53 protein-coding genes (2 of these 53 cut by a window edge) are annotated in these 57393 nt (G+C 60.3%); 20 read left to right on the top strand and 33 right to left on the bottom strand.

From position 1 onward, the window contains the following. Positions 1-387, top strand: the 3' portion of a protein-coding gene (locus tag SBC1_RS29265) for a helix-turn-helix domain-containing protein (RefSeq protein WP_165103115.1). The gene continues 468 nt to the left of window position 1, outside the view; the window shows 387 of its 855 coding nt (coding positions 469-855); its start codon lies off the left edge, out of view; its stop codon occupies positions 385-387. A 32-nt stretch (positions 388-419) separates the two neighbouring features. Here SBC1_RS29265 and SBC1_RS29260 read toward each other — a convergent pair whose 3' ends face one another. The 4 genes from SBC1_RS29260 to SBC1_RS29245 all read right to left on the bottom strand — a co-directional run bounded on the left by SBC1_RS29260 (position 420) and on the right by SBC1_RS29245 (position 5181). Next, entirely contained in the window at positions 420-2228 is a 1809-nt protein-coding gene (locus tag SBC1_RS29260) for an ATP-binding protein (RefSeq protein ID WP_165104878.1), read from the bottom strand. Further along, positions 2225-2722, bottom strand: coding sequence for a molybdopterin-dependent oxidoreductase (locus SBC1_RS29255; protein WP_165103112.1), 498 nt, complete (start codon positions 2720-2722; stop codon positions 2225-2227). The genes SBC1_RS29260 and SBC1_RS29255 overlap by 4 nt, the downstream gene beginning before the upstream one ends. 8 nt (positions 2723-2730) lie before the next feature. After that, the gene (locus tag SBC1_RS29250; protein ID WP_165103109.1) at positions 2731-4368 is read right to left on the bottom strand and encodes an ATP-binding domain-containing protein; all 1638 of its coding nucleotides are present in this window, start codon (positions 4366-4368) and stop codon (positions 2731-2733) included. A 141-nt stretch (positions 4369-4509) separates the two neighbouring features. Then, positions 4510-5181: a glutathione S-transferase family protein gene (locus SBC1_RS29245; RefSeq protein WP_165103106.1), complete on the bottom strand. Its 672-nt coding sequence runs from the start codon at positions 5179-5181 to the stop codon at positions 4510-4512. Positions 5182-5433: 252 nt separating this feature from the next. Between SBC1_RS29245 and SBC1_RS29240 the strand changes: the two genes are divergently transcribed. Further along, a complete protein-coding gene (locus SBC1_RS29240) occupies positions 5434-5604 on the top strand; it encodes a hypothetical protein (protein WP_165103101.1) in 171 nt (56 codons plus the stop codon). 75 nt (positions 5605-5679) lie between these two features. Here SBC1_RS29240 and SBC1_RS29235 read toward each other — a convergent pair whose 3' ends face one another. The 3 genes from SBC1_RS29235 to SBC1_RS29225 all read right to left on the bottom strand — a co-directional run bounded on the left by SBC1_RS29235 (position 5680) and on the right by SBC1_RS29225 (position 8567). After that, positions 5680-6093, bottom strand: coding sequence for a response regulator (locus tag SBC1_RS29235; protein ID WP_241202359.1), 414 nt, complete (start codon positions 6091-6093; stop codon positions 5680-5682). Positions 6094-6520: 427 nt separating this feature from the next. After that, positions 6521-7288 carry an AraC family transcriptional regulator gene (locus SBC1_RS29230; protein WP_241202403.1) on the bottom strand — a complete coding sequence of 256 codons (768 nt, stop codon included), beginning with the start codon at positions 7286-7288 and terminating at the stop codon, positions 6521-6523. A gap of 325 nt (positions 7289-7613) precedes the next feature. Next, on the bottom strand, positions 7614-8567 hold the full coding sequence (locus tag SBC1_RS29225) for a 4-hydroxyproline epimerase (RefSeq protein ID WP_165103095.1): 954 nt from the start codon (positions 8565-8567) through the stop codon (positions 7614-7616). A gap of 276 nt (positions 8568-8843) precedes the next feature. On the opposite strand from SBC1_RS29225, the gene SBC1_RS29220 reads away from it, so the two are divergent. After that, positions 8844-9749, top strand: a complete 906-nt coding sequence (locus SBC1_RS29220; RefSeq protein WP_165103092.1) for a dihydrodipicolinate synthase family protein — start codon at positions 8844-8846, stop codon at positions 9747-9749. Positions 9750-9843: 94 nt separating this feature from the next. On the opposite strand, the gene SBC1_RS29215 is transcribed toward SBC1_RS29220, so the two are convergent. Beyond that, positions 9844-10014 (bottom strand): hypothetical protein, encoded by a 171-nt coding sequence (locus SBC1_RS29215; protein ID WP_165103089.1) that lies wholly within the window; start codon positions 10012-10014, stop codon positions 9844-9846. A 104-nt stretch (positions 10015-10118) separates the two neighbouring features. Here SBC1_RS29215 and SBC1_RS29210 point away from each other — a divergent pair, with 104 nt between their 5' ends. Continuing rightward, positions 10119-10622 (top strand): hypothetical protein, encoded by a 504-nt coding sequence (locus tag SBC1_RS29210; protein WP_165103085.1) that lies wholly within the window; start codon positions 10119-10121, stop codon positions 10620-10622. Between the two features lie 166 nt (positions 10623-10788). Further along, on the top strand, positions 10789-12162 hold the full coding sequence (locus SBC1_RS29205; RefSeq protein ID WP_165103082.1) for a DUF2325 domain-containing protein: 1374 nt from the start codon (positions 10789-10791) through the stop codon (positions 12160-12162). A gap of 43 nt (positions 12163-12205) precedes the next feature. Here SBC1_RS29205 and SBC1_RS29200 read toward each other — a convergent pair whose 3' ends face one another. Both SBC1_RS29200 and SBC1_RS29195 read right to left on the bottom strand, forming a co-directional pair. After that, positions 12206-12607, bottom strand: a complete 402-nt coding sequence (locus SBC1_RS29200) for a winged helix-turn-helix domain-containing protein (RefSeq protein WP_165103079.1) — start codon at positions 12605-12607, stop codon at positions 12206-12208. 100 nt (positions 12608-12707) lie between these two features. Beyond that, entirely contained in the window at positions 12708-13259 is a 552-nt protein-coding gene (locus SBC1_RS29195) for a nitrogen fixation protein NifQ (RefSeq protein ID WP_165103076.1), read from the bottom strand. 277 nt (positions 13260-13536) lie between these two features. On the opposite strand from SBC1_RS29195, the gene SBC1_RS29190 reads away from it, so the two are divergent. After that, complete coding sequence (locus SBC1_RS29190) at positions 13537-14712, top strand: porin (protein WP_165103073.1); 1176 nt, start codon at positions 13537-13539, stop codon at positions 14710-14712. A 94-nt stretch (positions 14713-14806) separates the two neighbouring features. Here the strand turns inward: SBC1_RS29190 and SBC1_RS29185 are convergent, their stop codons facing one another. Beyond that, entirely contained in the window at positions 14807-15298 is a 492-nt protein-coding gene (locus tag SBC1_RS29185) for a molybdopterin-dependent oxidoreductase (RefSeq protein WP_165103069.1), read from the bottom strand. Positions 15299-15524: 226 nt separating this feature from the next. Between SBC1_RS29185 and SBC1_RS29180 the strand changes: the two genes are divergently transcribed. Beyond that, the gene (locus SBC1_RS29180) at positions 15525-16451 is read left to right on the top strand and encodes a hypothetical protein (RefSeq protein ID WP_165104876.1); all 927 of its coding nucleotides are present in this window, start codon (positions 15525-15527) and stop codon (positions 16449-16451) included. A 39-nt stretch (positions 16452-16490) separates the two neighbouring features. Here SBC1_RS29180 and SBC1_RS29175 read toward each other — a convergent pair whose 3' ends face one another. Then, entirely contained in the window at positions 16491-16919 is a 429-nt protein-coding gene (locus tag SBC1_RS29175; RefSeq protein WP_165103066.1) for a molybdopterin-binding protein, read from the bottom strand. Between the two features lie 227 nt (positions 16920-17146). Here SBC1_RS29175 and SBC1_RS29170 point away from each other — a divergent pair, with 227 nt between their 5' ends. Together SBC1_RS29170 and SBC1_RS29165 are read left to right on the top strand one after the other, a co-directional pair. Next, the gene (locus SBC1_RS29170; protein WP_165103063.1) at positions 17147-18022 is read left to right on the top strand and encodes an extracellular solute-binding protein; all 876 of its coding nucleotides are present in this window, start codon (positions 17147-17149) and stop codon (positions 18020-18022) included. Beyond that, positions 18019-19848 carry an ATP-binding cassette domain-containing protein gene (locus SBC1_RS29165; RefSeq protein WP_165103060.1) on the top strand — a complete coding sequence of 610 codons (1830 nt, stop codon included), beginning with the start codon at positions 18019-18021 and terminating at the stop codon, positions 19846-19848. Before SBC1_RS29170 ends, SBC1_RS29165 begins: the two co-directional genes overlap by 4 nt. Before the next feature lie 75 nt (positions 19849-19923). On the opposite strand, the gene SBC1_RS29160 is transcribed toward SBC1_RS29165, so the two are convergent. Next, complete coding sequence (locus SBC1_RS29160) at positions 19924-20652, bottom strand: response regulator transcription factor (protein ID WP_165103057.1); 729 nt, start codon at positions 20650-20652, stop codon at positions 19924-19926. A gap of 383 nt (positions 20653-21035) precedes the next feature. Here SBC1_RS29160 and SBC1_RS29155 point away from each other — a divergent pair, with 383 nt between their 5' ends. Beyond that, positions 21036-22496 (top strand): MFS transporter, encoded by a 1461-nt coding sequence (locus tag SBC1_RS29155; protein ID WP_165103054.1) that lies wholly within the window; start codon positions 21036-21038, stop codon positions 22494-22496. Between the two features lie 119 nt (positions 22497-22615). Beyond that, positions 22616-22786, top strand: coding sequence for a hypothetical protein (locus SBC1_RS29150; RefSeq protein WP_165103051.1), 171 nt, complete (start codon positions 22616-22618; stop codon positions 22784-22786). A gap of 82 nt (positions 22787-22868) precedes the next feature. Here SBC1_RS29150 and SBC1_RS29145 read toward each other — a convergent pair whose 3' ends face one another. Both SBC1_RS29145 and SBC1_RS29140 read right to left on the bottom strand, forming a co-directional pair. Continuing rightward, on the bottom strand, positions 22869-23141 hold the full coding sequence (locus SBC1_RS29145; RefSeq protein ID WP_165103048.1) for a hypothetical protein: 273 nt from the start codon (positions 23139-23141) through the stop codon (positions 22869-22871). A gap of 166 nt (positions 23142-23307) precedes the next feature. Beyond that, complete coding sequence (locus SBC1_RS29140; protein WP_165103045.1) at positions 23308-23961, bottom strand: hypothetical protein; 654 nt, start codon at positions 23959-23961, stop codon at positions 23308-23310. A 397-nt stretch (positions 23962-24358) separates the two neighbouring features. Between SBC1_RS29140 and SBC1_RS29135 the strand changes: the two genes are divergently transcribed. The 3 genes from SBC1_RS29135 to motB all read left to right on the top strand — a co-directional run bounded on the left by SBC1_RS29135 (position 24359) and on the right by motB (position 27648). Beyond that, positions 24359-25345: a hypothetical protein gene (locus SBC1_RS29135; RefSeq protein WP_165103042.1), complete on the top strand. Its 987-nt coding sequence runs from the start codon at positions 24359-24361 to the stop codon at positions 25343-25345. Between the two features lie 227 nt (positions 25346-25572). Continuing rightward, positions 25573-26442: a flagellar motor stator protein MotA gene (motA, locus tag SBC1_RS29130; RefSeq protein ID WP_165103039.1), complete on the top strand. Its 870-nt coding sequence runs from the start codon at positions 25573-25575 to the stop codon at positions 26440-26442. Positions 26443-26502: 60 nt separating this feature from the next. Continuing rightward, on the top strand, positions 26503-27648 hold the full coding sequence (motB, locus tag SBC1_RS29125; RefSeq protein ID WP_165103036.1) for a flagellar motor protein MotB: 1146 nt from the start codon (positions 26503-26505) through the stop codon (positions 27646-27648). On the opposite strand, the gene SBC1_RS29120 is transcribed toward motB, so the two are convergent. Beyond that, entirely contained in the window at positions 27637-28005 is a 369-nt protein-coding gene (locus tag SBC1_RS29120) for a nuclear transport factor 2 family protein (protein WP_165103033.1), read from the bottom strand. The genes motB and SBC1_RS29120 overlap by 12 nt on opposite strands. Before the next feature lie 353 nt (positions 28006-28358). Here SBC1_RS29120 and SBC1_RS29115 point away from each other — a divergent pair, with 353 nt between their 5' ends. Beyond that, positions 28359-29537, top strand: coding sequence for a porin (locus SBC1_RS29115; RefSeq protein WP_165103030.1), 1179 nt, complete (start codon positions 28359-28361; stop codon positions 29535-29537). Positions 29538-29634: 97 nt separating this feature from the next. Here SBC1_RS29115 and SBC1_RS29110 read toward each other — a convergent pair whose 3' ends face one another. Continuing rightward, positions 29635-31290 (bottom strand): bifunctional aspartate transaminase/aspartate 4-decarboxylase, encoded by a 1656-nt coding sequence (locus SBC1_RS29110; protein WP_165103027.1) that lies wholly within the window; start codon positions 31288-31290, stop codon positions 29635-29637. 756 nt (positions 31291-32046) lie between these two features. Here SBC1_RS29110 and SBC1_RS29105 point away from each other — a divergent pair. After that, a complete protein-coding gene (locus SBC1_RS29105) occupies positions 32047-34728 on the top strand; it encodes an excinuclease ABC subunit UvrA (protein WP_165103024.1) in 2682 nt (893 codons plus the stop codon). 87 nt (positions 34729-34815) lie between these two features. On the opposite strand, the gene SBC1_RS29100 is transcribed toward SBC1_RS29105, so the two are convergent. Next, the gene (locus tag SBC1_RS29100; RefSeq protein ID WP_165103021.1) at positions 34816-35877 is read right to left on the bottom strand and encodes an alkene reductase; all 1062 of its coding nucleotides are present in this window, start codon (positions 35875-35877) and stop codon (positions 34816-34818) included. 70 nt (positions 35878-35947) lie between these two features. Continuing rightward, on the bottom strand, positions 35948-36244 hold the full coding sequence (locus SBC1_RS29095) for a helix-turn-helix transcriptional regulator (RefSeq protein ID WP_165103018.1): 297 nt from the start codon (positions 36242-36244) through the stop codon (positions 35948-35950). A 242-nt stretch (positions 36245-36486) separates the two neighbouring features. On the opposite strand from SBC1_RS29095, the gene SBC1_RS29090 reads away from it, so the two are divergent. Then, positions 36487-36867, top strand: a complete 381-nt coding sequence (locus tag SBC1_RS29090; protein WP_165103015.1) for a hypothetical protein — start codon at positions 36487-36489, stop codon at positions 36865-36867. Between the two features lie 142 nt (positions 36868-37009). Here the strand turns inward: SBC1_RS29090 and SBC1_RS29085 are convergent, their stop codons facing one another. After that, complete coding sequence (locus SBC1_RS29085) at positions 37010-37693, bottom strand: dihydrofolate reductase family protein (RefSeq protein WP_165103012.1); 684 nt, start codon at positions 37691-37693, stop codon at positions 37010-37012. A 186-nt stretch (positions 37694-37879) separates the two neighbouring features. Here SBC1_RS29085 and SBC1_RS29080 point away from each other — a divergent pair, with 186 nt between their 5' ends. Then, entirely contained in the window at positions 37880-38791 is a 912-nt protein-coding gene (locus SBC1_RS29080; RefSeq protein ID WP_165103009.1) for a LysR family transcriptional regulator, read from the top strand. 28 nt (positions 38792-38819) lie between these two features. On the opposite strand, the gene SBC1_RS29075 is transcribed toward SBC1_RS29080, so the two are convergent. The 8 genes from SBC1_RS29075 to SBC1_RS29040 form a co-directional block, all read right to left on the bottom strand. Then, positions 38820-40193, bottom strand: a complete 1374-nt coding sequence (locus SBC1_RS29075) for an MFS transporter (RefSeq protein ID WP_165103005.1) — start codon at positions 40191-40193, stop codon at positions 38820-38822. A 111-nt stretch (positions 40194-40304) separates the two neighbouring features. Continuing rightward, positions 40305-41111, bottom strand: coding sequence for an enoyl-CoA hydratase/isomerase family protein (locus SBC1_RS29070; RefSeq protein WP_165103002.1), 807 nt, complete (start codon positions 41109-41111; stop codon positions 40305-40307). Between the two features lie 3 nt (positions 41112-41114). Further along, positions 41115-42665 carry an AMP-binding protein gene (locus SBC1_RS29065; RefSeq protein WP_165102998.1) on the bottom strand — a complete coding sequence of 517 codons (1551 nt, stop codon included), beginning with the start codon at positions 42663-42665 and terminating at the stop codon, positions 41115-41117. Next, positions 42658-43200: a (2Fe-2S)-binding protein gene (locus tag SBC1_RS29060; protein ID WP_241202357.1), complete on the bottom strand. Its 543-nt coding sequence runs from the start codon at positions 43198-43200 to the stop codon at positions 42658-42660. The genes SBC1_RS29065 and SBC1_RS29060 overlap by 8 nt, the downstream gene beginning before the upstream one ends. Then, positions 43197-44012 (bottom strand): xanthine dehydrogenase family protein subunit M, encoded by an 816-nt coding sequence (locus SBC1_RS29055; RefSeq protein ID WP_165102992.1) that lies wholly within the window; start codon positions 44010-44012, stop codon positions 43197-43199. The genes SBC1_RS29060 and SBC1_RS29055 overlap by 4 nt, the downstream gene beginning before the upstream one ends. Then, complete coding sequence (locus SBC1_RS29050) at positions 44009-47089, bottom strand: molybdopterin cofactor-binding domain-containing protein (protein ID WP_165102988.1); 3081 nt, start codon at positions 47087-47089, stop codon at positions 44009-44011. Before SBC1_RS29050 ends, SBC1_RS29055 begins: the two co-directional genes overlap by 4 nt. Further along, the gene (locus SBC1_RS29045; RefSeq protein WP_165102983.1) at positions 47086-47709 is read right to left on the bottom strand and encodes a UbiX family flavin prenyltransferase; all 624 of its coding nucleotides are present in this window, start codon (positions 47707-47709) and stop codon (positions 47086-47088) included. Before SBC1_RS29045 ends, SBC1_RS29050 begins: the two co-directional genes overlap by 4 nt. After that, entirely contained in the window at positions 47706-49190 is a 1485-nt protein-coding gene (locus tag SBC1_RS29040; protein WP_206366142.1) for a UbiD family decarboxylase, read from the bottom strand. Before SBC1_RS29040 ends, SBC1_RS29045 begins: the two co-directional genes overlap by 4 nt. A gap of 276 nt (positions 49191-49466) precedes the next feature. On the opposite strand from SBC1_RS29040, the gene SBC1_RS29035 reads away from it, so the two are divergent. Next, entirely contained in the window at positions 49467-50387 is a 921-nt protein-coding gene (locus SBC1_RS29035) for a LysR family transcriptional regulator (RefSeq protein ID WP_165102980.1), read from the top strand. Positions 50388-50434: 47 nt separating this feature from the next. On the opposite strand, the gene SBC1_RS29030 is transcribed toward SBC1_RS29035, so the two are convergent. Further along, positions 50435-50827 carry a VOC family protein gene (locus tag SBC1_RS29030; protein WP_165102976.1) on the bottom strand — a complete coding sequence of 131 codons (393 nt, stop codon included), beginning with the start codon at positions 50825-50827 and terminating at the stop codon, positions 50435-50437. A 36-nt stretch (positions 50828-50863) separates the two neighbouring features. Next, positions 50864-51232, bottom strand: a complete 369-nt coding sequence (locus SBC1_RS29025) for a YciI family protein (RefSeq protein WP_165102973.1) — start codon at positions 51230-51232, stop codon at positions 50864-50866. Positions 51233-51453: 221 nt separating this feature from the next. Between SBC1_RS29025 and SBC1_RS29020 the strand changes: the two genes are divergently transcribed. After that, positions 51454-51870 (top strand): DUF6232 family protein, encoded by a 417-nt coding sequence (locus SBC1_RS29020; RefSeq protein ID WP_165102970.1) that lies wholly within the window; start codon positions 51454-51456, stop codon positions 51868-51870. Positions 51871-52421: 551 nt separating this feature from the next. Here the strand turns inward: SBC1_RS29020 and SBC1_RS29015 are convergent. From SBC1_RS29015 to SBC1_RS29005, 3 genes are all read right to left on the bottom strand, one after another. After that, a complete protein-coding gene (locus tag SBC1_RS29015) occupies positions 52422-55391 on the bottom strand; it encodes an EAL domain-containing protein (RefSeq protein ID WP_165102966.1) in 2970 nt (989 codons plus the stop codon). Between the two features lie 113 nt (positions 55392-55504). Beyond that, positions 55505-56299: a hypothetical protein gene (locus SBC1_RS29010; RefSeq protein WP_165102963.1), complete on the bottom strand. Its 795-nt coding sequence runs from the start codon at positions 56297-56299 to the stop codon at positions 55505-55507. Positions 56300-56982: 683 nt separating this feature from the next. Beyond that, on the bottom strand, positions 56983-57393 hold the 3' portion of the coding sequence (locus tag SBC1_RS29005; protein WP_031357205.1) for a hypothetical protein. It continues 12 nt past the right edge of the window; the window shows 411 of its 423 coding nt (coding positions 13-423); its start codon lies beyond the right edge, outside the window; the stop codon is at positions 56983-56985.

The raw sequence follows: 57393 nt of genomic DNA, 5'->3' as shown, positions 1-57393 counted from the left end.
ATGGACAAGCCGCTGATCGCGGTCGTGGACGACGATCAGACCTCCGCCGACAACCTGCACGATTATCTCGAGCGCAGCGGTTTCACAGCAGTCGCTGTGTATGGTCTGGAAGGATTTTCGCAAGCGCTGCAGACGCAAGTGTTCGACGCGGTGGTGATCGACTGGCTGTTCGGAGCGCATACGTCTGCCGATGCTATCCGTGCCGTGCGCAACTCCGACAACCCGGATGCGCCTATCTTCGTGTTGACGGGCGAACTGACGACCGGCAAGGCAAGCGAGTCGGAAATCAGCGACATCATTCAGCGCTACAACGTCACATGTTTCGAGAAACCGGCGCGCATGGCGATCCTTGTGGCCGACCTGTCGAAGCGCTTGCAGCGGACCTGATCGTCGACGCCACGCAACGCCACGCGAACCACTCAATGTATCCGGCGTGTCGCCGATAACGCCCGCGCCAGCGCGCTTTTCAGCACTTCGTACCGCACCGGTTTGAGCAGGTAATCAAAGAACAGGATGGCGGCGCTAGGGTCGACCAGATCCGGTGCGTAGGCGCTCACCGCGATCACCGGCAAGCTCGCGCCCGCTGCCCGCCTTGCCCGGTATTCGCTCACGAACGAGTACCCGTCCTTGCCAGGCATGTGGAGGTCGGCGAGGATCACATCGGCCTGATTGCTCTCGAGCCAAGCGAGCGCGCTATCCACGTCGGACATTGCAACGCTCGCATAACCCAGGTGCGCCAGCATTTCAGTCAGCGACTCGCGAATGGAATCGTGATCGTCTATGACCAGCACGCGTGCTTTCTTCAATGGCGGCAAGTCTGCGGGCGCACGCTCGCGCTCGGGCATTCGCGCCACTGGCGCGGCGGGCAAACTCACACGAAACGCGGCGCCCTGACCGACGTCACTCGACACGTTGACCACGCCGCCCAACAATTCGACCAGTCCGCGCACGACCGCGAGGCCCATGCCGGCACCGTCGAAGCGCCGCGTGCTCGATGAATCGAGTTGCGTGAACTCCTTGAAGATCAGCGGCAACTGTTCGCGCGCAATCCCGGGGCCTGTATCAATGACAGAGATATCAAGCCGTTCGAGCGAGCGTTCGAAACGCACATCGATTGAACCGGAGTCGGTGTACTTGATCGCGTTCGTCACCAGGTTGGTCACGATCTGACGCAGCCGGTGCTGATCCGATTCCACCAGACCCGCCTCGCCCGTGAACTGCCCTCGCAACGCCAGGCCCTTCGCCACGGCCGCCGGGGTATTCGCGTCCACAATGGAGTCGAGCAGTTCCATTGGATCGAATACTGTCAGCCGCAACTCAAGCTTGCCGGCGCCGAGCCTCGCGAAGTCGGTAAGGTCGCGCATCTGCGCTTCAAGATGGCGTGCGCCAGTCTCGAGCCGCTGAATGATCTTGCGATCGCTTTCACTATGCAGGTTCAGTTCGAGCAGTTCCACCGACGACACAATGGCATGCAACGGCGTGCGCAGTTCATGGCTGATCATGCCGAGAAACGCGTCCTTCGCCTGCGATGCTTCGCGCGCAGCGCGGGTTGCCTGATGCTGCGCTTCGAGCGCCGCGCGTTGCTGGTGAATCAGCTTCGAACGCCGGTAGCCGTTGAGTAGCAGCATGGCAGTGGCGACCATGGAGAGCAGCGCGAGCAGCATGCCGGCTGCGAACAGGTAACGCCGCTTCGAAACAAAATCATGCGCAATGTAGTCACGCTCCGCCACGTCGACCACGCGGCGTCCGTTCGCCAGCTCGTTGACTGCATCCTGGTTCTGCCGCAATACACCAATGATCTTCAGCGTGTGCCCGGGCTCCTTTCCCAACGAATCAATATCCGGTTCGATAGACACGAGCGCCGCGTCCAGTTGCCGCAGGATTTCCTGTTGGCGGTTTCGCAGGCTGCCGCTATCGGAGAGCATTGCGGTAGAAGCGGTGACAATGGCGAGCTTCGATTCAAGCACCTCGAAGCGGAGCTGGATCTCGTCGGTATCAGCGTCGATCCCGCTGCGATACAACAGAATCTGGTTCGCAAAGCGGCCGTACGCAATCTGGAATTGCGCACCGTCCCAGTAGAAACCGTCGTACGGCAGGGTGAGTTGCTGCGTGGTCTGGTTCGCCAGCAAAACGGAATACAGCACGTAGCCCACGCCGCCAAGCGGCGGCGCAATGGCTGCCGCTACCAGCATCGCGACCTTTAAACGGCGAAGCCGCGCACGCATCATTTCACGACCATCCCTTTGATCTGCCACACGAACTTCGCCTCCGCGCCCGAACCGGTCAACTCGGACGGGTAAGCGTCGCGCGGGTAGATCAGGAACAACGGACCAAAGTTGCTGACCGTGAGGCGCACGCCGTTCATGCTGTACGCGAGAATCGCGCCGTAATGTTCGGCCTCCCTGGCGCTCACCGTGTATGAATAGTCGTCGATCGTACGCAGTTCGATGCCGTCGGCGCGCGCATCCACGAGCTTGAGCACATCACTCAGCAGCGGCCCTGAGAAGGTGGATTTTGGCGTCCAGGTGGTCGATGTTGTAATCGTATGGACCGGCAGCTTCAGCAGGTCGGCTTCGCTGAAGTGATAGATGCTATGGTCCACGTCGTTGGTCCGCCCGATCATCCCCCGCACGTCCAGCGCCAATGGAGCCGCGCACGCTGCAAGGGGTAACAAAGCGAGCAGCGAAGCCGCCAGCATTCTCAAGACGGGTTGCTTTGTCATGGCGGTGGTCAATGCTGTTCGTTGAAGGCGAGTGCAGCGCGTTCCGAAGCCACCACGATCAACTTCATGGTGGCACGCGTCGCGCCGACAAAGAACTTGCGCGCGACCTGTTCGTCGAAGGTATCGAAATCGACTTCGGTCAGGATCACGCAGGGCGCTGACTGCCCCTTGAACCGATAGATTGATTCGAGCAGCACGTCACCTTCCCGATACTCCGGATTCCCGAACAAATCATAACTTCCGGTGAAGCTGCGCAAGCGATGCGGCCCGAGCTGGTCGACCGACGTCAGCACCGAGCCTTCGCGTCCGCGAAAGGACAACACCGCGATGTCCTGCTTGCGGTAGCCGAGCGCCAGCGCCTGGGTGATCGCTCGCTTGGTCGCCTCGATCACTTCGTCGGGGTGGCCGTTTTCATAGGTGGAGAGACTGACTTCAGAACCGTCGAACGGACTGCCCGCATCGAGCCGCACGTCGGGTCCGACGATCCGCCGGATGTACGCCAGCAAGTCGCGCGGACTGCGATAGTTCGTGGTCTCGCGCAACGTGGTCCAGCCGGGCAGCGGCACGGGGTCACGGAAATACAAGTTCTGCATTGGATCTTCGAGCCACCACCACGCGCCGTCCGGCTTCAGCAAACGGGCCAGTGCGTCCACCCAGGGCGCCTGGAAATCCTGGCCTTCGTCCACAATCAACACGTCGAACTTCCAGTGCTCCGCAATCTCGACGTTGGCGAAACGTTCCTCCAGCGTAGCGAATACATTCGGCTGGCTGAAATCCGGCGGGATACCGGCATCGCGCGTCACGCTTGCGCTGAGCTGGTGATAGTTGGCAATGCGCGCTTCGGGCGGCGCGACCAGTCGAATGTGGTCGGCGAGTGGTCGGTTGAAGCACACGTACAGCACGCTGCGGCCCTTCGCCACCGCATCGCGCATCACCTGTACCGCCAGTTGCGTCTTGCCCGAGCCCGCCGTACCGATCACGCGCAGCCTGAACGGCTGGAATTCGAGCCGCCGCGCCCACGTGGCGAGGCCTCCCGAGAGCCGGGTGACAAGCATGTCGGCCTGACCGACCAGCGCGTTGGTATCGGGTGTGAGAGCGAGTTCGTCGGAGAGAAAGTGATGGATCCGCGCTGAAGCCTCGAAGCGTGGCTCATTGGGCGGCAAGATATCCAGCACGACGGACGGCAGTTTTGTCCGGCGGCTGGCATCGACAATGCGCGCTTCGGGCACGCCTGCAATGGACGCGTCCTTTACCGTGTAGTCGGGGCAATACAGCAGCTCCTCAATCCGGTAGGTGCCCGCGCCGAATGCGGCCGTGAAGCGGCGGTGCAGGTTCTCGAGCGTCCGTGCAAGCTGGATGGCGACGTTGCGCTCTTTCTGCATGTAGACCTTCATCAGGCCCGCGGGCGTCTCACGCAGAAACCCCGCTTTCTGTTCGATGACCAGAACCCGGCCCGACGGCGCGACCACCACGAAGTCCGCTTCGCCGAACACCGAAAAACCTTCGTTAATGCGGGTCCAGTGAACGCCGTGATACACGGTGTAGTCGTCGGGGAGCTTTGCGAGCTGCGCCAGCGTGTCGAGTTCACGCACGGCAGCGCCGGTCGCTTCCATATTCTTCCAGTCGTCGGGGACGATTCGAGCCATGCTTCGCCTTCGCGCCTAAGTGCGTATAAGTGCCGGAAAGTGCCTGAAATCAAGCGGCATCCAGGGAACCAGCGGCCATTGTACGCAAGCCGCACGGTCATTTTGGAGTTGTCCCCGGGTCAGTTCAGGAGTCAGCCCGGGTCAGTCCGCAAAATCGTATTTTCCGCCACGCTGCAACGCTCGCTGATAGGCCGGCCGCTCGTGAATCCGCTTCACGAAAGCCGCTACGTGGGGAAGCGTCTTCGCGCCCGCACGCTGGCTTCCGGCTTCGAGCGGGAAGCTCATTTGGACGTCGGCGGCGCTAAAGGAGTCGCCGGTGAACCATTCGGACTTCGACAGCTCGCTCTCTATGAAGCCGAAGTGCAGTTTCAATTGCGGGTCGATGAAACTGTCCTGCATGGTCTGAGCGATGCGACGCGCAATAGGCTTGACGAAAAACGGCATGGGCGCGCTGGCAATGCGCAGCGCCACCAGCTTGAGCAACAGCGGCGGCATGGCAGAGCCTTCGGCGTAGTGCATCCAGTAGTTGTAGCGAAGGCGTTCAGGCGTAGTCCCGTGCGGGGGTGCGAAGCGCCCCTGCCCATAACGCTCGTTCAAATACTCGATGATCGCGCCCGACTCGGCGATCGTCTGGCCGTCATCCGTGATGACCGGCGACTTCCCCAGCGGATGCACGGCACGCAACTCTGGCGGCGCGAGCATGGTGTTGGGGTCGCGTTGATAACGCTTGATTTCATAATCGACGCCCAGTTCTTCCAGCATCCAGAGCACGCGTTGTGAACGGGAGTTGTTGAGGTGGTGAACAGTAAGCATGGAAGATTGCCGTGGGGGTTTAAATTCGGGGTTTAAATCCGGGGTTGAAGTCTGGGCACAAACGCGCCAAGAATACAACATGGCTGCGTACGGGCGTTCGTGTTCACACCGAGGTTACCCTCGGTTCAGTGTCGAATTCATGGGGCGAGGCCCGCTTTGTGCGACGGGCATGATCGAACACGGGTTGCCGTTCCCCGCGGGTTCGCTGCTTTTCCATTTTTCCAGATCAAGACAACGCAAAAGGACAATTCAATGACCCTGGTTATTTATCTGTTGGGCTGGCTGATACTGATCGGCGGCGTGTCATGGGCGATGGTCGCCATGCATGTGTCGCAACACATCATCCTGATTGTCGACGTGATCTTGCTGGGCGTTGCGGTGATCACCGGCGCCACCCGCGCGCGCAATCGCGACCGGTCATAAGACCGTCATCCACTGCCGTCAGCACGCAGGACTCGCTTGTCCTGCGTGTTTTGGTGACGGGCCGCTCATGGAACGCTAGGACAGCGCGCGTGAGCTAAGCGACTGCTGGATCAACTTCACGAGCGCATCGGGATGCGCGGGTTTTGTCATGAAGTGCTGGAACCCTTCGCCGATGCTTCGCAAGCGGTATTCGTCTCCGTCGTGGCCTGTGAGGGCGATCGCTATCGATGGCGTCAGGTTGCCTCGAATCTCATGGTCTCGCAGGCGCTGGATCAGGTAAAAACCATCCATCATCGGCAGATCGATATCGCAGATAACCGCGTCGGGCAACTCCCGGATGACCGTCTCGGCGCCCTCTTCGGCGTCCGCCACGGCAACGACTTCCGCGCCTTCCTCCTCCAGCAGCATTCGCAGTGATTCGCGGCTCTCCAGGTCATCTTCGATCAGCACAATCCTGGCATGTCCCAGTCTCGCTACTTCATTCATCATTATCTTGTCTAACAGCCCAAACTGGATTCCGGTGCCAATGTCGCGGCTTTCGCGTCTCACCCACTGCGGACCTTGCGGCACGACGGCATGAGATCCATGCGGCACCGTGTGATCTGCCGCGTGCGCCGGTGTCGAACGTCGCGCGGATTAAAATTTCAACGGGGCGCAGTATGCCTCATTGCATGTCGAGCAAGCATGCAGCAAAAAACAGACCGAGCGCAGAAACTGCATGAGAAACCACGGCGAAAGCCCCGCTGCGCAAGGCTTTGCGCAAACCCTAATGTGCTTGTTGGAGCTCTGCGTGAAAGCGCGCGTCGGCCGCGGTTGGCCTGCGGTTGACCCGTGCTTGACAATCAGGCAGGTAATTTCTTACCTGGTGTTTTACCCAGCGTGCCATTTTGAAAGTTCAGACTTATCAGCGCGAATATCACAGTGAAAGCTTTGCTGCGGCATGGGTGGAAGCAGGGATTGCGGGATGCGTTACGACATGATGCGAGCGCAACAGCGCGCGATATTCGGTCGGCGTCAGGCCCACGGTCGCCTTGAACTGTCGCGTGAATGCGCTGTGGTCGGTGTAGCCGCATAACGCGGCTACGTCGGTTACCTTGTCGTGTGTGACAAGCAGTGCCGTCGCTGCATCGAGCCGCGTCTTGAGCAACACCTGACGCGGTGTCAGATGAAAGACCTTGTGGAAATAACGCTCGAGCTGGGCAATCGACATGTTCGCCATCGCCGCCAGATGCGGCATGTTCAGCGGCTGCACGAAGTTGCTCTGGATATGCTGGACGACGGCCGCGAGCCGGCTGTAAGCCGGATGCGTGCCTTCGTCCGCCTGCAGGTCGCGCGAGATGCCGGCCAGGCCAACGACCGTGCCGTGCGCATCGTGGAGCGGCTGCTTGGACGTCATGCACCAGCCCGGTTGGCGCGCCGGGTAGAGATGCAGTTCGAGCTGGTCGATCATCGGGTTGCCCTGCGCGATGATCGACTGGTCCTGCGCCGTATAAATGCGGCCGAAGCGTTGCGGAAAGACTTCTTCCGCCGTCTTGCCGAGCAGCCCCAGCTTGTCCTTCAGGCCGCAGCGCGAAGCCAGCGCACGGTTCACGAGGGCGTAACGCGCCTGCGCGTCCTTCACGAAGAAAACAATATCCGGCATTGCGTCGAAGACCGGTTCCAGCAGCCTGAAATGCTGCAGCATGGCCTCGAGCGTCGCAGCGCCCGCAGGGGCCTGCAGGGTGGAGTGCAAGCCGGGTGGCGCGGTGCCGTGCTCGGGTTCAGCATGCGCCGGACGGTCCGTCGTAATGGTCATTCGCGTCTCGCTGGCGTCGTCGGGGTCAGCCGGGGCCGCCCATGCCATGCATGCCGCGTAAATTGAGCGCGCCCCGCGCTGCGCCCGATTATAGAGGCGAGAAGCGTCCGTCAAAATTGGTGTTGACGACAGGGAGGCTTGGGGCAACCAGAGGACGCCAGAGGTCAAACACACGGCAGGCGCGTTGCCCTGACCGGGACTAACAACATCTCGCTCAGGCCGCCGGGATACCCCAGGCGAACGGATCTGTGCTGTCGAAGCAGAGTCGGCCTTCGGCCATGATGTGCGCGTGTCCGGTGATGGTCGGGATCACCGCTTGGCCCGCTAGTTCGTCCGAGCGCCGGTAGCTTGCCTCGAACACGCTGCCAATGATGCTTTCCTGCCGCCACACCTCGCCTTCGGCCAGTTTATTGTCGGCGGCGAGACAAGCGATTTTCGCGCTTGTGCCTGTACCGCACGGCGAACGGTCGTAGGCGCTGCCGGGACACATTACGAAATTCCGGCTATCGATACCCGCACGCGGCGAGTCCGCGAACAATTCAATGTGATCGATCATTGCGGCGTTCGCGCCGGTAATTCCCTGCGCCTGCAATGCCTCACGAATGGCGTTGGTGAACGCCGTCAGTCGCGTCAAATTCGATGCAACGAGATCCTGGCCGTGATCGGCTACGAGAAAAAACCAGTTGCCGCCCCAGGCAATATCGCCCGTCAGTGGCCCGAAGCCGTCCACATCCACGCTGACCGCTTGCCGGTATCGATACGCCGGGACGTTGCGCACGCTCACTCGGCCATCCTGATGCAATGTGGCCTCGACAAAACCCGCAGGCGTCTGGATCCGGTGTGAACCCGGCTGGATCTTCCCCAGGTAAGCCAAGGACACGATCAGGCCGATCGTGCCGTGGCCGCACATGCCGAGATACCCGACGTTATTGAAGAAGATGATGGCCGCCGCGCACGCGGGGTCATCCGGTTCGCACAACAGCGCCCCCACGATCACGTCCGAGCCGCGTGGTTCAGTGACGACACCCGAGCGCCAGTCGTCGTGTTTGGTGCGAAGGTTTTCCAGTCGCTCAGCCAGTGTGCCGCCGCCCAGATCCGGCCCGCCCGACGTGACGAGACGGGTGGGTTCGCCGCCCGTATGGGAATCGATGAAGTGTAGGATTTTCATGCTGACATCGTAGAAATTCGGACGCGAACCGTCTTGGTGGTGCTCAGCGGATTTGATGCCGATTTCGGCATACATATCGTTCTTTTGGTGAACCTCGAAGCTCTTGGATAATGCGCGCACTGCGGCTTGGTTTGGCTGCGGGCAAGGCCGTCACTCGCGAAGGTCAGGAGATAGCGGTTATGCCGAAATCGGCATCGCAGTTGCGTGCAACGTGCAAGACGGGCCATTCTGCAATGCTTAGACTGCACTCAACCGATTACTTTTAGGAGAACCGCCATGGCGCATATCTGGGAAGGCGTAATGCCCGCCGTCACGACCAAGTTCAATGCAGATTTCAGCATAGACCGCGCTTGGACGAAGAAGAATATTGAGGCGCAGATCGCGGCCGGGGTCGACGGCATCATCGTCTGCGGATCGCTTGGCGAGGCGTCGACGCTCTCGCTCGACGAGAAGCTGGACGTGCTGGATATCGGCGTCGATGCAGCACAGGGACGCGTACCCGTGCTGCTGACGATTGCGGAAAACAGCACGCTCGACGGTTGCCGCCAAGCCGAACTCGGCGTCAAGCACGGCGCTGCCGGTTATATGGTGCTGCCGGGTTTGCGTTATTTGTCGGACCGGCGCGAAACGCTCAACCACTTCCGCGTGGTCGCCAGTGCGAGTCCCTTGCCGATCATGGTCTACAACAACCCGCTCGCGTACGGCGTTGATGTGACGCCGGACATGTTCGCCGAACTCGCCGATGAAAAGAAGCTCGTCGCGATCAAGGAATCGGCCGGCGATGTACGCCGCTTCACGGATCTCATCAATGCGGTCGGTGACCGCTACGCACTCTTTTGTGGCGTCGATAACCTCGCGATGGAAGCCTGCCTGATGGGTGCCCATGGCTGGGTTGCGGGGTTGGTTTGCGCGTTCCCTGAAGAGACGGTGGCAATCTTCAAGCTGCTCAAGGCAGGACGCCTGGAAGAAGCCCGCACGATCTACCGCTGGTTTGCGCCGCTGCTGGCGCTCGACGTTTCGGCGAAGCTGGTGCAGAACATCAAGCTGGCCGAGGCAATGGTCGGCCTGGGCACGGAACCGGTCCGGCCGCCGCGCTTGCCGCTGGCAGGCGACGAACGTCTAGCGGTGGAAGCGTTGATCAAGCGTTCGATTGAAACCCGGCCGGTTTTGCCGACGTTTTAAATCGAGTTTTTCCGCGGCGGCTTCGGCTTGTTCTCGTTGAAACAAGTCCGCAGCCGCCGCCGTTTCATTCCTGACCGATACTTTTGACCGATACTCAACGATACCGCCCCTCCTGATCCGCCAGCCGGAAAAACGAGCCTGTCCTGGCTCCGTTCACCTCGCCCAGCGCACCGCCGCCTGAACCTGAAAGCGGCCCGTCTGCGAACGCTTTAAAGCCGCAAAACCGGCCAAGCGCCATCCAACCCTCAAGACAAAAAATAGGCATTCGTTATATCCTATGGAATATCACGGTACTATTCTTTAGCTCGCGATCATTCATCTTGCCGGCGCAAAGAAACCGATCCAATCATGCATCTCGAGGATTTACCCATGTCCGGGCAAAAGGCATCAGCACCCCGTGCTCCCGCTTGCGTCCCGCTGCGCCGCGACCTGTCGGTCGCAATCACGCCGCTCAACTCGGCGCGCAATCCTGAGCGCACGGAAGCGATCAGGGAAGTGGTCGATGCATTCCGGAACCTGCGCGCAAGCGTCGCCCGTTTTGTCCTCATGCTCGAGGACATACGAGGTAATGCCCGATCTCTTGAATCCACGACCGGCCAGCCGCTCGGCGACCTTTTGTCGTCCCTTGAAGATCATGCCCGCGCGCTCGATTTCGGTCGCCTCGACGACCTGACGTTTGCCATCGAAACCGCCCGGACGGCTGAGCAGCAGCGGGACCAAGTATTCCTGGCCGCGCCCGGCAGCGGCACGGCCGGTCTTCAGCAGGTTGCGCGAAGTCTCGAACGCCTGGACGCCACCTTCGTCGGCTTATGCGTCGAGCATGTGCTTGAGCGGCACTACCGAGACCGCGCGAGCAGGGGCGTATCTGTCTGAACGTCCGCGTGCTGTACGTCAGGATCACCCTGCGTTGATTTCGTCGAAGCAATCGTCCGGATTCGCACCGTTATATTCAATGGTATATTTCGATATCCGTTCATCGAGCAGGCTAAAGGCCGTGGTCTGTTCAGCCGTTTGACATCCAGATCGATTCGAGGTGAATGTGCAATCCGTTCCCCCCTTCCGCCTTGCCCGCACGCCGTCCACTGAATCGACCAGCGCTTCAGGTGCCTATGCCGGCACCCACACCGGCACTCATACCGGCACGGTGGATGCCTGCTGCGCACCTACCGAGGCAGAGCTTCGCAGTCCGCACCGCCGGGGGCGGTTGTCAGATCTGGATTCGCATTTGCATTGCTCGGTTATCGGCACATGCCTGAGCACGAACGAGCTTAGAAAACTCGTACCGAAGTTTACGGATCTCGACCGGCAACACGCGACAGATCTGGAGATTCATCACGCCGCGGTGGAACTCGCCATAGAGGGCGGCGCAGGCGCCAAGGCGCTGCAGAAGGCGCTCGATGCACGTTACTCGGGCGCCGTGCGCCGCTTCGAAGCGGCAAAAAATCCTGAAGCCCTGCTGGCGCTCTGGAAAGACGCGCTCAAAAGCGGCGATATCCCGCCGGCTTACTGGGCGTTGATGACGCATCCGGAAGCCATCATGAGCGTGCGCCAGGCTGCGTTCGGCGACCTGCATATGTTGTCCCATCTGGTAGCCGCTGCCAACCGGGCTGACATCCGCCGCCTGGTTGCGCTCGAAGAAGAAAATGCGGCGCTCAAGGACAAGATCGAGCGACACCAGGACAAGCTGCACGCATTGACTACGGAGCGCGACGCGTCACTTCGCCAACTGAGCGCGCAAGTGGCCGAGTTGTCGGCCAAGGCCGAACGCAGGCCAGATATATCCGAGGCAGGTCTGGAGGCCGAAGTCCAGGCGCTGCGCGAGGCACTGGTTGCCCGCGACGAACGTCTTGCGATTCACACGAGCCGCCGGGAAACCGCCGAGCAACGCGCGCTCGACGAGCAGCGCCATGCGCTGACCTTGAGCCAGCGGCTGGACGATACCATTGCGATACTCAACGTGGTCCAGGCCGAATGCAACGCACTGGAACAGGCGCTTGTGGCTCAGGGCAGCGAAGCCGGTTCAAAGGCAGATGAGCTCATCAACCTGAGCGGCAAGCGCGTGGTTTATGTGGGCGGCCGACCCGGTTCGAACGCCGCGCTTAGGCAACTGGTTGAGTCGGCAGGAGGCGATTTTGTCGTCCACGATGGCGGCATAGAAGACCGCAAGGGCATGTTCGCCGCCGCGCTCCCGCGCGCGGACATTGTCGTGTTTCCGGTCGACTGTATAGACCACGACTCCATGAATTTGCTCAAGCGTGTATGCGACCGCCATCAGGTTGACTATCACCCGCTAAGAACCGCGAGCGTGGCAAGTTTTGTAGAGTTGATGACGCGGCTGGGCCGGGCGTCGCCACAATCCGGTCAATCCGGCAATACGCCGCCGGCGTCACGGTTTTGCCTGCGGCACGGCTAAGCCCCGGAGCGCGGGGCTTTCAATGCGATCAGCATCAATGCGATCAGCGCTTCATGAGCCTGGTCAGCGCGGAAATCTGCGGCGCGCAGGTCTTGGCCGCTTCCGCTTCAATCTCGCGATAAAGCCGCACGATCTTTTCACCCACAGGTGTCAGCACGCAACCGCCGCCTGCTGAGCCGCCCGTTTCCGACGATGTTGCGGGCGCCTTGAGCGTACGGTTGAGTTCGTCGATGAGCAACCACGCCCGCCGGTACGACATGCCCAGGCTGCGCGCGGCAGCCGAGATTGAACCATGCTCATGCACGGCCTCGAGCAAATCAATTTTCCCGGGGCCGATTGCCACGGCGTCCGCCTGCCGAATGCGCATGCGAAAACGCACTTCGGGCTGACGGGATAAGGAAGGAGTCGCTGGATCTTTCGCGGATTTAGCCATGCGCGAAAGCATACACGAGGCCGACAGGCCCATGCATCGGCGGCATTACCAGTGCATCAGAAAGCCGCAGCGTCGAAGCGGGTGGCTCACGCAGGGCGTTCAAGCGGGGCGTTCAAGATTCACCACCGAAACAAAAACCGAAATCTTCGCAGCCTGGACACCCTGGCGCCGGCTGCGGCACCCGTCCGAGCGACAGCGCAAGTTCCCGCGCGAGGAATTTTTTCCAGCGCATTCCATCGACGTTACGCGCCACCAGCACTGGGAAATACCGGCTGAGCATGTCAGTGACTTCGTCGCGCCCGCTTAGCCCCAGATCGCGCCATAGATGATCCGGCCGCAAGCACGCGTGGGCGATGATCGATGCGAGGCAGTCCGCGTCGGCCATGTCGGCGGCGTCACTCGCCCGGACATGACTCAGCAGGAAGACCACAAGCGCACTGACGAACGCGGCCTGTTCTTCCGAGCGGATAACCAGGCTCGCCCTGGGTGGCTGCATTGCGCCAAAGTGCCGGTCAACCAGCAAGGCGAATTGTTCCGGCGACAACCCAAGTAAAGAAGGGTCATCGTGCGCGGCAAGCAAGGTGGCGAACAACGCGGTGCCAGGGGCATCGGGAGTAGACGATGCAGCTAGCAACTGGGTGCGCGTCGCGAGCGGATGTGTCATTGCCAGGTACCGAGGATATAGCTCGCGGGTGTAGCCGATCGCGGCGTGTCACGAGACGGATTGCTCCAAAACCAATATGCCACGCGCAGCCCGGAGTCAACCCTGTGTCTCGTCAACCATACAAATAACCACTATCAAGTTTACTAAATACCAACACATCGTTATATTCCTGCCGATATTTCGCAAGGCTCATCGTAAGGCTCAGTTCATCTCGAGCAACGCGTGGGCATGGCGTGCATCACTAACGGCGACAACTCAAACTAAAACAGGAATGGCGATGAAAAAGAAGATCGTGGCGGCTGCTGCATTGAGCAGTTTCGGGGTAATTGCACATGCACAAAGCAGCGTGACGCTATACGGATTGATCGACGCCGGCGTGAGTTACGTCAGTAACGCCGCCACCTCGACGGGACATGACAACCTGTTCAAATACGGCGACGGCGTAGCCCAGGGCAGCCGCTGGGGCCTGCGCGGCGTGGAAGACCTGGGTAGCGGCCTGCAAGCCATCTTTACCCTCGAGAGCGGCTTCAGTTCGGGCGACGGTACGCTCGGGCAAGGCGGCGCGTTGTTCGGCCGCCAGGCGTATGTGGGTATCGCGAAGAAAGGCCTGGGCTCGGTCACGCTCGGCCGCCAGTACTCGTTCTCGACCGACTACCTCGGCGGCAACTATACGATGGGCGGCCAGACGCCCGCTGGCAACTACGCGTACCACATCAACGACCTGGATCAACTGACGTCCAGCCGGATCAACAACGCGGTCAAGTTCAGCAGCGCCAACTTCGCCGGACTGACCTTCGGCGCAATGTACGGCTTCTCGAACCAGGCCGGTTCGTTTGCCGGTTCGCCCACCACCACAGCGGGCACCACGACCACGCAAGGGTCGTCGAGCGCGGTCAGCGCCGGCGTGAATTATGCGCAAGGGCCGTTCAGCATCGGCACTGCCTACACCAATATTCGCTTCCCCAATGGCGCGACGCCCGCGTTCAGCGTGAGCATCGCGAACGTGAATACCGGTGGACTGCGCGACCTCGAAACCTATGGCGTGGGCGCGCGTTATGCCATTGGTGCGGGCACGATCTGGGGCATCTGGACCCATACGACGTTCGATCCAATCACCGGCGCCGACTCAAAGCTGAACAACTACGAACTTGGCGGCAAGTATGCGTTCACACCCGCCTTGAGCGCAGGCTTGGGCTATACGTTCTCGAAGCTCGACGAGCATTTCGAGGGCAGATGGCATCAGGTCAGCAGCATGCTCGACTACGCGCTGTCCAAGCGGACCGACGTCTACGCACTCGTGATTTACCAGAAGGCTTTGGGCAGCAATACGATCAATGGCCGCGACGTTCCAGTGCAGGCTGAAATTGGATCGAGCTCGAGCTTCCTCGGTAACTCAGGCACCGGCGCGAACAATCAGGTTGCTGCCCGCGTTGGCTTGCGTCACAAGTTCTGATTCTGGTTTCCGGTCGGCAAGCGCTGCAGAAGGCGCTTGCCGTATCGGGCTTCAGCGTTTGCCCGGTATCGAACTGTGCAATCAGAACGTCAAGTCAGCCCGTCAAGACCCGCGCCACGATCCGCACAAGCCGCTTCACGTGACGGGGGGCGGGAAGAATATCCGCGCCGGAGAACAGAATGGGCACGCCGTCCTCCGTGCTGAGCGAGCGCCCTCCGCATTCATGCGCAACAATGACACGCTCCCCCACGGGCGTATTGAACAACTCGTGCCATGAGAAGGTGACCGCGTAGCCATCATGGGCGACCGCAATGAACACGGTGCGCTTGAACTCGCCCTTAGGCTCGGGCCGCAGTCCGGCCTTCATGATCAGGTCCTTCAGCAACACCCCGCGATAGGTATCGACGCTGCGGATAAACCGGTTCGTCGTATAACAACGCAGATCGAACGGATCGGCGACTACGTTGGGTTGCTCCCTGAATTCCGCAAGATCGACGGTCAACGGCCGCAGGAAATCCCCTTCGAGCGATATAACGGCTTTCGCAGGGGCTTCGAGCGCGACGGCGTGGGAATAGGCATCACTCATTTCTCATCCTCCAGGGGCCGGTTTTCAGGTGGCTTGTCCGGCATTATATCCACGCGAATATTACGCTGCTGTCGCGGCCGGCAAGTCAGTGCGCAAACAATAGGCAACATACAAATTCGCGCATGTGCTCGCCGGCTAATCCCGAAAGCAGCTCCCAGTACCAACCCTGACCGCCTAAAGCGATATATTGGCAACCTTAGACCCACGCACTGGCAAGGAAACTATGATGCCCCAGCGTCTCACCCGCTACGCACTAACGTTCGCGAGCACCTTGACCGCCGCTGCGGTCATCGCGCTATCCGGTTGCAGCTCGGCCCAAGTCGCAAGCGCGCCGCAACGCGTCACCCTGGATGCACGGGCAAATGGCATTGCGATCCGTCCAGGCGACGGCACAATCTTCATCACCGACGATAAAACCAATAGCGTGCTTTCATCGGCGGACGGCAAGACATTCAAACCATTTGCGGCCATTCCCGTGGTCGCGGACCAAGGGAATGCACTAAGCCAGGTGAGCATCGCGGATACCAGTTCGCTACTGGTCGGACGATTCGGGTTCGGCACAGCGGGCGCTGTGTTCGACATTGGCGCAAACGGATCTGCATCTTCCCTGTCAGGCACCGATCCAATGCGGCGAAGGCTGGGACTTGCCTCCATAGGTACGGGAAAAATACTCTCGACCTGGTTCGTCAAGAACGGCAATAGCCCGGCAACGGGTGGCCTCAGCCTGATCACTTACGATGTTTCGACCCACACTGCGTCCGAACACAACCTGTTGACCGGATTGGCGAAACCCGTCGGCATAGCCGTACAAGGCGACGCCGTTTTCATATCGGATCAGACTGACAACATGATCCTCAAGACCAGCCTGTCCAGACTGATGAACCATGCCCAGGCCGGTGGCCTGAGCACAACGGTGATCAAGATCAACGGACCCGACCTGCTGACCATCGATTCAAACGGCACGCTCTATACAAAATGCAACTCGACGGCGGTATGCCGGATAAGCCCCGATGAATCGGTTGCCGTTATCGCAAACGATTTCGAGGATGCGCGCGGCGTTGCTATCGACCCGGCGCGTCACATGCTGTACGTCATAGACCGGCCTAAATCCGCTGACAGCGCCAGTACGCTGCGGGTTATTCCACTGAACTGACGAATTAACGAATTGACGCTGCGCGGATTGGCGAGACGACTAGTTGTCCACGCCGACAATCACGCTCGACGCCTTGAAGATCGCCGTGGCCGCTTTGCCGCTGGCGAGCGCGAGCCGTTGTGCGCTTTCGTTCGTGACAATAGCGGCAATCTGCGCGCCGCCCGCGACAGTAATAATGACTTCGCTGTTGACAGCACCCGTGGTCACGGCCGATACCGTCCCGGCAAAGCAGTTCCTGGCCGATACCTGGCTCTGCGCTACATCGACCATCACGATGACCGACGATGCCTTGACCAACGCGAACGCAGCCTTGCCGGCGGCCAGCCCGAGCGATGCAGCGCTGCCATGCGTGATCACCGCGACAATCTCAAGGCCGTCATTGGCGCGCAGCAAGATCTCGTCATTGACTGCGCCATGCTTGACGTCCACCACTTCACCGACAAATTGATTTCGGGCGCTTGTTCGCATGTTCATCTCCGGTTGCGGCGTCCTTTGAAGGCGTGGATCACGCGGATCCCAGGACGCACGTTTTGCAATGGTCACCTGCATTGCAGGCAGACCCAAGTGTAACCGCACCACGCTGCCCCTTTGAGACGAACAGCCACGCAAAACATGTCGATGACGTTAGCGAAGAAGATGAGTCTCGGCGTAATATAGCGCCCTTTATTACGCCCTTTATCAACGTGGAGAATCAGATGATCCGTAAGGTGATGGTGTCGGTTGCGGTCATGGCCAGCGCGCTCTTGAGCCATGCCGCCATGGCGGATGAAAACGCCGTAAACGTGCTGTATGCCGGGTCGCTCGTCAATTTGATGGAGCGCAGCGTGGGCCCCGCTTTCGAAAAGGAAACCGGCCTGCACTTCCAGGGCTACGCGGCGGGTTCGAACAAGATCGCCAACGAGATCAAGGGCAAGCTGCGTCGCGGCGATGTATTCATCAGCGCGAGCCCGAAGGTCAACACCAGTTTGATGGGTGCAGCCAACGGCGACCACGTCAGTTGGTATGTCACGTTCGCCGAATCGCCGCTGATGATCGGCTACAACCCGCGCAGCAAATTTGCCGCCGACTTCAAGACAAAGCGCTGGGACAAGGTCTTGCAGGAGCCGGGTATTCGCATTGGCCGCACCGATCCGAAACTGGACCCCAAGGGCGCGTTCACCGTCGAGATGGTGACCAAGGCCGCCGATCTTTATCACCAGCCGGATCTAGTGGAAAAGACGTTGGGCGCAGCCGAGAATCCCGATCAGGTCCTGCCTGAAGAAACCCTGGTCGGACGTTTGCAATCCGGACAACTCGACGCCGGATTCTTCTATTCAACCGAGACCTCCGACCTGAAGATTCCGTCCATCCGTCCCGCGCCCGAATTGCAAGCCAAGGCGAGCTATACGCTCACCATTCTTGGCGATGCACCGAACTCGGCCGGCGCCACGCGCTTCGTCGACTTCCTGCTCAGCGCGAAGGGCCGCGAGTTGCTTAAGGAACACGGTGTCGACGTAATCCAACCTGCGATCACGGGTAACGCGCAGGCCATGCCGCCGTCCCTGCAGGCTGTGATCGACGCTACTCGATGAAACGCACCGCTGCGCAACCGCTACTGTGGCTTGCAGCGCTGCTCGCAGTCTATTTGTGCGCCCCCTTCATCGCTAGCATCCCGCAGGTGGGCGCGGCGGACTGGCACGGGGTCGACTGGAGGAGCACGCTGTCGGCGGTGGCTGTATCGGCGGGCAGCGCGAGCGTGGCGTCGCTCATTATCTTGTTGGGCGGCGTGCCGCTGGGTTATCTGCTCGCCCGGTCGAATTCGCGCAAGGCGGCGTTGCTGGGTTTCGTCGTGCAATTGCCGCTCGCCTTGCCGCCCCTCACGAGCGGCGTCTTGCTGTTGTTTCTTCTCGGCCCCTATAGTTGGGTCGGACAACTAACGGGTGGCACGCTAACCGACTCGTTCGCCGGCATCGTGCTGGCTGAAACCTTTGTGGCGGCACCGTTCCTGATCATCGCGGCGCGCTCCGCATTCGCTGCCGTCGACCCCATGTTCGAGGACGTGGCCGCCACGCTGGGACATCGTGCCGGAAGCCGCTTCTTTCGGGTCACGCTGCCGGTTGCATGGCCTGCGATCAGCGCGGGACTTGCGCTGGCATGGCTGCGCGCATTCGGCGAATTCGGTGCGACCGTGATGGTCGCGTATCACCCGTATTCGCTGCCGGTTTATACCTACGTCGTGTTCGGTGGTCAGGGCCTGCCGGCCATGATGCCCCTGCTGCTGCCTACGCTTGCCATTGCCGTTGCATGTGCGGCGTTATCCATCTACAGCCGCAAAGGCCGCGTTTCGTTGAGCGCGGAACTCGTCAATGGCGATGAGGCGGATGACAGCACGCCGGCACATCCGTTGATCGACGAAGATGACCGGCGCCTCAGCATCGTGTTGAAAAAACAGCTTGGTAGTTTCGATCTCGACGTTGCATGGGCGCCGTCCACACGGCGTCTTGCGATCATTGGCACGTCGGGGTCGGGCAAGTCCCTGACGTTGCGCCTGATCGCAGGGCTTGAAGCCGGGCAGACGGCTGCCGTGACGCTAGGTGGAAGTCCTCTCCATGCCCTCCCTCCCGAGGAACGCAGGATCGGTTATATGCCGCAAGACTACGGTCTTTTTCCGCATATGACGGTCGCACAACAACTGGCGTTTCCGCTAAGCGCAGATGCTGCGAGCGCGCGGCAATGGGTCGATCAGCTTGGTCTTTCAACGCTGCTTGGCCGCTTGCCGCGTGAACTTTCATTCGGCCAGCGTCAGCGCGTGGCGCTTGCCCGCGCGCTCACGCAACATAGCCAGTTGCTGCTCTTCGACGAACCCTTCGCCGCACTCGACACCCCGCGCCGGCGCCGTCTGCAGCAATCGTTGCGCGCACTGCAGCGCGAGATATCGGCGGTCACGGTGGTCGTCACCCATGATCCCGATGAAGCCGCGCTGCTCGCCGACGAAGTATTGCTGATCGAGCACGGCCGCGTGCTTCAGGCGGGACCGGTGAGCGATGTCTTCGAGCGCCCCGCTTCAATGCGCGTGGCGGAATTGCTCGGGCTTCACAATGTGGGGCAAGGCCGCATGCTCGAAGCGAACAAGATCGAACTGGGCGGCGAGCTACGTCTGGAGATTGCGGGCAATACGGCCATTCCCGTGGGACAAACCGTGATGTGGCGGCTGCCTGCGCTTGCCATCATGCCGTCCGATGACGGTGCGTTCCAAGGTACGGTCGAAGGTATCGAACTGCGGCGCGGAGACCGGTACGCACGGCTGAAAATTTGCGGAGTGACATTCGATATTCCCAGCGACAACGCTCGTCTGAAGACCGGCACATCACATCGATTCTCGGTAGCCATCGACAAATTAACTATCTGGTCCATTTGAAGGGATACCACCTCCGGGTGCGCGCAAAAAAGCCGTCTTGCGACGGCTTGTTCATCTTCAAACACCACACACGTATCAAGCCGTAGCTTCTTCACACGCCCGCGCTTCATCGACGGTGTCGCCATAAAGATGCAACAGCCGATAGCCGCTCTTGTACACCGGCTGCAAGCGAAAGTGATTGATCGGCTCGAGAGTCAGTGCAAGCCTCAAGCGCGAAACATGGCTGTCAATGGTCCGCGTGGACTCGCGAAACTCGCGCCCCCAGACCATCGCGAAGATGTGATCGCGCGACAACACCCGCCCGACGTTCGAGAAAAACAGCAGCGCCAGCCGGAATTGCGTGCCGCTCAGTTGCACGGGTTGGCCCCGCACGGTGACGCTCTGCTGGCGCGAATCGAAGCGATACGGGCCGAGTTCAGTAATCGCGGCGGTATTCGCCGGATACGCACGCCGCAGCAGCGCTTCCACGCGTGCACCGAATTCGGCGGAACGCACGGGATGCGTGACGTAGTCGTCGGCACCCGCGCTCAACGCACGAACCACGTTACTCTCTCCGCCATCCGCGGAGGCGAACATCACGGGCACGCGCTCGCCAATACCCGAGCGCATCGACTTCAGCAGGTCCAGCCCGGACAAGCCGCTGGAATGCCAGTCGAGAATCAGCATGTCGACAGTGGACCGGGATAGCGATTTCGACATCGACAAGCCGTCGCTAAACGGAATACAGACATGGTTGAGACGTTCGATGATTCCGCCAACAACGAAACGGTGCTGGGGATCGGATTGAAGAATTGCGATGCGCATGATAACGGGACCGGTGAACCTGCAAACGGTGACTTCTGGACGTGCTGAAAAGACGTTATTGAAGACACCAAAGAAGGTCTCATGACGCTCCACGAGACCACTTCAGACGCGCGAATTCTGCAGAGCGGTACCGGGTTGATCCATCGGAAAACTCTTAATTACGACCGCCAAATCGTCACAAATGCCTTCAATATGTCGCGCAAAGTCACTGTTTGTGCCGACACGTAACGGAATCAGAGCTTTTCAAAAAGTGTTGCCTGGATACCATGCCACGGGTTTGACAAGGGCGCATAAGCGCAGGCACGACCCCCAAAAAGAGTCGCGCATGCATATTTCACGAACCACGGAAACGTCGGGCGCGCAGGGTCGATAAGCTGGTCTCCATGAACTCGAACCTTTCCTCCCCACGCGCCGGGCTGAGCACACGCCAGGCGCTGATCGTCACCACGGCCAGCATGGGTTTCGTGGTCTCTCAACTCGATGTCACCATCGTCAATGTGGCGCTCGCAAGTATCGGACGCGATCTGCACGCGAGCGTGGCGGGCTTGCAGTGGACAGTCGACGCCTACGCGCTCGCCTTTGCCGCGCTGATGCTCTCGGCGGGCGTGCTCGGCGACCGCTTCGGTGCACGGCGCTTGTTCGTTGCGGGCCTGATGCTGTTCGGGGTGGCTTCCGCCGCTTGCGGCTTTGCAATGGACGCGACCCAACTGGTCGCTGCACGCGCATTGCAGGGCATAGGAGCGGCCGCGATGCTGCCCAACTCCCTCGTGCTGCTCAACCAGGCTTGCGGTCACGACGACGGGCTGCGGGCGCGTGCCGTGGGCTTATGGACGGCGGCGGGCGCGGTGTCGATTGCGGCAGGGCCGATCGTGGGCGGCCTGCTGATCGCCGCATTCGGGTGGCGCAGCATTTTCTGGGTCAACGTGCCGTTATGCGTAGCGGGGATTGTGGCGACCTACGTCTGGATCGCCGATAAAAAGCCGGAGCAACAAGCGCGCGGTATCGACTTGCCCGGCCAAGTGCTCGCGACCGTTGCGCTGATCGCCTTCGTCGGCGCGGTGATCGAGCTCCGGCCGTTGGGCCTGACGCACCCGCTGGTGATCGGCGCAATTGCGGTGGCGCTTCTCGCGGCCGTGGCGCTGGTGCTGGTCGAGCGGCGCGCGTCAGCGCCCATGCTGCCGCCTGCGCTGTTTCGGAACCGCACGTTCGCTTCGGCCACGGTGTTCGGCATCTGCGTGAACCTCACGTATTACGGCATGGTGTTCGTGCTCAGCCTGTACTTGCAGCGCGTGCTTGGCCATACGCCTTTGGAAGCCGGACTCGCGTTCCTGCCGCTCACCGGGGGGTTCCTGTTGTCGAATCTTGCCAGTGGCGTAGTCGTCGCGCGCTTCGGCTCGCGCTTGCCGATGATCATTGGCGCATTGATCGATGCAGCAGGTTTTGCCGCGCTTCTTTTCGTCAATGCGTCTACGCCCGTGGCTGTATTGCTGCTGCCCTTCTTGCTGATTCCGACGGGCATGGGACTCGCTGTCCCCGCAATGACAACCGCCGTATTAGGCACGGTTACACCGGACCGCGCAGGCACGGCGTCGGCGGTGCTGAATACCGCGCGGCAAGCGGCCGGCGCGATAGGCGTCGCCGCATTTGGTGCGCTGGCGAGTCACTCGGCCATGGCGGAAAGCGCACAGATCGTGATAGGCGTAAAGGCGTCGGCGGGGGTATCGGTGGCTTTGCTGTTATTCGCCGCGATCCTCGCGTGGCGGGCGGTGGAAAGCAAGCGCGCAAAGGACGATCAAGCGCCAGGAATGGCATCGATTAAATGCGGCGCGGGGAACCGCCACTGAGCATGATGCACGTGGGTTAAGCGCTAAGAGCGCGCGCCGGGTACGTTCATTGCGTCCGGTTTCACACATGCACTTCTCGTGCAACGCGCGGTCCGCAGACCGCTAATGAGGAACTGGACATGTCCACGCCGCCGCCGGACCCAACCTACTTGCCGATCGAACCCGACCCCGACGAACTGCTCGACCCCGATGCGCCGCCGCCCCCGGACGATCCCGACTCACCCGATGGCCCGGATTCCGCAACGCCCCTGGTGCCTGCAGATCCGAACAACGGTGAACCGCGTCTTTGATTTCGCAGCTGCAAATCAGCAGATCAGTAAAAAAATGCCCGCCTGCGTTCGCAGGCGGGCATTTTGATCGATGCGGGTCGAATTAAAGAGTCGTTGTCAGGATTTCGCCCGATGCGAGCGCCCGTTCAATCAGCCCTTCCTGCTGAGCCTTGCGCACGGCTTCGGCGACAAACGTCTCCGGCGCTTCGACCTCGGCCTTGATCGCGCCGATAATCCCCGACGCCTCGACGATCACCAGCGACTTCGCCGAATCCGCCCGGCTGATGATGACGCGTTGCGGACTGCCGCCGTCTGCGATGCTTGCACAGAACTGCACCGGTTTGCCGTCGATGGTTTGCTCGAAAGTTTGAATCATCGCTAGGGTTCGCCTGTAGTGAATGGAGATCAGGCTAAGGCACGCATAAAACATTCCGCACCCTGTCCGTCCCGGTCATCTATTGAAGATCCAGCGCGACGCTGGTTCAAACAGGTTCAAATTTTGCAAGCCTTAACCGATTGCAACCGGCGACTGGAACCGGTGACTAGAACCGGTAAGTCACGCCCACCTGGACCACGGGATACCAACGGTACCGTTGCACGTGATCAGTAATATTTTGCTGCTCCTGATCGATATTCGCCTGCGTCGTCAACAGGCTATAGATGGCCGGCACCGAATAAGAAACCCGAGGACGGCCATACGCCACCCCGAGGTCGCACATGAAGCCAAATCCCTTCGACACCGGCTTGTGACCATAACCCACGCCAAGGTACGGCATCACGCTCGGCAGGCGCACAGTGGCGGACGGCGCGGCACCAATGGCCGGCACATAGTCATTGCCGATCTTGTAATTACCGTCGGCATTGGGCACTGCGTGCGCCGTCAGTTCATCGTCATTGAACAGCGCACCGCCTGTCACGCGAAAGCCACTGCTGGAAAAAGGGAACAGGTCAAGGTAAAGCCCCCCTTGCTTCAGGCTGAGGTGGCCATCGTAGTTGTTGCCGCTGACGTTGAATGAATGCGAGAGGCCAAAGCCCTCCACTTCCGCATGCACACCCGACCACGAGTTCAAGGAATACGCCGCGCCTACACCAGCGCCCAGCGTGCCGCCCTGTACATAAACTTCCTGCGCGTGAGCTATGCCCGTTGCCAGCGTTGCGATCGCTGCGGCGGTTGCCGCCCTCAAGACATTGTTCACTGCACCCTCTCCGTAATGTGCCGGGCTCTTTCCCGTGGCGAGACTTTACGGTTTCAGCAATTGATTCAATGAAGCAAACAGTGACTGTTTTCGAGTCCAATTCGACTGTCTGTAAAAGTGACCGGGACGATGAGCTAACGTCATAGACCATTCCTTCCGACGCCTTCAATCATCTGATGGTTCGTCAGCAGGGGTGGTTTGAACGCTCGAAAAACAGACCCCCGAATTGGATGTTTTTCACATCGCTGTTCAATGAATGAGATCGCTTCGACTGCCGCAATAATCGCCTCCGTGATCCGGTCCGAATGACCTGATCGAGCATCGTGGGCAGAGATTCAGACCGCGCCGCCCCGAGACACCGTGCAGACGCATGGCATGCAATTGAATTGGAGCAGGCATGTTTTCGTATCATCAGATGAATGGCTTAACCAGCGCAGTGAGCATCATCGCGGCATCCGTTCTGTTGAGCGCTTGCGGGGGAGGTGGGGGTGGTTCGGACGCACCGGCATCGAACGTGATCAAGTTGTCGTCCGCCATTCAGAGCTCGCAGGTCGCCGACTACGCGGGGGCGTTCGGCATGTTGGCCGGCCCCGGCGTGGCTGCCATCTATACGTCCATCGTGACGTCGTTGGTTCATGATGCGAGTTCAGGCGCGGCATTGTCGAGCACATCATGCAGCGCGGGCGGATCGGTCAACGTAGTCACGCAGAATGCGGGCGCCGCGGGTTTGCAGGCCGGTGAAAACGCCATGCTTACGTTCAGCCAGTGCACGGGCGAAATCCAGGCGCCGACCGTTGCAGACAATGCGCAAGTCAACGGCGCGGTGAGCGTGCAGATCCAGACAGCGGCGGGTCCTGTCGGCAGCGCAACGCAAAACTGGTCGTACACCGCCATTGAAACGGCCAGCAATCTCACACTCGTATCGGGCAATGGAACCAACACGCTCAATGGCACGGTGACGTACACGCAAAGCTATGACGCGAGCAGCGGAGTCACCACCACAACCGCTACCGCGCCGAGCGTCACGGTGGGACGCACGCAGACCACGTCGACGAGCAGCGTGAGCGGCGCCATCACCATTACCTCGCTGGCGTTCTCGCGCATTCACGGCGCAGACCCTGTCACGGATACGCTGGCCACCAGCGCGGCAGTCAGCGTTAACGTGAGCGGCGCGGTCATCGCGTTCAACGTGGCAACGCCTACGCCAGTGCTCATAGCACAGGGGACCTTGCAGGCTGGCCTTGTGCAAATTTCCGATGCCGACACTGTTGAGACCCTTGCACCGCTCAACTCATCGACAATCAACATCACCGTGGCGACGGGCGGCAACACAGCCACGTATACGGAAAGCCTCGCCAGCTTCACATCGATCGCGGGCGGCTAATGATGGCGCACGATGACCGCACTTTGAGTGTGCGGACCTTGCCAGAGAAGCGCTCGCAGCATCGATACACATCGATCAACATCGGTTGAAAAGTAAGTTTTGCCGTGCTACGCCAACCTAAAGATAAAAGATACCTCCGCCCTACCCTAAATCTACTGGTCTGCTTGCCGTTAAGGTCTATGACAGCTTCATTCAAATGAAGCACAAGAAAATCAAGCGGAGAGAGCATGTTTGTTGTTATTGGCTGGGTCGTGGTCATCGGGTCGGTGATCGGCAGTTTCCTGGGCGTAGGCGGCCATCTGGCCGCGCTATTCCAGCCCTTCGAGTTGTTGTGCATCTTCGGCGCGGCAATGGGTGCGTTCGTCGTATCGAATCCCGTTACGACGCTCAAGAAGACCATCAAGGTCATTCCCAGCGCGTTCAAGACAGGAGGCTACTCGAAGGAAAAGTACGTGCAGCTCATCGCGCTGCTGTATGAGCTGCTTCAGAAGGCGCGCAAGGAAGGCATGATGGCGCTCGAGGTCGACGTGGAAGCGCCGCAAAACAGCGTGACCTTCAAGAAGTACGAACACGTGCTGAACGATCACCATCTGCTGGAATTCATTGTCGATTACCTGCGCATGATGTCGAGCGGCAACATCAACGCGCTCGAGATGCAGGACCTGATGGACGAAGAACTCGAGACGCATCATGCGGAAACATCACTGGCAGCCGGCGCAATCCAGAAGATGGCCGACGGCCTGCCCGCGTTCGGCATTGTCGCGGCTGTGATGGGTGTCGTGCATACCATGGGCTCGGTTGGAGCCGCGCCCGCGATACTCGGCGAAATGATCGCTGGCGCACTGGTCGGCACGTTTCTCGGCATCCTGCTCTCGTATGGTTTCTTCGGGCCGCTGGCCGATCTGCTGGCTGCAAAAGGACAGGCCGAAGCCAAGCCGTTCCAGTGCGTGAAGTCCGTGCTGCTCGCGTCGATGAACGGCTATGCACCGGCGATTGCTGTCGAGTTCGGGCGCAAGGTGTTGTTCACGGCCGATCGTCCGACCTTCAAGGAACTCGACGACGCCGTCCGCGCCACCAAGCAACCGAAATCGGCATGACGAGCCTGTCTCGCCCGGCGCGCATCACGCAGATCACGCAGATCACCAAGAGGTTCGCTCATGGCTGACATCCCCTCCCGCGAGCCCATGCAGTCGGTGCTGGCGCCGACCGTTGTAGTGCGACGCAAGAAAAAGGCCGGGCACGCTGGCCATCACGGCGGCGCATGGAAGATCGCGTACGCGGATTTCGTCACGGCCATGATGGCGTTCTTCCTGCTCATGTGGCTGCTCGGCTCGACCTCGAAGTACGACAAGCAAGGTATTGAAGACTATTTCAACACGCCGCTGTCGGCGGTCTTCGGCGGCAAGGACGGCAGCGGCGCCGCACGCACGAGCGTGATCGAAGGCGGCGGACGCGATCTCTCCAGTTCGCGTCCAGGGGAGGACACCAAGAGCCAGTCCCAGCCGTTGCCGAAAACGACCGAACGCGCAGCCGCGTCCGCGGCTGCGGCTGCCGCAGCCAAGGACGACGCGCAGCGCTTGAAGCAACTCAAGCAGAAGCTCAGTGCGTTGATTGAACGCACGCCGGCCCTGGCCGCATACAAGGATCAGATTCGTATTGACATCACAAGCGAAGGATTGCGTATCGAGATTGTCGATTCACTCAAGCGGCCGATGTTCCCCTCCGGCAGCGCGAAGCTGGAATCGTATGTGGTGACCATCCTCGCGCAGATCGGCGCCTCGCTCAACGACGTGGACAACCGCGTGTCGATCGCCGGACACACGGACGCCGTGCCGTACTCGGGCGGTGAGGCAGGTTATTCGAACTGGGAGTTGTCGAGCGAGCGGGCGAACGCCGCACGGCGCGCGTTAATTGCGGGCGGCATGAACGAAGGCAAGATCCTGCAAGTGCGCGGACTAGCCGATGTATTGCCGCTCAACAAAGCTGTCGCCGATGAACCTACTAACCGGCGCATCAGCATCCTGGTTTTGAACAAGGCCGCCGAACAAACCTTCTTTGCGGACGGCGGGCGCACCGCCGTGGATGAGTCGCAGCCGGCAAGCTCAATGATCCCAGACGCTGTCGGGCCCAAACCTGCAAGCGCTGTGATCGCGGCGGCCGTTGGGTCTCAGCCCGCAAGCGCCGTGACTGCGGCGACCTTCGGGTCCAAGTCCGCAAGCGCTGTGATTTCGGCGGCCGTGAAGGAGCAACCGGCCAAGCCGCGTGCTTCGTCGGCAGCTACTGGGCCAGCCTCAAAAAGCTAGCACGCTGCAGTGAGCGGCGGCGATCCGCCAGCCGCTCACTGTCTCCACCCACATGCGCGTGTAGCGGAGATTGGCCGAGAGCGGCACGCCGCCGAATTGGCCGCTAAGCGCCGCATGCGTGAGCGTCACCGCGCTCTTGTCGTACACGCGCACTGTCTGTTCCTTGATCTCCAGCCGCTCGATCCGCTGCATCCCATAGCGATGCGCGTTCAGGTCGTCGGCCTTGCTCCATACCTTGCCTGTTGCGTCGACGAACGTAAGGTCGTCGGCGAGCAGCGTATCAAGAACATCCACGTCCGATGCGAGCATGGCCGCTCGCAACCGCCCTTCCAGTTCCGCAATCACGCTCTCGGTCATCGCTTCGCTCCTGGCTTAAAGATCAGCCGCCAGCATAGCGCAGCGACTCCCGAAAACGCGCCTCGCACCGTCCCCGGATACCGGCCTAAGCCGCTCGACGCGCAGTTTTGCATGGGGTCGGTTCGTCAAAGAGGCTGTCGGCTGATTGCTCTCCCAAGAATTGCTCATAGGGTTTACCGGAAGTATTTTCTGTAGCCGTCGCTTAAAAACAACTGTCATATAGCTTACACACCTGTTCGTTAAAGTCCGCCCGTCGCGAGCTTACAGACCGTCAGAGTCCGGTGCCGCGCATCACTTGTTTGCATCAATTTTATTTGAATCACTTACTCACACCCACGCTTAGGGAGAACGTTTTGAACCGTAAAACACTGCTCGCCACTGCTGCAATGGCGGCGTTCGCCGCATCGGCTACTTCCGCTCAAGCTCAGAGCAGCGTCACGCTGTACGGCCTCGTTGACGCTGGTATCAGCTACGTGAACCACAGCGCAGTCGGCACGACCGGCAGTTCGAAGAACTTCAAATATGACGACGGCGTGGCACAAGGCAGCCGTTGGGGCCTGCGCGGCGCTGAAGACCTGGGTGGCGGCCTGAAGGCGATCTTCACGTTGGAGAGCGGCTTCAACAGCGGCAACGGCACGCTCGGCCAGGGCGGCGCGGAATTCGGCCGGCAAGCGTACGTGGGGATTTCGAAGTCGGATATCGGCTCGGTAACTCTCGGCCGGCAATACACGTTCTCGACCGATTATCTCGGCGGTTCGTATTCCATCGGCGGCCAGACGGTTGCAGGGAACTACGCGTACCACATCAACGACGTCGACCAGCTCACGTCGAGCCGTATCAACAACTCGATCAAGTTCAGCAGCGCCAACTTCCACGGCGTGACGTTTGGCGGCTTGTACGGCTTCTCGAACCAGGCTGGCGCATTTGCTGGAACGCCCACCACGACGACCGCTGGCGTCACGACGCAAGGTTCGTCGCGCGCTTACAGCTTCGGCGTGAACTACGCCGGCGGCCCGTTCGGCATTGGCGCGGCTTATACGGACATCCACTATCCGGGCTCGTCCACGCCGGCGTTCAGCACGAGCATTGCAAACGTTGCGACGGGCGGTTCGAAGGACCTGCGCACGTTCGGTATTGGCGCCAGCTACAAGGTTGCTGCTGCAACGGTGTTCGGCCTCTGGACCAACACGCGCTTTGAATCGATCACGGGCGCGACGTCGAAGTTCAACGCGTATGAAATCGGCGGCAAGTACGCGTTCACGCCGGCTCTTACCGGCGGCCTCGGCTACACGTACATGAAGCTCACCGATTCCGCGAAGGGTACGTGGAACCAGGTCGACGCAAGCGTGGACTATGCGCTGAGCAAGCGTACCGACGTCTACGTGCTGGGTATCTATCAACACGCGTCAGGTTCGAATTCAGGCGCCGATGTACAGGCGCAGATTGGTTCGAGCACGAGCTACTTCGGCACGTCGGGCAAAGGCACGAATGAGCAGATCGCTGCACGCGTGGGTATTCGCCACAAGTTCTAAAGCAGGCTTCAGGTGTTGAAACGGGCCGCTGGGGTTAGTTCATCCCCAGCGGCCCGTTTTTTATTCGACGCCTGAAGTACCCGGCGCCGCAGACGTATCAGAGCACCTTGTTTTTATCGAGCGAACTGCCTGTTGCGGCGTTATAGCGCTCGACATACTCCACCATCAGCTTGCGCATCGCGCGGCCGATCGCCTTGTAGTCGCTCTCGTTGAGGTTGGCTAGCGACACGCGCCCGGACGGGTGTTGCGTGCCGAAGCCGCGTCCCGGCAAAAGGACGACGCGCGCTTCCTTCGCTAGCCGGAACAGCAGCTCGGAGGGCTCGGTGTTCGCGAAGAGCCATGCAACGAAATCCGGCCCATACGCACGATTGCCAAGGAACTCAAGGTCGATGATGGTGTAGTAATCGACCTGGTTCACGTCGCTGTCGTCAAACGATATCCCTATCTCCCTGTACAACGCCTCTTTGCGGCCGCGAATCAGGCGCTTGAGCGCGTTCTTGTACGAGTCAGGGGTATCCATCAGCGCGAAGAGCGAGAACAGCACCATCTGCACTTGTTGCGGAGTGGAGAGTCCCGCAGTGTGGTTCAGCGCGACAGTACGGCTGTCGGCTACCAGGCGGTCGATGAACTTCAGGTTCTCCGGCTCGGTGGTGATCGATTCATAACGCTCGTGCAATTCCTTGCGCTGTTCCTTGGGCAGCTTGCGGATCAGTTCGTCGATCACGTTCTCGCGGTGCATGGCGATCGTGCCAAGCCGCCAGCCAGTCGCACCAAAGTACTTCGAATACGAATACACGAGGATGGTGTTCTTCGGACACAGCGCGAACAGCGAGACGAAGTCGTCGGCGAAGGTGCCGTATACATCGTCGGTCAGGAGAATCAGGTCCGGCCGCTCCTTCACGATTTCCGCGATGTACTCCAGGCTTTCGGTATTCATCTTGACGGAAGGCGGGTTACTCGGATTAACGAGGAAAAACGCCTTCACCTTCGGGTCGCGCAGCTTGTCGAGCTCCTTCTTCGAATATTGCCAGCCGAGTTCCACATCGGCGTCCAGATTGACCACGTTCAACTGATAGTCGTTAAGCGTCGGGATCTCTATATACGGCGTGAAGATGGGCGAGCCCAGCGCAATGGTGTCGCCTGGTTTGATCAGGTGATTCTCGCGCATCGTGTTGAAGATGTAGGTCATGGCGGCAGTGCCGCCTTCAGTCGCGAAAATATCGAAATCGCCAACGAACGGGTGTTTGCCGACCATTTCCTTCTTCAGGTACTGCGCAACAATGACCTCGGACAACTTCAGCATCCGGTCCGGCACCGGATAGTTTGACGCAAGAATCCCCTCGCACATTTCGTAGAGGAATTCGCTGCCATTAAGGCCGAGCTGGTCGCGCACATACGACAGCACGCCGCGCAGGAAGTCGATGCCGGGAACGCCCTTGTTGTCGCGTGCAAAAATTTCAAAGCGCTCTTCCAGCCCCTCACGCTTCGGAAAGCCGCCCAGCCCTTCGGGCATGTGGGCGAACGAGCGCTCCGACTCGCGCATGGCGAAAAGGCCGAGTTGCCAGAAGCCGTGGCGGGGAATGGTGGCAAGGAAATTCGGATTTCCCCGGCCCGCGTTGAGCATGGCCGCGTTGGCGGGACGCTCGACCGCGCCGCCGCCGGCGGCCTTGATCAACTCGTCCTTGAGTTCGAACGGGCTGAGCGCCGCGATCTTCGATTGTTCCTGCAAGTCCGCCTTTGTAGATTTTGCCATCCAACACCTCCAGAAATGATCGACTGCTTGAAAGAGCGACGTTCCAGGGGAAACGTCAATCCCTTTGGGAGAAAAGCGGCAATGAATTTTCAGGTTATGCGTCTTGATTGCAGCCCGGTTGCAGTGCGATTGCAGTCCGTTAAACCGGGTACTACACCACTCCTTTTTCAACTGGTCTTCAAAATAATTCTGCAAATCAACACGAAAATTGTTTATGCATTATGACCACGATAGTTTTGGGTAATGAAATAATCCAGACGCCGTCCGCAGGCTTGCGAGTTAATAGTCTAGGGGAGAAAACTTCAAACGCAATCGCTTTATGTTTTCCTGCGGGGCTTGCGCTCTCTGGCTTTTGCTGGCAATGGCTACGGCGAATGTAATTACACACCGTTTAAGGTGCTTGATACCCGACCACGCTTGATACTCGCCCGGATTACTGATCCCAATGATGGACAACCCGCGCGTGAAGGCAATTACGCGTTGAACAGAAACATAACAGACTAATTAGTCCATTTTATCCGCGATGCTTAAACCCTTTCGCACGCTCGTCGCTCGGGTAAATATCCGGCAGATCAGAACGCCAGTATTCGGGCACGCCGCGTGCGCCCAATGCCCCAATCGGATCGACAGCGGTTCCGGCCGCCACTTAAACTGCTGCACCCCGCGCGGCCAAATGTCGTGCGAGTTCTTCATCGTATTCGGACACGTCCCCACTGGCGGGCAGGCAAACTGAACCACACAATGGCTTTAAAACGCATGCCAACTCGAAACAAGAAGCCTGAAGACACATCACCTCATCCTTCCCGGACCGGCTTCGTGCGGGTGCGGGGTGCCCGCGAGCACAACCTGCGCAACATCGATGTCGACATTCCGCGCGACGCGCTCGTCGTCTTTACCGGCGTCTCGGGATCGGGCAAGTCGTCGCTCGCGTTCGGCACGCTCTACGCTGAAGCGCAGCGCCGTTATTTCGAATCCGTGGCGCCCTACGCGCGCCGCCTCATCGATCAGGTCGGTGTTCCGGAAGTGGATTCCATTGAGGGCTTGCCGCCCGCTGTCGCTCTACAGCAGCAACGTGGCACGCCTAATGCACGATCGTCGGTGGGCAGCGTAACCACACTGTCCAGCCTTGTGCGCATGCTGTACTCGCGCACTGGCACCTACCCGGCGAAACAACCCATGCTGTTCGCCGAGGATTTCTCGCCGAACACGGTGCAAGGGGCGTGTCCCACGTGCCACGGTCTGGGGCGTGTCTACGAGGTGACCGAGCAATCGATGGTCCCCGACGACTCGCTGACTATCCGAGAGCGTGCAGTCGCTGCGTGGCCGCCGGCGTGGCATGGTCAGAACCTGCGCGACATCCTGGTCACGCTGGGGTTTGATGTCGATAAGCCGTGGCGCGATTTGCCGAAGAAAGACCGCGACTGGATCCTCTTCACAGACGAGACGCCGACCGCTCCCGTGTATGCCGGCATGACGCCGCAAGAGACGCGCGCCGCGCTCAAGCGCCACGCGGAACCGAGCTACCAGGGCACGTTTACAGGCGCGCGACGATATGTGCTGCACACATTCGCCAACACGCAAAGTGCGTTGATGAAGAAGCGCGTGTCGCGTTTCATGGTGAGCAGTGCGTGCCCCTCGTGCCATGGCAAACGATTGAAGCCCGAGGCGCTGTCCGTGACCTTCGCGGGACTGGATATAGGCGAGTTATCGCAGATGCCGCTTGCCCGTGTCGCCGATGTATTGCGCCCGGTTGCTCGCGGTGAGGTGCCAGAGGGCGGTTCAAGGTCCGCTGCTGCATCGGCATCGGCTGAAGAAATATTGAGCAAGGATGAGATGCGGGCAGCTGTCGCGCGACGGGTCGCGTCCGGCGGATCGGAACACAAAGCCTCTCCCGATATAAGACGGACTACGAATCAATCCAGGGAGAAGCAGGTTGCAGCGCAACGGATTGCGAGCGAGTTGCTCGAACGCCTGACTACGCTCATCGATCTGGGCCTGGGATATCTGGCGCTGGACCGGGGCACACCCACCTTGTCTTCGGGCGAGTTGCAGCGGCTGCGGCTTGCGACGCAGCTCGCATCGCAGTTGTTCGGGGTGATCTATGTCCTCGATGAACCCTCCGCCGGCCTTCACCCCGCCGATGGCGAAGCGTTGTTCACCGCGTTACTTCGCCTGAAGGCCGCGGGCAATTCACTGTTCGTGGTCGAGCATGATCTGGAGATGATGCGCCGGGCGGACTGGCTGGTGGATGTGGGTCCGGCTGCCGGCACGGCGGGCGGACAGATTGTGTATAGCGGGCCGCCGGCCGGATTGGCGGACATCGAGGAATCGCAAACGCGGTTGCATCTGTTTGGCGACTACCGGGCAGCTCCGCGTTCGAAGCGCACGCCGGCGCACTGGCTGCGGCTTGCGAACGTGACACGTAACAACTTGCATGACCTGGAGGTCGCTTTTCCGCTCGGCTGCTTCACGACCGTGACAGGCATTTCGGGCTCGGGAAAATCCAGCCTCGTCAGCCAGGCACTGCCGGAATTGGTCGCAGACCAGCTTGGCCGACCGATCGCGCCAGATACGGATGAGGAGAGTGATCCGTTGCTGGATGTCGAGGACATTCCGACCGGCGGTGAAATAACGGCCGGCATGGAGCGAATCCGGCGACTGGTTCGCGTCGATCAGAAGCCGATTGGACGCACCCCGCGTTCGAATCTCGCAACCTACACCGGCCTTTTCGATCACGTGCGCAAGCTGTTTGCAGAGACGCCCACGGCGCGTGGTCGCCGTTATGACGCAGGCCGGTTCTCGTTCAATGTTGCGAAGGGTCGATGCCCGACATGCGAGGGTGAGGGATTCGTGAGCGTTGAGTTACTGTTCATGCCGAGCGTGTATGCACCGTGTTCAACGTGCGGAGGAACGCGATACAACCCGGAGACGCTGGAGATCGAATGGAAGGAAAAGAACATTGCGGACGTGCTGCAGATGACCGTGGACACCGCGTGCGCCTTCTTTGCCGACGAGCCGCAGATCATGCGAGCGCTGGCCGTGCTAAAGGACATTGGACTCGGTTATTTACGCCTGGGCCAACCGGCCACTGAGTTGTCCGGCGGCGAAGCGCAACGGATCAAGCTGGCGACCGAACTTCAGCGAGCGCAGCGGGGCGAGACCCTTTATATCCTGGATGAGCCCACGACCGGCCTGCATTCCACGGACAGCGACCGCTTGTTGATTCAATTGCAGGGGCTGGTCGATGCGGGTAACACGGTGATCGTCGTGGAGCACGACATGCGGGTAGCGGCTCAAAGCGACTGGGTCATCGACATGGGACCGGGTGCTGGCGAGGAAGGTGGCAAGATGGTGGTCAGCGGCACGCCGGAAGACGTAGTTAAGCGGGGGAAAACCAGCAGCTATACGTCAAGGTATCTAAAGGCTTGCCTGCTCTGAAGTTTCGCCTTAGCGAAGCCTTGAAAACGAAACAGCCGGTGACTCCCTATGGAGCCACCGGCTGCGGCCAAGCCAAAACCCGAACGCTTAGTCCATGGTCTCGAGCGTCGGATAGTCCGTGTACCCTTCAGTACCGCGAGCATAGAACGTCTCGGGGATCGGCGCGTTCAACGCGGCATCGCTTTCGAAGCGTTTTACGAGATCCGGGTTGGCAATGAACAACTGCCCCCATGCGACGGCGTCAGCGTCACCCCGGTCGAGCGCCGCCTGAGCGCTTTCCTTGGTGAACTTTTCGTTCGCGATATAAACGCCGCCAAAGGCTTGCTTCAACTGCGGTCCGATCGAGTCTTCGCCAACGCGTTCACGCGCTGCGATGAAAGCGATCTTGCGCTTGCCCAACTCACGTGCAACGTAACCGAAGGTAGCGGCGCGATCGCTGTCGCCCATGGTGTGCGAATCAGCGCGCGGCGCGAGGTGCATGCCAACCCGGTCAGCGCCCCACACTTCAATACACGCGTCCACCACTTCCAGCATCAGGCGTGCGCGATTTTCAATCGGGCCACCGTAAATATCCGTGCGTTTGTTCGTGCTGTCCTGCAGGAATTGGTCGAGCAGATAACCGTTCGCGCCGTGCACTTCAACGCCGTCGAAACCGGCAAGCTTCGCATTTTCCGCACCCTTGCGGAACGCTGCAACCACCCCTTGAATCTCGTCGAGTTCGAGCGCGCGCGGCGTCACATATTCGCGCTGGGGCCGCACAAGGCTCACATGACCTTGCGCCGCAATTGCGCTCGGCGCCACCGGCAGGTCGCCGTTGAGGAAGACGGGGTCCGAGATCCGGCCGACGTGCCACAGTTGCAGGAGGATCGTGCCGCCTGCGTCGTGGACTGCCTTCGTCACGAGCTTCCAGCCTTCGACCTGCTCGTCTGACCAGATTCCCGGCGTTTCAGCGTAACCCACGCCTTGGGGCGTAACTGAAGTTGCTTCGCTGAGGATCATGCCGGCTGCAGCGCGATCCGCGTAGTACTGCGCCATCAACGCGTTCGGCACACGTTCAACACCCGCGCGCTGACGCGTGAGCGGCGCCATGATGATGCGGTTACGAAGATTGAAGGCACCGGCTTTGAGCGGGTCGAAAAGATTTGGCATTTTGAAAGTATTCCTAAATAGATTGTAATGAGATCCAGCAGCCAGAACACGATGGACTAACCTGCACGCGTCAGAGGCCGTTACGAAGCTGATCGAGAAACGCTTGGATGACCGCTTCGTCGCGCTTGAAAAATATCCATTGCCCAACCCGCTTGGAGGTCACCAGGCCCGCTTTGTGAAGCGTCGCCAGGTGAGCCGACACCGTGGATTGGGACATATTGCAACGCGCGTCGATCTGCCCGGCGCACACGCCATTCACGAGCGGGAACTCCTGCTCGTGGAAGTAGGCTTCGGGCTCCTTTAGCCACGTAAGAATCTCGCGGCGGACGGGATTGGCCAAGGCCTTGTGAATGGCGTCGATATCCATGAAAAACGGTTTTGGGCAGAATCGCAATGAAACGAAGTATATTTCGCAAAAGTCCGATATACAAGCAAACCACTATGATCGATAGGGGTAATCCCGAGGCTCGCCGCTTGAGCGTGGCTCCCATCCATCGAAAATTCACAGATATTTATACATGCGGCTTAACGCTCATCTAGAGTGATGGCCTTTTCACTCACTCGGAACAACATATGGGAAATGCACGGACCAGCGACTCGGCAGCTCTCGTGGCAATTGTTACGACGCTCGGCATTCTCTTAGCTGCTTGGGTGCTGGGCCGTGTCTTGGGCGCCGACACAACGACCGTGTTTTTGTCATTATTTTTCATGGGAGTGGCTGCGGTGCTGGTAATGGGTCTGACCTTGTACTGGCTGCGTGATTACCTCATGCCCGCCTCATTCGTGGCGCTAGCCATGATGTGGCCTATCTTTTGGCCGGTCCTCGACAGCGTCGCTTGCGGCGGCTGCGCGAGCAGCAGCGGCGGCGGATTCCCCCTCCAAGACACCGACAGCCTGATCAATTCATGGTTGGTGAAAGCCAGCGTGGAAGTGGTCCTGGTTCTTTGCGCGATAGTCTCCTATCGTCGATTGAGCCGCCGGTATTACTGAATCGACTGGGCCGCAGACCATGAAACGCGCAGCCGATCGCGCGCCCGCTCGTGGTAGATCGCTCCACTTCACTGTCGATATCCAAGCAATCCACCATGGCCGATAAAGCTCATCCCAAAGCTCGCCGCGTAGCCTTGCCTCTTCAGGTCGATTTACGCGTGTAGCGCAACCAGACCGCGTCATGAGCGACCTGTTCCACTGATGCAAGGGTCAGATACGCCGGATTTTTCCATGCGTCCATCGCCACCTCGAATGAGGACGGATGCTCGCTGCGGCCATCCACGAGCGGCAGGATCAGCACGCTCACTTCATCCACCAGACCGGCATTCACGAACGCGCCGCTCACGTGCGAGCCGCCCTCCACTATCAGCTTCTTCACCCCCAACTCGCGTTCAAGCGTACGGACTACATCCGCCAGATCGAGATCGGTCTTGCCGCCGAAAACGTAGGACACCCCAATCGACTGAAGATAGGCGAGGAAATCATCCGAGACCTGCTCTGTCACCACTTCGATCACATGCGACTTCAACGCGGTATTCGATTTCCATTCAACCAGTCCCTTCGGGTCAATGGAAATGGCGTACTGATCTGCGCCGCGCTGGGCGAAGTGGTTCGTACGCGGAACCGGCTGCTTCGCAAGGCCTTTTGGATAACCCTCTCCGTGCGCGATTTCCTGCATTGTGACGCGACCGCAAATCCAGCCGTCGGCTTCAAAGGATGCAGCCGTGTTCTCGTAGAGATCGGACGCAAAGTCGAGATGCCAGCCGTCTGTGAGACTGCGGCCATCGACAGAAGACATCATGTGGCAAACAATATAGGGCTTCATTAGCGTTGGTTTGGACGTTGGTGGAAACTGGGCAATACAGCAAGTAGTGTTCCGCACCGCCCGCTAAAAAGAACCGCGGAAAAAACACGGGACAGAACCTTCCTGAAAGCCAGAACACGCTGGCGCCGAGGGGATGCTTGTGGTCTCATTCGTCCTTTGGATCGCGCGGATAACGCGCCGCCGTTTATGGACCTGAAGCAGATTCACTATTTCATCGCGCTGTTCGAAGACGGCTCGGTCACGCGCGCGGCGAAGCGGCTTAACATCGTGCAGCCGGCGCTCAGCATGCAGATATCGAAGCTTGAAGCAGAGCTTCACCAGCCACTGTTCGAGCGCGGACCGCACGGCATGACGCCGACCGAAGCCGCGCGCCTGATGTATCGGCTATACGTTCCTATCATTCGCGATATTGAACACGCCCGCGAGCAACTCAGCCGCAGCGACGTGATCGTCACCGGGCGCGTGGCGCTCGGCATGGTGTCGTCGGAAGCGGAGAGTGTGCTGCCCGAATCGCTCGCCACCTTCAACGCAATGTTTCCGCAAGTGGAGGTGTCCGTAGCGGACGGCTTCAGCGCGCAATTGATCGATGCGGTCGAGGCCGGGCGCCTGGATGCCGCGGTCATCAACAAGCCGCGCGGCCGTCTCTCGCTCGACACGCGTGCCCTGCTCGACGAAGAGATGGTGCTCGTCACCAGCGTCATCCACGGACGACCGATGCCCGAGGCCATCGACCTGGCTGAACTCGGCGATCTGGAACTCGTGCTGCCCACCCGCCGCAACGGTCTGCGCGGCGTGCTCGATGCCGCGCTTCTAAACGCAGATATTGTGATCAAGCCGAAGTTTGAAATCGATCTGCTGAACACGATTGTGCAGTTCGTCGAACAGAGCAACGTGGCGACCATCCTCCCGCGTGTCGTCGTTCAGCGAAAAGTGGACGACGGCCTGCTCCGTGCTTATCGCATTGCCTCTCCAGGAATCGTGCGGCATATCGTATGCGTGAGTCATCCGAAGCGGCCAATCGGCGCCGCAACGAACGCACTCATCGAAATCATCACGGACAACATCCGTCGCGTGACTACGACCGCCACGCCCGGCTGAATCGAAAGCTTCAGCCAAGCGGAAGCAATCAGCCCGCATGCACCGAGCGATTGTCGAGTTTGCCCAGCGTCTCCGGGACGATGAACGCGCCCGCCAGAAAGATCACGCTGATCACGCCGACAAAGATCGCCAGCGTCATCGGCAACTCGCCCGGGTTCTTCGCCACCAGCGAGACGGCGGTCGGCATCATGCCGCCGATCGCAAAGCCAATATTCCATGACAGCCCCGTTCCGGTCGCACGGATCGCGGTCGGGAAACGCTCGTTCAGGAAGATCAGGATGGGCGCATAACCCGCGCTGCCGAGCGCGCTCAACACAACGGCATAGACGGTGATCATCGTGATGCTTGGCGCGCTGGGCAACAGCAGGAACAGCGCGGGCAGCGCGATCAGGCGCACCAGCCCGATCCAGATGAACGCAGACTTGCGGCCAATGAACGTGCTCAGGTGCCCCGCTGCCACCGAAGCCGCGAGTACTCCCACGCTCGCGATCATCAGGATGCCAGCGGCGGCGCCATTAGGCACGTGGCTGACCACCTTGAGGAATGTCGGCAAATAACCCGAGGTGAGGTAATAACCGCTGCCGCCGCCAACCGTGAGCAGCAGGTTCACGAACAGGATGCCGCGATAGTCCCGCGAAAACAGCGTCTTGATCGGCGACCGGATGACTTCCACCGGCGCGGAGATATCGCGCGCTGCGGCCTTTGCGGCCTTCTCCGCCGCCAGCTTTTTCCACAGCGGCGACTCTTCGAGGCTATTGAAGACGAACAGCCCAAGCATCGAACTGATGATCCCGGTGAAGAACATGCAGCGCCAGCCCCATACGTCGAAGAGTTCGCCCGGGAAGATAGACGACATGGTCAGGAATACGATGGAAGCGAGCAAGGCGCCCAGGCCCGCACCGCCGCCGCCGATCAGCCCGGACACCGCGCCGCGATACTTCGGCGCAACCGATTCCGTGCCAATGGTATGCGTGGACGCCACCACTCCACCCACGAACACGCCCTGCACCAGCCGCAACGCGAGGAACAGGATTGGCGCTGCCAGGCCGACCTGTGCAACGGTAGGCAAGGCGCCGAAAAGCGCAGTCGATATCCCCACGCCGACGACCGCGAGAATCATCGCGCCCTTGCGGCCGTGCCGGTCCGCGTAGGAACCGAACCACGCGGAGCCGAGCGGACGCATCAGCAGGGTCACCGCGAACGACGCGTATACCGCTGCCAGCGAAAGCATGGCATGTTCGGACGGAAAGAACAGCCGGCCAACCACGGGAGCCACGTACAGCAGCACAAACAGATCGAATAGATCGAGTGCCCAACCCAGGCATGAGGCCACTACTGCGCCCATCACCTGTCGCGTGTTTACATCGGGCGCGGCGGCGCTTTCCTGTGCTGCTACGGACATTGTCATCTCCTTGAAGGTCGCAGCGCCTTCTCTTGAACGGCGCCGTGTATTTGGCACGTCGAACTGTCGTGCTCTCGTTGGAAGTCTCTTCGTTATGGTGTGATGCGACCTTCAGCTACCGCGAAACACCGGCTTGCGTTTGCTATGAAACGCCTCCACGCCCTCACGGAAATCGTCCGATGTGCGCAGCCGGCTGTAGCTGTGCCCTTCCAGTTCAATAGCAATCGAGAGCGGCGCATCTTCCGTGTCGTTGAGCAGCTTCTTGGCCGTGCGCTGTGCGAGCGGCGAGAACGCGCGCAGTTCATCGACGAGTGCATCGGTCGTGGCTTCCAACTGCGCGTCCGCTACGCACTCCACCGCGATGCCCCATTCGTATGCCTGCTTGCCGGGAATCCGGCGCGAGCGCATCACAATATCCTTGGTCCTGCCGATACCCACCATCTGCTGCAGACGCGCCGAGCCGCCCGAGCCCGGGATCTGCCCGAGCTTCTGCTCCGGCAATGCGTAGAACGTCGTATCGGTCGCAATGCGGAAGTCGCAAGCGAGCGACAACTCGAAGCCCACGCCAAAGCAGAAACCGCGATTCGCCGCAATTACTGGCTTCGAGCAGCGAGCGGGCGCTGCGATATTCCAGGCGAGTTTCGACACATGTTCCGGCGATGCTTCAAGGAAGCCCTTGATGTCGCCACCGCTCGAAAAATGCTCGCCGTTGGCGCGAATCACGATCACGCGCACGCGGTCATCTTCGTCGAGCGCTTCGAACGCCGCGCGCAACTGGTCGCGTGCATGCATCGATATGACGTTCAACGGTGGGCGATGCAAAATGATGTCGGCGCGCTCGCGTTTTTCATCGACTTCGATCGAGAAGCCGTCCAGGTCCTGCAACAGCATCTGGCCGCGATGGGTCAAGTCAGTCATCGGTTACTCCTTAGTTGTTTCGGTAGGGCTGTTCGTGGTGTCGAGGTCATATTCACCGGCAGATAATTTGCGGCGCAGAATCTTGCCGACCGGCGACTTCGGAATGTCGTCGACGAAAACATAGTCGCGTGGACGCTTGAAATTCACGAGATCCGACTCGCGGCACCAGGCGTCGAGCGCGCCGGCGTCGACATAATCACGGCGCTTGATGAACGCGACCACGCGCTGTCCCCAGCGCTCGTCTTTCACGCCCGCGACGGCCACTTCGTCCACGGCCGGATGCAGCGACAAGACCGATTCAATATCGACCGGCGAGATGTTTTCTCCACCGCTGATGATCATGTCGTCCACACGGCCGCTAACGAAGAGGTCACCGTCCTCGTCGAAAAAGCCCGTGTCGCCAGTGAAGTACCAGCCGTCGCGCAAGGACTTCGCATTCGCGTCCGGACGATTCCAGTAACCTTCGAATGCTTCATCGCCAAGCAAGTCCGCAATGATCTGGCCTTCCTCGTGCGCGGCCGCGAAATCGATCGGCGAGGCAGCATCCAGCTTCACCACACGCAGCCGCGTGTTGATGCCGGCACGGCCTGCGCTGCCGGGTTTGCGCGTGGCGTCCTGGTCGATGCTGAACGTGTACACCTCGGATGATCCATAGTGATTCACAAACAGTTCGGGCTTGAATGCGGCGGACAGACGCTTCAGCAGGCCATCGCTCATGGGCGCGCCCGCGAAACCGAGCTTGGTCACTGAACCTATGCTTGCGTTCTCAAAGCCGGGAGCCGCCAGCAGATCGTGATAAAGCGTAGGCACGAGATACAGGCACGTGAGCTCGAACGCGCTAATCGACTCCAGCGCTTGGGGCGCATTCCAGCGCCGCACGCAAACGAACAGGCCGTCGACCAGCGCCATGGCGAGCAACGAACGCACGCCCATGGTGTGATAAAGCGGCATGACGCCCAGCGTGCGCTCGCCGTGGCGGTACAGGTTCTGTGCCACGTGTGCGAGCGCAGCGGCCCGCTCATGCCGGTGACGCCGTGGCACACCCTTCGCCTTGCCCGTTGTCCCGGAGGTATAGAGGATCAGCGAGATGTCGTCGGCTGTGGCGTCTGTCATGACGCTCGCCGCATGCCCGCTCAGCAGCGCATCGAATGAAGTCGTACCGCGTGCATTGTCCAGCGCGATACGCGGCAGCTTCTGCGCCGCCTCGCTTGCATAGACCGCATCGGCGGAAACCGGTTCGAATACGACCGCTTTCGCGTCCGCATCGGTCACGCAGTAGTCGAGTTCCTCGGGTTTCGCGCGCCAGTTCAACGGCGTCATGACAATGCCCGCGAACTGGCAGGCCCAATGGAGCGTAGCCATTTCCCAGCGGTTTTGCAGTACCACGAGTAGGCGGTCACCGCGCGCGAGACCCAGCTCGCACAAACCGCCGGCGGTCTTGAGGATGATGTCGTGCCACTGCGCGTAGGTCAGCCTCACATCGCCATCCACGAGGGCGAGCGTGTTGGGGCTGCGTTCAACGCTTTGCAAAAAGGTCCGGCCGAGATCAAGCATGTTCCGGCTCCTTCTTGATGTTCTCGTAGTTTTTATTACGCAACGCCGCTACATCAAGCACCGCCGCCACGATCGGCGTGTAACCCGTACATCGGCACAGATGGCCCGACAGCATCTCGCGTACTTGCGTTTCCGTCGGATCCGGTACGCGCTTGAGATAGTCCGCGCACGACATCAGAATGCCCGCAGTGCAAAAGCCGCACTGCAAGGCGTGATGGCGTTGGAACGCCCGTTGCAGATCGCCTAGCGTCTGGTCAGGCGCGAGACCTTCGACCGTGTCCACACGACGGCCCTCCACCTGCACCGCCAGCATCAGGCACGATCGTGCCGCCACTCCGTCCACATGCACGGTGCACGCACCGCACACGCCATGTTCACAACCCACATGCGTTCCGGTCGCGCCCAGTTCGTGACGCACGAAATCGGACAACAGGTCGCGCGATTCGCAATAGCCCGTGCGCCCCCGTCCGTTGAGCGTCACGGTGATGCGCCGGCGCTCGCCTGCTCCAAGCGTGGTGGATGATGTCTTGCTCACTTCGCCTCCTCTATCACGCGCCATCCGAGTTGCCGCACCAGATGGCGTCTATACGTTGCGCTGACATGCGCGTCGTCCTGTGCATTCAGCTTCCAGCTCAGGTCGTTCAGCGCGTCACGCAAGTCATCGCCGAGCAGCCTTGGCCATTGCTCAACCACCGGCCGGTCCGCCACACCGCCTACTGCGATCCTGAGCGATGTATCGGTGACCACGGTGGCGCACGCGACCATCGCGAAGTCACCGTGGCGTGCTGAAAATTCGGTAAACCCGTATTGCTCGCCGGCCCGCTTCAACGGAAACCGCACGCCTTCAATCAGTTCGTCGGGCTCGCGCGCGGTCATCAACATGCCCTGGAAAAAATCTTCCGCCTTGAGTACGCGCTTGCGTTTCTTCGATCGCAACATCACGTCGCCGCCCAGCACCGAGAGCACCAGCGGCAGCTCCGCGCTAGGGTCGGCATGAGCGATCGACCCGCATACGGTGCCGCGATTGCGGATCTGAAAATGCGAGATGTGCGGGAACGCGAGCGCGAGCAAGGGGACTTCGTTGTGCAGCGACGCACGCCATTCCACGCTGCCTTGCGTGGCGGCGGCGCTCACCACAAGATGACCGTGGTCGATGCTCACGCGATTGAGATCCTCGGTGCGCGAGATATCGATGAGCACCCGCGGTTGCGCAAGCCGCATGTTCAGCACCGCCATCAGCGACTGGCCGCCTGCGAGAATGCGTGCCTCTTCGCCGGTTTGCGCGAGCGCTTCGAGCGCGTCGTGCGTGGAAACAGCGCGCACATAGTCGAATGGCGCCGGCTTCATGAGTTCCTCCTGAAGCGTGCAACCAGCCGGCCGAGCCACGAACCACCCGTTTTCACGGGCTTGCCCGCCGCCTGACGTCCCAGCGATTCAAAAAGTTGCCGCAACACGACCTTCGCCGCGCCCTCAAGCATCCGTCCGCCCACGGCTGCAACCTTGCCCGAGACTTGCGCCTCGTAGTCGTACGTGAGCCGCGTGCCGGTACCATCGGGCGTGAGTTCCACGAGACCATTGCCACGCGCGCTGCCAAGCGACGACATGCCCGCGCCAGCCAGACGCAAGCGGTGCGGCGGATCGATATCGGACAGCCTGATCTCCGCTTCGAAGCGCGCCTTGATCATCCCAACACCCACAGTCACATCCGCGCGATACGCGTTCTCGCCCTTCGCTTCAAGCGCGTGACAACCAGGGATCACCTTGGCGAGCGCGTTCGGATCGAGCAGTACCGCGAAGATTGCTTCCGGCGATGCAGCGAGATCCACGCTGCCTTGCGCCGTCAGCGCTTTACCGCCCGGCACTACGCGCTTCTTCTGCTGCGTCTCGCGGAACTCGGGCCGCGAAGGTTCCGGGTCATCCATACCGACCAGCGCCATTACTTTCGAAGGCGTGAGCGGCAAACGAATGTCTTCTACGCCGAGCGCGTCGGCCACTGCATTCGCAATGCAGGGCGGCGTGCTCATGTTGTTTCCTTCGCCCAAGCCCTTGGCGCCAAGCGGCGTGAAAGGCGATGGCGTCTCCAGATGAATGATCACCGGATCGGGCACTTCGCAGGTGGTCGGCATCAGATAATCCGCCAGCGTGCCGGACTGGAAACTGCCGTCGGCGCCGTAGCGAAACTCTTCCATCAGCGCCGCGCCCAGCCCCTGCGCGAACGCGCCGCGAATCTGGCCGTCGGCGAGCGCGGGGTTCAGCAACGTGCCGGCATCGTGCGTGGTCACATAGCGGTCGATCCGCACGCGTCCCGTTGCACGGTCCACTTCCACGCCGCACATATCGAAGGCGAAACCATAAGCCGCCGATGTATTGATGCGGTCCTGCTCATCAGGCGCGTCCATGTTTTCCGGCGTCCAGAATACCGTCTCGCGCAGCCCCGGCTCTTCGCCTTCAGGGAGCAATGCGGGCGCCCAATGCGGGGCGTTGCTTGCGACGCGCCCGAACGGCATTGCACTGGTTTCGTCGCCTGCTTTGTAAATGCGACCGCCTTCGAAACGGATGTCGTCCGGCTTGCACGCGAGTTGCGACGAAGCAATGCGCGCGAGCTTGTCGCGCACCCGCACGGCCGCGAGATGCACCGTGCCGGCAACTGCGCCAGCAAAGCGGCTCGAATAATTCCCTGCCGCTACCGACCACGCGTCCTTGTGCGTATCGAACTCCACGTTCACCACGATCTCATGCGGCGCGAGCCCGAGCACGTCCGCCACTACTTGCGCGCATACCGTCATGTGCCCCTGCCCCGCCGGCGTCGACGCCACCGTCACGACCACGCCGCCAAGCAGGTCGACGCTAACCGTTGCACTCGCGATAGCACCGCTCTTCGGGCCGGCCTTCTTGCGTGCTTCGGCGGGCATCACCGTCGTGATGTAACCCATATTCGATACCGACGGCTCAACGATCGCCGCAAAGCCGATGCCGTACAAACGGCCTTCCTTGCGTGCGGTTTCGCGTCGTGCCTTGAGATCGTCGTAACCGCCCTCGGCGAGCGAGCGCTTCAACGCTTCCTGATAATTGCCCGAGTCGAGCAACGCGCCGGCCGCGGCGCGATAAGGGAAAGCATCGGCGGGAACGAAATTGCGTCGGTACACATCCAGCACATCAAGTTTCAGCTCGATGGCAATGCGTTGCATCAGGCGCTCGAGCGCGAAATAAACCTGTGGGCCGCCAAAACCGCGCACGAGGCCCGTAGGCGTCTTGTTGGTCAGCACAACCCTGTTGCGCACCAGCAGCCCGGGAATGGCGTAGGCGCCCGTTAAACAGCCGTGCATGCGATAAAACGTGGCGGGCTCGGGCGCGCGCAGATAACCGCCGCAATCTTCGACCTGGTCGTAGTTGAGCGCGGTGATCCGGCCATCGTTTTCCACGGCCGCTTCGAGCGTGGTCAGCCGCGCCGTGGCGGAGGTCGCCGCGCTCAGGTGTTCGAGCCGGTCTTCCACGTATTTCACCGGCGCGTTCGCCTTGCGCGAGGCCAGGCAAATCAGCACGACGTAGGGGAATACGGCCTGCTTCACGCCGAAGCTGCCGCCCGAATCGCGCGGCGCCTTGTGACGCAAGCGGTTGGCCGGCACGTTCAGCGCGAGCGCCATCACCGCGTGCAGCGAGAACGGCCCCATGAAGTTCGAGGTGACGTCATACCCCTCGTCGCCAGAAAGATACTCAGCGATAACCACGGCGCATTCGATCGGCGCACAGGTATTGCGCGGATAGTGCGCTTCCAGCTTCACACGATGCGGCGCGTTCCTGAATGCCGCTTCGGGCTCACCGTAGCGAAAACTCCGGTCGCTGATCACGTTGGTCTGGACGTTCGGATGCAGCACCGGCGCGTCGCTTTTGAGCGCGCCTTCTATTGACGTCACCGGGTCGAGTGTCTTGTACTCCACCTTGATCAGGTCGAGTGCGTCCTCGGCCAGTGCACGCGATTCGGCCATCACCACCGCAACCGGTTCGCCGACGTAGCGCACGCGATCGGTCGCCAGCGCCCACTGCTCCATCTTCGACTTCACACCGACCACGAACGGGCGCGACCACGCAGCAAGGTCGTCACGCGTCAACACGCCTCGCACGCCTTCGCATGCGAGCGCAGCGGTTGTTTCGATGGAAATCAGTTCGGCATGGGCGTGCGGCGAGCGCAGGACGGCTGCGTGCAGCGTGCCTGGCTTGATACCCAGATCGTCGCCATAACGGCCGCGGCCAGTCAGGATGGCGGGGTCTTCGAAACGTTCGAGCGACTTCCCGACATGAGTGGTTTTCGCCTTCAGCGGCGGCGCCAGCGCCTCTTGCACCTCGTGCGCCTCTTGCACCGCTATGACCGCCTCGGAAGCGCGCGCGTCGATGCCGGCTAAACCGGTCTGTTCGCGCTGGTTCATTCGTCTGCTCCTTCGTTGCGTCGTGTGCCGAACTCATCGGCAAGACCGGTCCACCGCCTGGTTATTTCGCTGTGCTCAATGCTGAACAGATCGAGAATCCGGCCCACGGTATGGTCAACAACGTCTTCAATGGTCTTCGGATGTGCATAGAACGCCGGGACCGGCGGCATGACGATCGCGCCCATCTCCGTCGCCATTGTCATGTTGCGCAAGTGCGCCAGGTTGAGCGGCGTTTCGCGCGCCACCAGCACCAGGCGGCGGCGCTCTTTCAGCATGACGTCGGCTGCGCGCGTGAGCAGGTTATCGGCAAAACCATTCGCGACCGCGGCCAGCGTTTTCATCGAACAGGGAGCCACGACCATGCCGCTCGTGACGAACGAACCGCTTGCAATCGACGCCCCCACATCACGGACGTTATGCACGACATCGGCCAGCGCTTCGAGATCATTGCGCGTAAGCCCAAGCTCCTGCGCCGCCGTCACCGCGCCCGAGGCCGATACGATCAGATGCGTCTCGTGCGTGCCGATACGGCGCAGCGCAGCAAGCAGCCGCACGCCAATGACAGCGCCGCTCGCCCCTGAGATGCCGACGACTAGGCGCGGCTTCTGATCGGCGCTCATTGCTTCCCGCTCAGGTACGAGTCGAAGGCATCGTTATCGGGAGCAACCAGCGCGTCGAGGTCGACTGCGTCGTAGCCGGGAATTCGCACGCGGGTGAACACATGGCCCGAATACACCATCGGCCGCGTGGCGTCCAGACCCATCTTCGTGCTGATACCCTGCAGATGCGCCGGGGTATCGTCCGGCTGGCCAATAGTCGTCGACGGGTCCAGCGGCGACCCTTGCGCGCCTTCGATCAACACAAGATCGCGATCCGCCTGGAAACGCGTGGCGATCGCCCATTCAATTTCGGCGGGATCATGAATGTCCACGTCGGTGTCCACCACCACAACCTGCTTGATGTCGTAATGCGCGCCGAATGCACACAGGATCACGTTCTTCGCTTCGCCCTCGCGCTTCTTCGCGAACTGCACCCACAGGTGATAACGGCATACGCCGCCCACTGAAAGATGCACGTCGGTCACACCCGGATGACTGCGTTGAAGGTGCGATAAAAGCGTCGCCTCGCGCGGAATTCCACCGAGCAGCAAGTGCTCCATTTCGGCTGGCACGATGGTGTGATAAACGGGCTTCTGCCGGTGCGTGACCGCCGTCACCTCGATCACTTCGCGCGCTTCCTGCGCGCTGTAGTACTTCGGGAACTCACCGAACGGGCCTTCCGCTTCGCGCACGTCCGGCAGGATGCGGCCCTCGATCACGATCTCCGCGAACGCCGGCACGCGGACCTCGTTCGTCACGCATTTAACGACCGGCAAGGGCGCGCCGTGCAATGCGCCGGCGATCTCCAGCTCATCGAAATCGATCGGGGAAATGGCTTGGGACGCGAGCATGGTCAGCGGATCGACGCCGATTGCCACGGCAATATCGAGCGCATCGCCCGCGGCTTCCGCGGTTTTCTGGAACGCGTACAGATGGCGCGGCAGCAGCAAAATCGCCATGCGATCGCGAGCGTGAACCTGGATACGGTTGATCGACACGTTCTGCACGCCGGTGCGGGGGTTCCGCGCAATCACGAGACCTGCGGTGATGTACGGACCGCTGTCGTGTTCGCTATGGGTGGGGATAGGCAGCAACGCATGAAGGTCGATGCCGCTGGTATGCACGACTTGCTGGCAAGCGGCTTCCCCGGCGGGTACTTCTTTCCACGGCAGCGGATGATCCGCTGCATCGCGAAAACGTTGCAACAGGTCTTTCTCCGGCACGCCCATGGCTTCGGCAATCCACGCGCGCCTGGACATGAAGCCGCTGACCACCGGCATGTCGTGTCCGTCGGGCGCGAGGAATACGGCCGCTTGCTTGCCGTCGAGCCGTTTCGCCACGGCCGCGAGCTCGTGTTTCAGCGCGACGGGTTTAGCGATGGTCGCAACGCGTCCCGTGGCAGAGAGGTGGGCGAGCCAGCCACGCAGCGACAACGCGTCGAAGGATTGGCGAGTTAGTGAGGGTGTTGCGGTGCCGTTCGTCGCGGCGTCACGTTGGTTCATCCGCGTCTCCATCATTTCTGAAATGAAGCGTAGCGACAACGCGATATAACTTCTAATACTGTTTTTTGATGCTGTCGATCAATGCTCGTGATATCCGTGTTTGCCCCGATGTAAGCGTTTCGTTAGTGGAATATCAATAACATGGGACTTGGGCGCGCTGCCTCGCTGCCGGGCGTCTGATAAACAATCGTTCCTTCATTAGACTTATTGATGACCCGCTCACCGGGCCGCTATCCGCTGTCTATCCGCTGTCTTTACTGAGCTGAGCCGACCCGCATGGACCTGAAGCAGATTCAGTATTTCATCGCCCTGTTCGAGGACGGCTCCGTCACGCGGGCAGCCAAGCGGCTGAACATCGTGCAACCTGCGTTGAGCATGCAGATCGCCAAGCTGGAGGACGAGCTGCATCAACAACTCTTCGAACGCGGGGCGCACGGCATGGCCCCGACCGCAGCGGGACGGCTGATGTACCGCCTCTTCCTGCCAATCATGCGCGACCTCACGTATGCGCGCCAGCAACTGGTGCAGCGTGATGAAGTGGTGACGGGGCATGTATCGATCGGCTTGATTGCGTCGGTGACAGAGAGCGTGCTGGCAGATTCACTGTCGCGCTTTCACGCTCGTTATCCGCATGTGGAAGTCACCGTGTCCGACGGTTACAGTGCGACATTTATCGACTGGGTATCAGGAGGACAACTCGACGCTGCGCTGATCAACAAACCACGCGCGCGCCTGTCGCTCGACTCCCAGCCCTTGCTCGATGAAGAGATGGTGTTGGTCACCAGCGCCGTGCATGGTCCTGACTTGCCACATGCCATCGAGCTTGCGCAGCTTCCCGAACTCGAACTGGTGTTGCCCACGAAGCGCCATGGCTTGCGCGGCGTACTCGATACCGCCGCCCAGCACGAAGACGTACTACTCGCGCCACGCTTTGAGATCGACGTGCTGAGCACGATCGTCAAGCTGGTGGAAAGCACGCGCTTTGCGACGATCCTTCCGCGCATTGTGGTGGAGCGCGCGGTGCGGCTCGGCACGCTGCGTGCCTATCCCATTCTTGCGCCGCGGATCGTGCGCCACATTGTGCGGATCAGCCATCCGCGACGCCCGTTGAGCGCGGCGGCGGAAGCGTTGATAGCCATCATTGCCGACGAATTGCGGCTGGTGTCCAGCGAATCGACGATGGAGGCCGGGACGTGACCAATGCGCGTGACCAGTGCATGTGGCCAGTGCATGTGGCCAGTGCGTTATCGATCTTCGAGCACCGAAAAAATGTTACCCGCCGGGTCCTTGAACCAGGCAATCACCGGGCCTTCGGAGCCCCGGAAAATCCCTTTGGCATCGGTCTTGAGACTCGGCATGTCGTAGTGTTCGAAGTTCACGCCGCGCGCGCTCAACGTGTCGACTGCCTGCTCCACGCTATCGACCGGGAAGTTCAGCACTGTGTACGTCGCCGGTACATAGTCGGCCTTGGGATAGACCAGTACGCTGTTGCCGCCCGCCAGATGCAGCTTGAGAATGCCCATGGGTTCGCTCGTCACCTCCAGGCCCAGGGTCTCGCTGTAGAACGTCTTTGCTTCGGTGAGATCCTTCACTGCAAAACCGCTGAACGCGTGACTGTCTTTCAATAGCGTTGGCATCGTTTGCTCCTTTCAGGTTATGCAACTCCATGCAACTCATGCGCCCGACCATGATGCTCGCAGCTCCTTGACCGGACGCACTTCCACGCCGCCCAAGCGTGCGCCGGGAAAGCCGGAAGCCACGCGCATGGCTTCATTCATGTCGCGCGCCTCGATCAGGATAAAGCCGCCCACCTGCTCCTTGGTCTCGGCGAACGGGCCATCCGTGATCGAGACATTCTCGCCGCGAACCCTGAGCGTGACCGCTTCCTTCGCGGACTGCAGCGCCTGCGCCGCGATGAAATGGCGGCTCTCGCGCAAGCGTTCGTCATACGCCAGGGATTCATCGACTAGTGCGTCGTACTGCCGTTTCGACAGATCGTCGAGCAAGCGTTCGTCAAAGAAAATGAGGCACAGGAATTTCATCGATGTCTCCGGGTCGGGGTGGCTTCACTCGGTAGACGCATGAGCGGGCTCGAAATCGACAGAAAACGGGTGCGAAAAAGTATCGAAATGTAACGAACAGGACGAGGGTGCCGGACCGGCTATACGCCGGAGCGAACCCTCATGCGGCGATCTGCGGGATGCTCGGTGCTGAGCGGGTCTGTTAATCTGCGCCTTTCTTTCCGCCGACAAGACTTCGAACCATGCAACAGGATCTCCCTTTCAACGAACGAGGTATTACGTTTGCCCGCGCTGGCCTGAGTGCGTCGGGCCAGTTGTTTCCGCTACGTGATTTGCTCGGCGCAACGGTGGTGATGGTGCCGCGGCAGAAGCCCTTGCCTATTGCGCTGGGTGTGATCGGTTTGATCGTGGCGGTGACGGGTGGAATTCTCGGTTCAGGACCGGGGTTGCTGCTCGGCGTAATGATTGCCGTGGTGGGGTATTTGTCCTGGATTACGCAGGACGTGATCTACAGGATGTACGTGACCACGCCGGCAGGAGAGCGTGAGGTGTTCACGACGAAGGACGAGGAGTTTGCGCAGCGCGTCGCGAAGCTGGTGCGCGAGGGTATTCCGGCAGCGCCCCCGCCTGCGGCCACCTCGGCGCCCATTCCGGGTTAACACTTTCTTTACACGGACCGCAGCGATCCATGCCCGTTGTTAATGCGCCGCTCGCTAAAGTGGTGTTGTTCCCACCACCGCCCGTCGCGAGACGGTGCAACATCCGATGCTTCAGGCAAGCGTTGCTTCCCCGGTCCGTTCCCCTTCTGTTCCTGTGGCCCAGCCGTTCGTGCGGGCCAACCGAAAACTCCACACAGTAGTTGCGTTCGATCTCATCCTGCCGGGGCTTGACTCCAGCGGGCCGCGCCGCGTTTTGCAGAGGGCGCTGGGAGGGGAGGCTCGCATGCAGGTGGTGGCGACAGATCGCCGGCATGAATGCGTCACGTTGCACGTTGAAGTGCCTTCGCGGACGTTGAGTGATGTGATCGGGGTGGTGACTTCCCGGTTTGAGCAGGCCACCTTGGGCCACGCGACCACGTTCACACTGCGGCGCTAGATTGATTTGCTCGCGCCGGTAGACGGGGTTTTGGCGGTGGCCGGCGAGGGATTATGGCAAGGTCGGTGCTTTCGGCCTTATCGGCCGCAACCGCTAAGCCGGAACCTGCCGCCCCTCAGTGCAAACCAGCTTTCACTGCCGTCACATCGAAAGTAAACGCCAGAGTCTTATCCGGCACGACAATACTGTCGATAAACTGCACCACTTCTAAATCCTTCACAAAACTGGCCGCCGACGAAGCGGCCAGAATCGCGCTGCTTTCCTGCGGCTTGGCAATAAGATATCCCTGTACGTAATCCACGCCAATTTCCTTCAGCGCGCGCAGCGTATCCACATCTTCGACCCACTCCGCCACGCTGCGCATTCCAAGATTGCGAGCAAGCGCGACAATAGCCTCAACAATGGCTATATCAGCCGGATGCGCACACATCGTCCGAATAAACTCGCCGTCAATCTTGAGTGCATCGGCGGAAAGATCCTTGAGATATTTAAACGATGTATACCCCGCGCCGAAATCGTCGAGTGCGATCTTCCCGCCCATCTCATGAACCCGCGCGATAAAGCGCTGCGTATTGCCGAGATCGTGCAACGCGACGCTCTCGGTAATCTCGAGACAAAGATAAGGCACGAATTGCCGGAAGCGCGCGAACAATGCAAAGACGTCTTCCATGAACTGCTCGTCATTCAGCGAACCACCACTGAGATTGACGCAAATGAAACGCGTATTAGTAAGCGACGCCTGATGTTTCTCGATCCACTCGAGCAACGTGGCGATCACCCATTTATCGATAGCCGCAATGTTGCCGGATTCCTCCGCCGCCACGATCACCTTGCCGGCGGGCAAAGTCGCGCCGTCGGGCGCGCGCATGCGCAGCAGCACCTCGAAATTAAGCGACTCGGTAGGCGCAGACAACGACATGATCGGCTGCATCACAAGAAAAAGGCCCGGCGGCAACCGGTTGCGCCCCAGCGTTTCAACCAGCTTCAATTCCTCTGCCCGCTCCTCAAACGCCGCCGCACCCTTGCGATACGTCACCATCCGCGCATTCGAACTCTTCTTGGCCTCGCGGCACGCGCGGTCCGCATGCGAGAGCGCGTCCTGCACACGCACACCGTGCGAACACTCCACCAGGCCCACCGATGCCTTCACCTGGAACGCACGGTTGCCGACCTGATACGGCGCATCACTCAACGCACTGATCAAGTGATGACAGCAGTCGATGGCTTCGTCTATGGACATGCCGCCCATCACGCAGACGAACTCGTCGCCGCCAATCCGCCCGAACGGAAACCCGGCTGAAAACAACGCCCGCGTGCGGGTGGCGACCTGCTTCAGGACTTCGTCTCCCGCGCGATGACCGAACAGATCATTGACGAGCTTGAAACGATCCAGATCCACGTACGCGAGCGCCCAGGACGTCCCTTCTTCGCTTTGTGCAGCAATCGCCTTTTCCACGCCGCGCCGGTTGAGCGACCCGGTGAGCGGGTCGTGTTCAGCCAGGAATCGCAGTCGTTCGATCGCTTTAGAACGCTCGGTCACATCCTGCAGCGAGCCTTCGATCCAGCCGTTCGAGCGCGTAGCCTTGAGCAGGAAACGGCGTTCGCCATTGCCCCGCGACGCCGCGCCGCCCATCTCCAGTTCGCCTTCACTCCCCTTCGACGCCAGCGCCTGCAAAGCACCCCAGGCGCCCGATTCAAAGTAGTCGTTCCAGTGCCGCACCCTGTACTCGGTTTTCTGCAACGACAGCATGGTCCGTAACGCGGGATTCGCCCGCACGAAATGACCCTCGCTGTCGAGCGTGAACAGGCCAATGGGCGTCACGTCATACGTGTTGCGCAATTCGGTTTGCGCCTGGCGCCGGTGTTCACGTTCGGCACGCATCTGCTCGGCAATCGCGAAGGCGGCCATCATGCTCGACGACAGCGCGGCCATCACCGTATTTACACCACCGACCAGCAACTTGATGCCGAACGCCGCGCCCATGACTTCGGAAAATGTCGCAAACAGCACGATTGCGAGCGAACCCACATACCACATCACCGTGCGCGAGCGGGTCATCCAGACGAGCCGCGCCAGGAGGAAGATCAGCACGAAGATGCCAAAGCCGGCAACTATCCAGAGCGTCGGGATAAAGCGTGCATAGGGCAACACGATCGCCGCGGCAAGCAGTACGAGGCCGACGTAATGCACGATCCTCAGGAGCCATTTATAACCAATGACCTTCAGTTCGCGCCGGAACAGCGAACTGAACAATGCGGCCGTCAGAAGGTAATACGCCGCGAACGTCAGTTGACGGATGGTCTGCAGGTAATCCGGCGGGATCACGCGACCGAGCCACTCCATGTCCCAGCCCATGGCGTTTGCGCACAACCGCAAGTTGCCGACAAGCCAGACTGCGAAGATTACGTAGGTCCATTCGCGGTTGATCATTGCCGTGACGAACACGAAAACGGCCAGCGTCAGCAGGCCGCCCGCGATCAACCCCGAACTTTCCTGGAAATCGAGCGCGCTCTTTCGCAACATCGGACCGCTCCAGCCGAGCGCGGTAATTTGTGCCGGTCCTGAAAAAGTGCCGCGGCACAGCACATTGACCGACTGCGCGAGATGACCGAGATGCAGCGCGAAACCCGCCTTGATGGGGGTAAATTCGTTGGTCGTGGTCAGGCGGTCGGCGCTGCCGAGCGGCTGCATGGTAGATGCAATCCAGCACGACAGCGTTTGCGCATGGCGCGAGGGCAATTCCACGTACGTGGGCTGGTCGCCGCTCATGTTGGGCACGGCGAATTCGAACCAGAACGGTGTTTCGGCGAGCTGCGTGTTGAACCGGTTCGACAAGACCGCGGCGGGGATCCGCTCAAGTGCGGTAGCGGGATCGAGCGTTCCGGACGGGTCCTTCAGGACGTGAAGGGGCAGTGTGACACCCCCCCTTGAATCGAATTGGGGCGTCCCCCACACTAGCGTGGCAAGGGTGCCGAGAGCAATCAGTGTCGGGACGATATAAACGGCGAACGCGTACAGAAACCGGTCCATATTCGACCCGGTATATCCGGACTTCGCCCGCGAAAATAAGGCAACCGACGCCATACTTTTTAATCCCCCGTGTTGCACGACAGATGTCGCGCCGACGGCGGCGAAACAACAATGAATCGCCGCCGTTTCTTGTGGCCTCGGTCAATGATCGGCCGGGCTATCTTCTATTACCTGCCGTAAGCAATTTGCGGTGCCTCCGGGCATCGTACCGGTTCCTGCTGGAAAGATAAATCCGACGTCCGTAAATCCAGATCCGGATGATGCGTATGCACCATAAACTGGAATAACGGATGCTTCGCTTCCTCCCAGCGGCGCCGCGCCGCCATCACGTCTTTTGCAAGTACCCTGTGCGGCAATCCGCCAACATGCGCCATCGGCAGGAATTCTCTTTCTCCGAATACATCTTCGAACAACATGCCTTCATATTCCCGGTCCAACGGGGCACGCGCGGTAATAACCATATAGTCGACCAGCTGCTGCTCGCAATAAAGCCACAAAGCCTTGCAAAGCATTACCTTGACAACACGGCCCACACCACCGCCCGCCACACCCAACCGGGTTGCTTCCGCCAGCCGGCTGCCGGCCAGCCAGTCAGGCAGACGCACCGATTGTTCCACGGCCAGCGGCGCGTATTCATTCGTTTGAATGCGCATGGTACCCAGCGGCGCGCCATCGAGCTTCGATTCCGCAAGAAGCACTGCCACACCCGGGTCCCGATCGCATTCCTCAATGCCCAGTTTCTGGGCAAAAGCCGGCAAATGCCGGCCATAAGCCATGCGCCGGATCTCAACGACTTTCTCAAGATCGGCGTTTTCACGAACAATACGGATCGTGAAAGGCATGGACTCGCGCTTCTCTTGAGCGCGTACAACCGCCCGCTCAAGCAGCCCCGCGCGTTCACCGTGTTCAATATGCCCGTTGCGAAAAACGCTGCTTTGACCTGCCTTATTAAGCTGTTCCATTTTGTGCTACCCCATTTTTGGCGAGAAGGAGGACGCCGCGGAACGTTTGACTTCACGCAAACGAATCACACGACGGATTTAGTCTCGCCCAAAGGCAATTGATGGGGTGCGTGCTACCAAATAAATCTCTAAAGAAACTTCAAAAAATTCTATATTTTCAGTGCTTTTCGCGTTCGACGGCCCTAATCACCTTCCCGAATTTCGTATTATGAAAAATTTCAGCTGGTAAGTATGTGTCGCGCGCGTGAAACAGAACTGCTTTTTTGCCATTAATTATGGTTAGAAAAATCTAATGCCATGTTTTCGCCTCGGCTGCCTCCGATGCTGCACCGTTCGAGTGCTCATGCTTATATAACGGATTTTTTGTCGGCGACTTTATATCGAGAGTGAATTAGTGGGCAAGCGAAACGGCTGGAATCGCGAGCCGGAAAAAATGACCCGCTCACACACGTACAGTTTATTAAACTGACGAATACGGCGACGTAAATAAGCCCTTATAGCACTATGGAATTTCGATATGCAAAGATGAAGCTATTCAAGGGTGCTATGTATTCGCGCTTCAGGAACCGGAACAGGTTCCACCTGAAGCGCCAACCGGTGCCGGTTCTGCAGAATGAAGAAGCGTGGGGAACAGCGGATGGGGGCGCATCCGCTGACTTGTCGACCGTAGGCCCCGCTCTTTCTCAATCTTCGTCGTCGAGCCAGGGGATATCCACGTCGGTGATGAACGCCACCATCGCGAGCGGGCGCCCTTCCTGACGGCCGATCTTGCCGTCTGCGCGTTGCCATTCGCATCGGAACACGGTCGCGGGGGTATCGGCCATCAAGGTCACGGTGCGTAGCTCGTCCGGGTCCGCGTCTTCCACCGGGCCATCGAGCGACACCAGCAGTTGTTGCGGCCACATGCCGTCAGCCGGATCGTAGATCTTGTCGCCGTCATGAATCACGACAAACGCTTCCACGCCGATGGTCGCCGAAGCCTCCACAATCATCTTGCCAAGCGCGCGCAGCACAGCCGTTGCGCGGCCGGAGTTGGCCTGGCGAATCGCGAGGTCGCCGCGCGTCAGCGCCTGCTCCAGCTTCGGGTTGGTTTT

Source organism: Caballeronia sp. SBC1 (assembly GCF_011493005.1).
GTDB lineage: Bacteria > Pseudomonadota > Gammaproteobacteria > Burkholderiales > Burkholderiaceae > Caballeronia.
This window is presented reverse-complemented; position numbering and strand designations above follow the sequence as displayed.

Bases quoted from the DNA above. Each gene is read 5' to 3' on its own strand.
- SBC1_RS29260 (WP_165104878.1), bottom strand. From the start codon at position 2,228: ATGATGCGTGCGCGGCTTCGCCGTTTAAAGGTCGCGATGCTGGTAGCG.
- SBC1_RS29255 (WP_165103112.1), bottom strand. From the start codon at position 2,722: ATGACAAAGCAACCCGTCTTGAGAATGCTGGCGGCTTCGCTGCTCGCT.
- SBC1_RS29250 (WP_165103109.1), bottom strand. From the start codon at position 4,368: ATGGCTCGAATCGTCCCCGACGACTGGAAGAATATGGAAGCGACCGGC.
- SBC1_RS29245 (WP_165103106.1), bottom strand. From the start codon at position 5,181: ATGCTTACTGTTCACCACCTCAACAACTCCCGTTCACAACGCGTGCTC.
- SBC1_RS29240 (WP_165103101.1), top strand. From the start codon at position 5,434: ATGACCCTGGTTATTTATCTGTTGGGCTGGCTGATACTGATCGGCGGC.
- SBC1_RS29235 (WP_241202359.1), bottom strand. From the start codon at position 6,093: ATGATGAATGAAGTAGCGAGACTGGGACATGCCAGGATTGTGCTGATC.
- SBC1_RS29230 (WP_241202403.1), bottom strand. From the start codon at position 7,288: ATGCTGCAGCATTTCAGGCTGCTGGAACCGGTCTTCGACGCAATGCCG.
- SBC1_RS29225 (WP_165103095.1), bottom strand. From the start codon at position 8,567: ATGAAAATCCTACACTTCATCGATTCCCATACGGGCGGCGAACCCACC.
- SBC1_RS29220 (WP_165103092.1), top strand. From the start codon at position 8,844: ATGGCGCATATCTGGGAAGGCGTAATGCCCGCCGTCACGACCAAGTTC.
- SBC1_RS29215 (WP_165103089.1), bottom strand. From the start codon at position 10,014: ATGCCTATTTTTTGTCTTGAGGGTTGGATGGCGCTTGGCCGGTTTTGC.
- SBC1_RS29210 (WP_165103085.1), top strand. From the start codon at position 10,119: ATGTCCGGGCAAAAGGCATCAGCACCCCGTGCTCCCGCTTGCGTCCCG.
- SBC1_RS29200 (WP_165103079.1), bottom strand. From the start codon at position 12,607: ATGCTTTCGCGCATGGCTAAATCCGCGAAAGATCCAGCGACTCCTTCC.
- SBC1_RS29195 (WP_165103076.1), bottom strand. From the start codon at position 13,259: ATGACACATCCGCTCGCGACGCGCACCCAGTTGCTAGCTGCATCGTCT.
- SBC1_RS29190 (WP_165103073.1), top strand. From the start codon at position 13,537: ATGAAAAAGAAGATCGTGGCGGCTGCTGCATTGAGCAGTTTCGGGGTA.
- SBC1_RS29185 (WP_165103069.1), bottom strand. From the start codon at position 15,298: ATGAGTGATGCCTATTCCCACGCCGTCGCGCTCGAAGCCCCTGCGAAA.
- SBC1_RS29180 (WP_165104876.1), top strand. From the start codon at position 15,525: ATGCCCCAGCGTCTCACCCGCTACGCACTAACGTTCGCGAGCACCTTG.
- SBC1_RS29175 (WP_165103066.1), bottom strand. From the start codon at position 16,919: ATGCGAACAAGCGCCCGAAATCAATTTGTCGGTGAAGTGGTGGACGTC.
- SBC1_RS29170 (WP_165103063.1), top strand. From the start codon at position 17,147: ATGATCCGTAAGGTGATGGTGTCGGTTGCGGTCATGGCCAGCGCGCTC.
- SBC1_RS29165 (WP_165103060.1), top strand. From the start codon at position 18,019: ATGAAACGCACCGCTGCGCAACCGCTACTGTGGCTTGCAGCGCTGCTC.
- SBC1_RS29160 (WP_165103057.1), bottom strand. From the start codon at position 20,652: ATGCGCATCGCAATTCTTCAATCCGATCCCCAGCACCGTTTCGTTGTT.
- SBC1_RS29155 (WP_165103054.1), top strand. From the start codon at position 21,036: ATGAACTCGAACCTTTCCTCCCCACGCGCCGGGCTGAGCACACGCCAG.
- SBC1_RS29150 (WP_165103051.1), top strand. From the start codon at position 22,616: ATGTCCACGCCGCCGCCGGACCCAACCTACTTGCCGATCGAACCCGAC.
- SBC1_RS29145 (WP_165103048.1), bottom strand. From the start codon at position 23,141: ATGATTCAAACTTTCGAGCAAACCATCGACGGCAAACCGGTGCAGTTC.
- SBC1_RS29135 (WP_165103042.1), top strand. From the start codon at position 24,359: ATGTTTTCGTATCATCAGATGAATGGCTTAACCAGCGCAGTGAGCATC.
- motA (WP_165103039.1), top strand. From the start codon at position 25,573: ATGTTTGTTGTTATTGGCTGGGTCGTGGTCATCGGGTCGGTGATCGGC.
- motB (WP_165103036.1), top strand. From the start codon at position 26,503: ATGGCTGACATCCCCTCCCGCGAGCCCATGCAGTCGGTGCTGGCGCCG.
- SBC1_RS29120 (WP_165103033.1), bottom strand. From the start codon at position 28,005: ATGACCGAGAGCGTGATTGCGGAACTGGAAGGGCGGTTGCGAGCGGCC.
- SBC1_RS29110 (WP_165103027.1), bottom strand. From the start codon at position 31,290: ATGGCAAAATCTACAAAGGCGGACTTGCAGGAACAATCGAAGATCGCG.
- SBC1_RS29105 (WP_165103024.1), top strand. From the start codon at position 32,047: ATGCCAACTCGAAACAAGAAGCCTGAAGACACATCACCTCATCCTTCC.
- SBC1_RS29100 (WP_165103021.1), bottom strand. From the start codon at position 35,877: ATGCCAAATCTTTTCGACCCGCTCAAAGCCGGTGCCTTCAATCTTCGT.
- SBC1_RS29095 (WP_165103018.1), bottom strand. From the start codon at position 36,244: ATGGATATCGACGCCATTCACAAGGCCTTGGCCAATCCCGTCCGCCGC.
- SBC1_RS29085 (WP_165103012.1), bottom strand. From the start codon at position 37,693: ATGAAGCCCTATATTGTTTGCCACATGATGTCTTCTGTCGATGGCCGC.
- SBC1_RS29080 (WP_165103009.1), top strand. From the start codon at position 37,880: ATGGACCTGAAGCAGATTCACTATTTCATCGCGCTGTTCGAAGACGGC.
- SBC1_RS29075 (WP_165103005.1), bottom strand. From the start codon at position 40,193: ATGTCCGTAGCAGCACAGGAAAGCGCCGCCGCGCCCGATGTAAACACG.
- SBC1_RS29070 (WP_165103002.1), bottom strand. From the start codon at position 41,111: ATGACTGACTTGACCCATCGCGGCCAGATGCTGTTGCAGGACCTGGAC.
- SBC1_RS29065 (WP_165102998.1), bottom strand. From the start codon at position 42,665: ATGCTTGATCTCGGCCGGACCTTTTTGCAAAGCGTTGAACGCAGCCCC.
- SBC1_RS29055 (WP_165102992.1), bottom strand. From the start codon at position 44,012: ATGAAGCCGGCGCCATTCGACTATGTGCGCGCTGTTTCCACGCACGAC.
- SBC1_RS29050 (WP_165102988.1), bottom strand. From the start codon at position 47,089: ATGAACCAGCGCGAACAGACCGGTTTAGCCGGCATCGACGCGCGCGCT.
- SBC1_RS29045 (WP_165102983.1), bottom strand. From the start codon at position 47,709: ATGAGCGCCGATCAGAAGCCGCGCCTAGTCGTCGGCATCTCAGGGGCG.
- SBC1_RS29040 (WP_206366142.1), bottom strand. From the start codon at position 49,190: ATGAACCAACGTGACGCCGCGACGAACGGCACCGCAACACCCTCACTA.
- SBC1_RS29035 (WP_165102980.1), top strand. From the start codon at position 49,467: ATGGACCTGAAGCAGATTCAGTATTTCATCGCCCTGTTCGAGGACGGC.
- SBC1_RS29030 (WP_165102976.1), bottom strand. From the start codon at position 50,827: ATGCCAACGCTATTGAAAGACAGTCACGCGTTCAGCGGTTTTGCAGTG.
- SBC1_RS29025 (WP_165102973.1), bottom strand. From the start codon at position 51,232: ATGAAATTCCTGTGCCTCATTTTCTTTGACGAACGCTTGCTCGACGAT.
- SBC1_RS29020 (WP_165102970.1), top strand. From the start codon at position 51,454: ATGCAACAGGATCTCCCTTTCAACGAACGAGGTATTACGTTTGCCCGC.
- SBC1_RS29015 (WP_165102966.1), bottom strand. From the start codon at position 55,391: ATGGCGTCGGTTGCCTTATTTTCGCGGGCGAAGTCCGGATATACCGGG.
- SBC1_RS29010 (WP_165102963.1), bottom strand. From the start codon at position 56,299: ATGGAACAGCTTAATAAGGCAGGTCAAAGCAGCGTTTTTCGCAACGGG.